53 protein-coding genes, 6 tRNA genes, 1 other RNA gene and 1 pseudogene (2 of these 61 cut by a window edge) are annotated in these 57,671 nt (G+C 34.5%); 22 read left to right on the plus strand and 39 right to left on the minus strand.

Features of this window, described 5'->3' with window-relative positions; translation table 11 throughout:
• The 4 genes from A9G43_RS07720 to A9G43_RS07735 form a co-directional block, all read left to right on the plus strand.
• Nucleotides 1-789, plus strand: the 3' portion of a protein-coding gene (locus A9G43_RS07720) for a glutamate/aspartate ABC transporter substrate-binding protein (RefSeq protein ID WP_065608011.1). It extends 120 nt beyond the left edge of the window; only the last 789 of its 909 coding nucleotides appear in the window; its start codon lies off the left edge, out of view; it ends in the stop codon at nt 787-789.
• Between the two features lie 79 nt (nt 790-868).
• Nucleotides 869-1,603 carry an amino acid ABC transporter permease gene (locus A9G43_RS07725; protein ID WP_065608013.1) on the plus strand — a complete coding sequence of 245 codons (735 nt, stop codon included), beginning with the start codon at nt 869-871 and terminating at the stop codon, nt 1,601-1,603.
• A gap of 1 nt (nt 1,604) precedes the next feature.
• Nucleotides 1,605-2,306, plus strand: coding sequence for an ABC transporter permease subunit (locus A9G43_RS07730; RefSeq protein WP_065608015.1), 702 nt, complete (start codon nt 1,605-1,607; stop codon nt 2,304-2,306).
• The gene (locus A9G43_RS07735; RefSeq protein ID WP_034910011.1) at nt 2,303-3,028 is read left to right on the plus strand and encodes an amino acid ABC transporter ATP-binding protein; all 726 of its coding nucleotides are present in this window, start codon (nt 2,303-2,305) and stop codon (nt 3,026-3,028) included. The genes A9G43_RS07730 and A9G43_RS07735 overlap by 4 nt, the downstream gene beginning before the upstream one ends.
• Nucleotides 3,029-3,128: 100 nt before the next feature.
• Here the strand turns inward: A9G43_RS07735 and recD are convergent, their stop codons facing one another.
• Both recD and A9G43_RS07745 read right to left on the minus strand, forming a co-directional pair.
• Nucleotides 3,129-4,979, minus strand: a complete 1,851-nt coding sequence (gene recD, locus A9G43_RS07740; RefSeq protein ID WP_065608017.1) for an exodeoxyribonuclease V subunit alpha — start codon at nt 4,977-4,979, stop codon at nt 3,129-3,131.
• 24 nt (nt 4,980-5,003) lie between these two features.
• Nucleotides 5,004-5,222: a hypothetical protein gene (locus A9G43_RS07745; protein ID WP_065608019.1), complete on the minus strand. Its 219-nt coding sequence runs from the start codon at nt 5,220-5,222 to the stop codon at nt 5,004-5,006.
• A gap of 237 nt (nt 5,223-5,459) precedes the next feature.
• On the opposite strand from A9G43_RS07745, the gene nadR reads away from it, so the two are divergent.
• Together nadR and pnuC are read left to right on the plus strand one after the other, a co-directional pair.
• A complete protein-coding gene (nadR, locus tag A9G43_RS07750; protein WP_065608021.1) occupies nt 5,460-6,692 on the plus strand; it encodes a multifunctional transcriptional regulator/nicotinamide-nucleotide adenylyltransferase/ribosylnicotinamide kinase NadR in 1,233 nt (410 codons plus the stop codon).
• Nucleotides 6,693-6,698: 6 nt separating this feature from the next.
• Nucleotides 6,699-7,388 (plus strand): nicotinamide riboside transporter PnuC, encoded by a 690-nt coding sequence (gene pnuC, locus A9G43_RS07755; protein WP_065608023.1) that lies wholly within the window; start codon nt 6,699-6,701, stop codon nt 7,386-7,388.
• 102 nt (nt 7,389-7,490) lie between these two features.
• Here the strand turns inward: pnuC and A9G43_RS07760 are convergent, their stop codons facing one another.
• The 6 genes from A9G43_RS07760 to A9G43_RS07785 are packed head-to-tail and all read right to left on the minus strand — an operon-like array spanning nt 7,491 to nt 11,005.
• Nucleotides 7,491-8,117: a protein-L-isoaspartate(D-aspartate) O-methyltransferase gene (locus A9G43_RS07760; RefSeq protein WP_065608025.1), complete on the minus strand. Its 627-nt coding sequence runs from the start codon at nt 8,115-8,117 to the stop codon at nt 7,491-7,493.
• A gap of 5 nt (nt 8,118-8,122) precedes the next feature.
• A complete protein-coding gene (truD, locus tag A9G43_RS07765; RefSeq protein WP_065608027.1) occupies nt 8,123-9,148 on the minus strand; it encodes a tRNA pseudouridine(13) synthase TruD in 1,026 nt (341 codons plus the stop codon).
• An 18-nt stretch (nt 9,149-9,166) separates the two neighbouring features.
• Nucleotides 9,167-9,652, minus strand: coding sequence for a 2-C-methyl-D-erythritol 2,4-cyclodiphosphate synthase (gene ispF / locus A9G43_RS07770; protein WP_065608029.1), 486 nt, complete (start codon nt 9,650-9,652; stop codon nt 9,167-9,169).
• A gap of 4 nt (nt 9,653-9,656) precedes the next feature.
• Nucleotides 9,657-10,370: a 2-C-methyl-D-erythritol 4-phosphate cytidylyltransferase gene (ispD, locus tag A9G43_RS07775; protein WP_065608031.1), complete on the minus strand. Its 714-nt coding sequence runs from the start codon at nt 10,368-10,370 to the stop codon at nt 9,657-9,659.
• Nucleotides 10,370-10,666 carry a cell division protein FtsB gene (gene ftsB, locus A9G43_RS07780; RefSeq protein ID WP_065608032.1) on the minus strand — a complete coding sequence of 99 codons (297 nt, stop codon included), beginning with the start codon at nt 10,664-10,666 and terminating at the stop codon, nt 10,370-10,372. Before ftsB ends, ispD begins: the two co-directional genes overlap by 1 nt.
• A 21-nt stretch (nt 10,667-10,687) precedes the next feature.
• Complete coding sequence (locus A9G43_RS07785; RefSeq protein WP_065608033.1) at nt 10,688-11,005, minus strand: TusE/DsrC/DsvC family sulfur relay protein; 318 nt, start codon at nt 11,003-11,005, stop codon at nt 10,688-10,690.
• Nucleotides 11,006-11,199: 194 nt separating this feature from the next.
• Between A9G43_RS07785 and A9G43_RS07790 the strand changes: the two genes are divergently transcribed.
• From A9G43_RS07790 to A9G43_RS07825, 8 genes and pseudogenes are all read left to right on the plus strand, one after another.
• Nucleotides 11,200-11,287 (plus strand) — tRNA-Ser (locus A9G43_RS07790).
• A 305-nt stretch (nt 11,288-11,592) separates the two neighbouring features.
• Nucleotides 11,593-11,738 (plus strand): annotated as a pseudogene (locus A9G43_RS11250) (transposase); the annotation flags it as partial.
• A complete protein-coding gene (locus tag A9G43_RS07800; protein WP_255308767.1) occupies nt 11,712-12,131 on the plus strand; it encodes a DUF2345 domain-containing protein in 420 nt (139 codons plus the stop codon). The pseudogene A9G43_RS11250 and the gene A9G43_RS07800, both read left to right, overlap by 27 nt.
• A 707-nt stretch (nt 12,132-12,838) precedes the next feature.
• Nucleotides 12,839-13,210 carry a hypothetical protein gene (locus tag A9G43_RS07805; RefSeq protein ID WP_065608039.1) on the plus strand — a complete coding sequence of 124 codons (372 nt, stop codon included), beginning with the start codon at nt 12,839-12,841 and terminating at the stop codon, nt 13,208-13,210.
• Nucleotides 13,197-13,646 carry a toxin VasX gene (locus A9G43_RS07810; RefSeq protein ID WP_065608041.1) on the plus strand — a complete coding sequence of 150 codons (450 nt, stop codon included), beginning with the start codon at nt 13,197-13,199 and terminating at the stop codon, nt 13,644-13,646. Before A9G43_RS07805 ends, A9G43_RS07810 begins: the two co-directional genes overlap by 14 nt.
• Before the next feature lie 54 nt (nt 13,647-13,700).
• A complete protein-coding gene (locus A9G43_RS07815) occupies nt 13,701-14,150 on the plus strand; it encodes a hypothetical protein (protein WP_065608043.1) in 450 nt (149 codons plus the stop codon).
• A gap of 41 nt (nt 14,151-14,191) precedes the next feature.
• Nucleotides 14,192-14,476: a hypothetical protein gene (locus A9G43_RS07820; RefSeq protein WP_065608046.1), complete on the plus strand. Its 285-nt coding sequence runs from the start codon at nt 14,192-14,194 to the stop codon at nt 14,474-14,476.
• Between the two features lie 275 nt (nt 14,477-14,751).
• Nucleotides 14,752-15,150: a hypothetical protein gene (locus tag A9G43_RS07825; protein WP_141674048.1), complete on the plus strand. Its 399-nt coding sequence runs from the start codon at nt 14,752-14,754 to the stop codon at nt 15,148-15,150.
• A 435-nt stretch (nt 15,151-15,585) separates the two neighbouring features.
• Here the strand turns inward: A9G43_RS07825 and era are convergent, their stop codons facing one another.
• From era to A9G43_RS07865, 8 genes are all read right to left on the minus strand, one after another.
• Nucleotides 15,586-16,491 (minus strand): GTPase Era, encoded by a 906-nt coding sequence (gene era / locus A9G43_RS07830; RefSeq protein WP_065608050.1) that lies wholly within the window; start codon nt 16,489-16,491, stop codon nt 15,586-15,588.
• On the minus strand, nt 16,488-17,162 hold the full coding sequence (gene rnc / locus A9G43_RS07835) for a ribonuclease III (protein ID WP_065608054.1): 675 nt from the start codon (nt 17,160-17,162) through the stop codon (nt 16,488-16,490). Before rnc ends, era begins: the two co-directional genes overlap by 4 nt.
• A gap of 11 nt (nt 17,163-17,173) precedes the next feature.
• On the minus strand, nt 17,174-18,175 hold the full coding sequence (gene lepB, locus A9G43_RS07840) for a signal peptidase I (RefSeq protein ID WP_065608060.1): 1,002 nt from the start codon (nt 18,173-18,175) through the stop codon (nt 17,174-17,176).
• A gap of 48 nt (nt 18,176-18,223) precedes the next feature.
• A complete protein-coding gene (lepA, locus tag A9G43_RS07845; protein ID WP_065608062.1) occupies nt 18,224-20,020 on the minus strand; it encodes a translation elongation factor 4 in 1,797 nt (598 codons plus the stop codon).
• A 155-nt stretch (nt 20,021-20,175) separates the two neighbouring features.
• Nucleotides 20,176-21,159 (minus strand): MucB/RseB C-terminal domain-containing protein, encoded by a 984-nt coding sequence (locus A9G43_RS07850; protein ID WP_081298077.1) that lies wholly within the window; start codon nt 21,157-21,159, stop codon nt 20,176-20,178.
• Nucleotides 21,160-21,165: 6 nt separating this feature from the next.
• Nucleotides 21,166-21,744 (minus strand): RseA family anti-sigma factor, encoded by a 579-nt coding sequence (locus A9G43_RS07855; RefSeq protein ID WP_065608066.1) that lies wholly within the window; start codon nt 21,742-21,744, stop codon nt 21,166-21,168.
• A gap of 50 nt (nt 21,745-21,794) precedes the next feature.
• Complete coding sequence (rpoE, locus tag A9G43_RS07860; protein ID WP_065608068.1) at nt 21,795-22,367, minus strand: RNA polymerase sigma factor RpoE; 573 nt, start codon at nt 22,365-22,367, stop codon at nt 21,795-21,797.
• A gap of 224 nt (nt 22,368-22,591) precedes the next feature.
• Complete coding sequence (locus A9G43_RS07865; protein WP_065608069.1) at nt 22,592-25,075, minus strand: class I adenylate cyclase; 2,484 nt, start codon at nt 25,073-25,075, stop codon at nt 22,592-22,594.
• Nucleotides 25,076-25,190: 115 nt separating this feature from the next.
• On the opposite strand from A9G43_RS07865, the gene A9G43_RS07870 reads away from it, so the two are divergent.
• Together A9G43_RS07870 and A9G43_RS07875 are read left to right on the plus strand one after the other, a co-directional pair.
• The gene (locus A9G43_RS07870) at nt 25,191-25,802 is read left to right on the plus strand and encodes an NUDIX hydrolase (protein WP_081298078.1); all 612 of its coding nucleotides are present in this window, start codon (nt 25,191-25,193) and stop codon (nt 25,800-25,802) included.
• A gap of 356 nt (nt 25,803-26,158) precedes the next feature.
• Complete coding sequence (locus tag A9G43_RS07875) at nt 26,159-26,959, plus strand: YdgH/BhsA/McbA-like domain containing protein (protein ID WP_065608071.1); 801 nt, start codon at nt 26,159-26,161, stop codon at nt 26,957-26,959.
• Nucleotides 26,960-27,221: 262 nt separating this feature from the next.
• Here the strand turns inward: A9G43_RS07875 and A9G43_RS07880 are convergent.
• The 6 genes from A9G43_RS07880 to A9G43_RS07905 form a co-directional block, all read right to left on the minus strand.
• A tRNA-Gln gene (locus tag A9G43_RS07880) sits at nt 27,222-27,296 on the minus strand.
• Nucleotides 27,297-27,483: 187 nt separating this feature from the next.
• Nucleotides 27,484-27,558 (minus strand) — tRNA-Gln (locus A9G43_RS07885).
• Between the two features lie 25 nt (nt 27,559-27,583).
• Nucleotides 27,584-27,668 (minus strand) — tRNA-Leu (locus A9G43_RS07890).
• Nucleotides 27,669-27,705: 37 nt separating this feature from the next.
• Nucleotides 27,706-27,782 (minus strand) — tRNA-Met (locus tag A9G43_RS07895).
• Between the two features lie 116 nt (nt 27,783-27,898).
• Entirely contained in the window at nt 27,899-28,996 is a 1,098-nt protein-coding gene (locus tag A9G43_RS07900) for a multifunctional CCA addition/repair protein (protein WP_065608073.1), read from the minus strand.
• Complete coding sequence (locus A9G43_RS07905) at nt 28,997-29,611, minus strand: TIGR04211 family SH3 domain-containing protein (RefSeq protein ID WP_065608075.1); 615 nt, start codon at nt 29,609-29,611, stop codon at nt 28,997-28,999.
• 255 nt (nt 29,612-29,866) lie between these two features.
• On the opposite strand from A9G43_RS07905, the gene A9G43_RS07910 reads away from it, so the two are divergent.
• Both A9G43_RS07910 and A9G43_RS07915 read left to right on the plus strand, forming a co-directional pair.
• On the plus strand, nt 29,867-31,984 hold the full coding sequence (locus A9G43_RS07910; RefSeq protein ID WP_065608077.1) for an alpha-galactosidase: 2,118 nt from the start codon (nt 29,867-29,869) through the stop codon (nt 31,982-31,984).
• A gap of 328 nt (nt 31,985-32,312) precedes the next feature.
• Nucleotides 32,313-33,320, plus strand: a complete 1,008-nt coding sequence (locus A9G43_RS07915; protein WP_065608079.1) for a substrate-binding domain-containing protein — start codon at nt 32,313-32,315, stop codon at nt 33,318-33,320.
• Between the two features lie 101 nt (nt 33,321-33,421).
• On the opposite strand, the gene A9G43_RS07920 is transcribed toward A9G43_RS07915, so the two are convergent.
• The gene (locus A9G43_RS07920; protein WP_065608082.1) at nt 33,422-35,140 is read right to left on the minus strand and encodes a carbohydrate porin; all 1,719 of its coding nucleotides are present in this window, start codon (nt 35,138-35,140) and stop codon (nt 33,422-33,424) included.
• A 427-nt stretch (nt 35,141-35,567) separates the two neighbouring features.
• On the opposite strand from A9G43_RS07920, the gene A9G43_RS07925 reads away from it, so the two are divergent.
• On the plus strand, nt 35,568-38,654 hold the full coding sequence (locus A9G43_RS07925) for a beta-galactosidase (protein WP_065608084.1): 3,087 nt from the start codon (nt 35,568-35,570) through the stop codon (nt 38,652-38,654).
• 92 nt (nt 38,655-38,746) lie between these two features.
• Here A9G43_RS07925 and recB read toward each other — a convergent pair whose 3' ends face one another.
• The 16 genes from recB to A9G43_RS08000 form a co-directional block, all read right to left on the minus strand.
• Nucleotides 38,747-42,217 (minus strand): exodeoxyribonuclease V subunit beta, encoded by a 3,471-nt coding sequence (gene recB / locus A9G43_RS07930; RefSeq protein ID WP_065608085.1) that lies wholly within the window; start codon nt 42,215-42,217, stop codon nt 38,747-38,749.
• Entirely contained in the window at nt 42,196-42,639 is a 444-nt protein-coding gene (sixA, locus tag A9G43_RS07935) for a phosphohistidine phosphatase SixA (protein ID WP_218058642.1), read from the minus strand. The genes recB and sixA overlap by 22 nt, the downstream gene beginning before the upstream one ends.
• A 25-nt stretch (nt 42,640-42,664) precedes the next feature.
• On the minus strand, nt 42,665-42,961 hold the full coding sequence (locus A9G43_RS07940) for a YfcZ/YiiS family protein (protein WP_065608087.1): 297 nt from the start codon (nt 42,959-42,961) through the stop codon (nt 42,665-42,667).
• Between the two features lie 182 nt (nt 42,962-43,143).
• On the minus strand, nt 43,144-44,910 hold the full coding sequence (locus tag A9G43_RS07945) for a DEAD/DEAH family ATP-dependent RNA helicase (protein ID WP_081298080.1): 1,767 nt from the start codon (nt 44,908-44,910) through the stop codon (nt 43,144-43,146).
• A gap of 347 nt (nt 44,911-45,257) precedes the next feature.
• On the minus strand, nt 45,258-46,118 hold the full coding sequence (gene nlpI, locus A9G43_RS07950) for a lipoprotein NlpI (protein ID WP_065608089.1): 861 nt from the start codon (nt 46,116-46,118) through the stop codon (nt 45,258-45,260).
• 25 nt (nt 46,119-46,143) lie between these two features.
• Complete coding sequence (gene pnp / locus A9G43_RS07955) at nt 46,144-48,258, minus strand: polyribonucleotide nucleotidyltransferase (protein ID WP_065608091.1); 2,115 nt, start codon at nt 48,256-48,258, stop codon at nt 46,144-46,146.
• A 307-nt stretch (nt 48,259-48,565) separates the two neighbouring features.
• Nucleotides 48,566-48,835 carry a 30S ribosomal protein S15 gene (gene rpsO, locus A9G43_RS07960; protein ID WP_034909676.1) on the minus strand — a complete coding sequence of 90 codons (270 nt, stop codon included), beginning with the start codon at nt 48,833-48,835 and terminating at the stop codon, nt 48,566-48,568.
• 149 nt (nt 48,836-48,984) lie between these two features.
• Complete coding sequence (locus tag A9G43_RS07965) at nt 48,985-49,908, minus strand: LysR family transcriptional regulator (RefSeq protein ID WP_065608201.1); 924 nt, start codon at nt 49,906-49,908, stop codon at nt 48,985-48,987.
• Nucleotides 49,909-50,136: 228 nt separating this feature from the next.
• On the minus strand, nt 50,137-50,889 hold the full coding sequence (locus A9G43_RS07970; RefSeq protein WP_065608093.1) for a TSUP family transporter: 753 nt from the start codon (nt 50,887-50,889) through the stop codon (nt 50,137-50,139).
• On the minus strand, nt 50,886-51,959 hold the full coding sequence (gene aroC, locus A9G43_RS07975; RefSeq protein ID WP_065608095.1) for a chorismate synthase: 1,074 nt from the start codon (nt 51,957-51,959) through the stop codon (nt 50,886-50,888). Before aroC ends, A9G43_RS07970 begins: the two co-directional genes overlap by 4 nt.
• A gap of 30 nt (nt 51,960-51,989) precedes the next feature.
• Complete coding sequence (gene prmB, locus A9G43_RS07980; RefSeq protein ID WP_065608098.1) at nt 51,990-52,883, minus strand: 50S ribosomal protein L3 N(5)-glutamine methyltransferase; 894 nt, start codon at nt 52,881-52,883, stop codon at nt 51,990-51,992.
• Between the two features lie 146 nt (nt 52,884-53,029).
• A tRNA-Ser gene (locus A9G43_RS07985) sits at nt 53,030-53,117 on the minus strand.
• A 71-nt stretch (nt 53,118-53,188) separates the two neighbouring features.
• Nucleotides 53,189-53,278, minus strand: coding sequence for a cytochrome bd-I oxidase subunit CydH (gene cydH / locus A9G43_RS10900; RefSeq protein ID WP_141674049.1), 90 nt, complete (start codon nt 53,276-53,278; stop codon nt 53,189-53,191).
• 14 nt (nt 53,279-53,292) lie between these two features.
• Nucleotides 53,293-55,377, minus strand: a complete 2,085-nt coding sequence (prc, locus tag A9G43_RS07990; RefSeq protein ID WP_065608100.1) for a carboxy terminal-processing peptidase — start codon at nt 55,375-55,377, stop codon at nt 53,293-53,295.
• Between the two features lie 9 nt (nt 55,378-55,386).
• A complete protein-coding gene (gene proQ, locus A9G43_RS07995; protein ID WP_065608102.1) occupies nt 55,387-55,935 on the minus strand; it encodes an RNA chaperone ProQ in 549 nt (182 codons plus the stop codon).
• A gap of 64 nt (nt 55,936-55,999) precedes the next feature.
• The gene (locus A9G43_RS08000) at nt 56,000-56,356 is read right to left on the minus strand and encodes a DNA-binding protein (protein ID WP_065608104.1); all 357 of its coding nucleotides are present in this window, start codon (nt 56,354-56,356) and stop codon (nt 56,000-56,002) included.
• A 188-nt stretch (nt 56,357-56,544) separates the two neighbouring features.
• On the opposite strand from A9G43_RS08000, the gene A9G43_RS08005 reads away from it, so the two are divergent.
• The 3 genes from A9G43_RS08005 to rnpB all read left to right on the plus strand — a co-directional run.
• Nucleotides 56,545-56,808 (plus strand): helix-turn-helix domain-containing protein, encoded by a 264-nt coding sequence (locus A9G43_RS08005; RefSeq protein WP_065608112.1) that lies wholly within the window; start codon nt 56,545-56,547, stop codon nt 56,806-56,808.
• Between the two features lie 223 nt (nt 56,809-57,031).
• Entirely contained in the window at nt 57,032-57,394 is a 363-nt protein-coding gene (gene bamE / locus A9G43_RS08010) for an outer membrane protein assembly factor BamE domain-containing protein (RefSeq protein ID WP_065608117.1), read from the plus strand.
• Nucleotides 57,395-57,556: 162 nt separating this feature from the next.
• Nucleotides 57,557-57,671, plus strand: an RNA gene (gene rnpB, locus A9G43_RS08015) — RNase P RNA component class A (it continues 268 nt past the right edge of the window).

Below are 57,671 nucleotides of genomic sequence, written 5' to 3' on the forward strand. Positions count from 1 at the left end.
GTTATTGTTGTTGGTCATCGAGAATCTTCTATTCCATTCTCCTATTATGGTGATAATCAAGAAGTAATTGGTTACTCACAAGATTATTCGAATTTAATCGTCGATGCGGTTAAAAAAGAATTAAACTTACCTGATCTTAAAGTAAAATATTTACCGATTACTTCTAAGACTCGCATTCAACTGCTTAACAACTATACCTATGATTTCGAATGTGGTTCGACAACTAACAATCTTGAACGCCAAAAAACAGTTGATTTTTCAAACAGTATTTTTATTGTTGGTACGCAATTCCTTGTTAAAGCGGATAGCAACATCAATAGTATTGAAGATCTAAAAGGTAAAAACGTGGTAACAACTGCAGGTACAACGTCTGAAATCCGTTTAAACCGAATCAACATGAAAAATAATTTAGGTATTCGTATCATTACACCAAAAGATCATGGTGATGCATTTAATGCATTAGAAACAGGTCGAGCTGTAGCATTATTGATGGATGACGCACTACTTGCAGGTGAACGTTCTCGTGCTATTAATCCAGCTGAATGGAAAATTGTTGGTGAACCGCTTTCTTATGAAGCTTATGGTTGTATGTTGAGAAAAGGCGATACTCAATTTAAACAATTGATGGACAAGACTATTGCCGATACGCAAAAATCAGGAAAGGCTTTAGAATCATATAATAAATGGTTTACTCAACCCGTTCCACCAAAAGGTGTAAATATGAGTCTTGAAATTTCGCCTAAAATGGTTGAGCTATTTGCCAATCCTAATGATAAAGCATTAGATTAATACTTTTCTTATCTTTCTAATCCAATGTACTAAATCAATTGCATTTAGTACATTATCTAAATTAGTGAATTAATATATTATGAGTTTTAATTGGACCCTATTTTTTGAACATACTCCTTATGGTGATGGGATTTATTTAAATTGGCTATTAGATGGCGTTTTTGTGACAGTTTCATTAGCAGCCACTGCTTGGATCATTGCTTTTGTGCTAGGGTCACTTGTGGGGATATGTAGAACTTTAGAAAATCAGTTTCTAAATAACTTTGCAGCGGGTTATATTCAGCTATTTCGTAATATACCATTGCTTGTTCAAATGTTTTTGTGGTATATGATACTACCGATAATATTAAGTGGTAGTCTACGAATTTGGTTTACTTCTTATTTATCGCCAAATATAAGCGCATTTATCACTGCTGCTATTGCTTTAGGACTATTTACATCTGCGCGTATAGCAGAACAAGTACGAACAGGTATTCAAACTTTACCTAAAGGCCAACGATATGCCGCTATTGCACTTGGTTTAACTAATCGACAAGCTTATATGTACGTTTTATTACCAAATGCATATCGACGAATTATTCCACCATTAACATCAGAGATGACCAATATTATTAAAAATTCATCGGTTGCATCAACAATAGGATTAATTGATTTAATTGGTGAAATTGATCGCATTAATGAGTCAACCAATAGCATTATCGAAATATTGTGTGGTGTCACGATTGCCTTTATGCTGATTAACTATGTGGTGATTACTGTCATGCGAATCGTTGAAAAACATACTCGTTTACCTAATATGAATCATGGAGGATAAGATGCAGTTATTTCATTGGATTGCCAATATACCTTCATTAGTATTAGATAACTATCACTTATTATTAAGTGGATTATGGTTAACAACCAAAATCACCTTTACTGCTGTGGTTTTCGGTATTATTTGGGGAACAGTATTGGCATTAATGCGTTTATCAAATAATAGAGTGCTTAACGTTTTTTCTAAATGCTATGTCAACTTATTCCGCTCTATTCCACTATTATTAGTGTTGTTGTGGTTCTATTTAGCACTCCCTCAAGTTATTAAATACCTATTTAACTTGCCACCTTATGCGGATGTGCGTATTGCTTCAGCGATGATTGCTTTTGCGCTGTTCGAAGCTGCGTATTATTCTGAAATCATTCGTGCGGGTATCAATGCTGTTGCCAAAGGTCAATATTATGCAGCCTATGCATTAGGTATGACTAAAAGCCAAGCAATGCGTTTAATTATTTTACCGCAAGCATTTAGATCTATGGTGCCATTGTTATTGACACAAGGTATTATCTTATTCCAAGATACCTCTCTAGTTTATGTCATGAGCTTAATTGATCTATTTGGCGCAAGTGTGTCGCAAATTGGTAATACACAAGGTGGTACCGTCAAGTATTCTATGATTATTTTTGCAGCTGCAAGTTATTTTATAATTTGTTTTACTGCTTCATGTTTGGTTAATTATTTCAAGAAAAGGATTACTCGATGATCTCCTTAGAAAATATTTCAAAATGGTATGGACAATTTCAGGTATTAAAAAACTGCACCACTCGAGTTGGTAAAGGCGAAGTTGTTGTTGTTTGTGGTCCTTCAGGTTCAGGAAAATCAACCCTGATAAAAACTGTAAATTGTTTAGAGCCTGTACAAAAAGGCAAAATTATTATTGATGGAACAGAAGTTACAAATAAAGCGACTAACTTAGCTAAATTACGATCCAAAGTAGGTATGGTATTTCAACACTTTGAACTGTTTCCACATTTAACTATTTTAAAAAATCTAACACTTGCACAAATTAAAGTGTTAGGTCGAACAGACGAAGAAGCTCGAGAAAAAGCGCTTAATCTTTTAGAGCGTGTTGGTTTACTTGCCCATGCAGATAAATACCCTGCTCAGCTTTCTGGTGGTCAACAACAACGTGTAGCGATCGCTCGTGCGTTATGTATGGATCCTATTGTTATGTTGTTTGATGAACCAACCTCAGCACTAGATCCTGAAATGGTAAACGAGGTGCTAGATGTTATGGTTGAACTGGCTTATGAAGGTATGACTATGATGGTGGTTACTCATGAAATGGGCTTTGCGCGTAAGGTAGCCCACCGAGTTATCTTTATGGATGCTGGTGAAATTATTGAAGATACCTCAAAAGAGCAGTTCTTTACTAATCCACAATCAGATCGTGCTAAAGACTTCTTAGCTAAAATTATCCATTAATTTAATTATTACAGGGCTTTTAGCCCTGTTTTATTATTTCTTCCTCGAATTACACATCATCTTTCAAAAAATAAACTTAAATATGCTTATCAAAACAGAATCAGCTATTATTTTGCAATAAACTGACTAAACCACTATGTCTTTGCGTTTGTGATTTAATTGCTTGTAACAAGATAGCTTCAGTCGCATAAATTGAAACCGTTTTTTTAGCACGGGTAATGGCAGTATAAAGTAAAGAACGATTAAGTAACGGCGAATTATCAGTTGGTAGGATAATATTTACATCATCGAACTCTGAACCTTGTGATTTATGAATCGTCATGGCATAAGCCGTTTCATGTTCGGGTAATCGAAATGGAGAAAATCCTTTAATAGATCCATCAGCAAAAGGGAAATAAACACGCAATTTTGAACTATCATGCTCGGCTTTTAATGTAATACCAATATCACCATTATATAGCCCTAATGAAGCACTATTACGTAATATCATGATGGGTCGACCAACATACCATGCTTCTTTATTTTTCAAATAAATTAATTTGTTTTTGGCTAAAAGTAATTCAATTTGTTTATTTAAACCTTCGACACCAAAATGTCCTTCTCTGACAGCACAAAGTAAGCGATATTCAGCAAATTTAGATAAAACCAACGCTATATTATTAGTTCCATTCTGCTTAATCACATTTAAATAATGTTTATAATGATTAATACTATCGTGTAAAATATCTTCATAAGCCTGTTGTGAAGAAAGAGCATGATACTGAATATCACTCAATGATTCATCTAATAACAATTTTTTAACAGAAGTTGAGCACCCAGCTTTGACTGCATTAGCCAACAAGCCAATACCAGATGATTCGTTAAAACGATAACTTTTTTGTAATAAGCAAATGCTATCAGTAATTTTTGCTGTTTGCTGGCAAGCTGGCACATCATAACCAGTCAATTGACTTAGCTCTTTTGCCCGTGCTTCGCTATAACCATGCAAAATAAAGGTACAAAGGTCACCAAACACAGCTCCGGCTTCAACTGATGAAAGTTGATCTTTATCACCTAACAAAATTAAACGAGCAGAATTAGGTAATGCTTCAATTACTCTTGCCATCATATTTAAATCAACCATAGATGCTTCATCAATGACTAACACATCGACATGCAATGGATTATTCTTATCATGCTTAAATGAACGATTATCTGCTTTTGCACCTAATAAACGATGTAAAGTGATTGCTTCTGCTTTTATATTTAGTGATGCAAAATCGAGTTGATCGATTGTGCGTCTCAGTGATTCGGTTAACCTTGATGCCGCTTTTCCTGTAGGTGCCGATGTAATAATTTGAGCATGCGGATTGGTTAACAAAATTCCGGCTAAAATTTTGGCAACAGTAGTTGTTTTACCCGTACCTGGTCCACCAGAAATAATAGCAACTTTGCGTGTTAACGCAGCAGCAACTGCTACTTTTTGCCAATCAATTTCGGTTTGATTCTGAATAAAAAGTTGATTAAGTACAGTGGTTAAATCAGTATTGTAGCTAAGTTCTTTATCTAAAGCTGTATGATTGAAATATTGAGCTACATTTTGTTCATCTAACCACATTCTTTGAAAATAAAGTTTATTTTCAATAAAAATAAGCGGAGACAAATTTGTTCCATCACTCACAACCTGACTATCATAAGCTTGTTCAAGAGCAATTTTCCAATCTTGCGCATTTGGCGAATCTAATTGTAACCAAAGCTGTGATTCAATCGTTGATTCATCTAAATAAGCAAGATCAAGGCAAACATGACCAGATCTTACCTCTTTACTAAGCGACATAACTAAAAAGCTAAATCGTTTAATAGTAATATCATCATTTAACTTTGCTTTATGTGTTAAAAACGTTGCCAAATGAATATCAAGCAAACTACTTTGGCTATTTTGTTTAAATTGGCTTAACCACTCGTTTAACATATTCTATTTCTGTTATTAACGTACTTATAAACCAATTATATCGTTAACTTTATCTTTTGGATAAGTCAGTTTAAAACTTAAGTTAAGATTTTTATTTTCGCCTTTGGTCAACGACACGGTTGATTGTCCTTGTAATTCGGCACCTTGCAAAAAAAGCGTGACTTTATTAAGTGTTACATTATTGTTTGCAAAAACACTGCTAGAAGCAAATGCAATTAAAAAAGCTAATTTCTGAATTTTCATATAGTTCCTTTGAAATAAAAACTAATTTATAACTATTTAAAAATAATTATGTTATAAGTTAAATGGCACATGATTCTCTCTAACAATGGTAATAAAGTAGTTATTCTATCTGTTTAATTGCTATTAATTTTAACATAGTTGTACAAAAAATAAATTATTTTTTGTTTAATATATTGAACGAAAAATAAAAATAGTTTATATTTCGTTTAAGATGAAAAACCAAATAAGGGATATTCTATGAGTAACTTCAATTATCTAAAAAAAGCAATCAAACGTAAGAATATATCTTTACAAACTGTCGCCGACGCTTGCCAAATGACTAAAGGTTATCTTAGTCAACTCATTAATGATAAAATTAAAAATCCGAGCGCACAAAAATTACAATCACTCCATCAATATTTACAAATTGAAGAACCAAACAAAAATAAAAAAGTAGGAGTGATTTTTGGCAAATTTTATCCTTTACATACTGGGCATATTTATCTTATTCAGCGAGCAATTAGTCAGGTTGATGAGTTATATGTTATTCTTTGCTCTGATACTCAACGCGACGAAGCGCTTTTTAAACAAAGTGCTATGTCTCGCCAACCAACTATTAATGATAGAATTCGTTGGCTACTGCAAACTTTTAAATATCAAAAAAATATCCACATTGAATTATTAGAAGAAGACGGCATTCCAGCTTACCCAAATGGCTGGCATGAGTGGAGTGAACGAGTAAAGAAACTATTTCAAGAAAAAGGCATAAAACCAGATTATGTTTATTCAAGTGAACCGCAAGATGTCGCTATGTATAAAGATTTGTTTGATCTAGAAACTGTCTTAATTGATCCAAAACGACAATTTATGCAAATAAGTGGTACTCAAATCCGTCAAGCACCGCTGAAAAACTGGCAATACATTCCAACCGAAGTTAGACCTTTTTTTGTTAGAACCATTGCCATTTTAGGGGGAGAATCTAGTGGTAAATCAACTTTAGTTAATAAACTAGCAAACGTATTTAACACAACCAGTGCATGGGAATATGGTAGGGATTATGTATTTTCTCAACTTGGCGGGGACGAACGCGCATTACAGTATGCTGACTACGATAAAATCGCATTAGGGCATGCACAATATATCGATTTTGCCATAAAACATGCCAATAAAGTTTCGTTTATTGATACCGATTTTGTGACAACTCAAGCTTTTTGTAAAAAATATGAAGGTAAAGAACATCCATTTTTACAAGCTATGATCAATAACTATCGTTTTGATTTAGTGATTTTACTCGGTAATAACACGCCATGGGTCGCTGATGGTTTACGTCATTTAGGCAGTCCAAAACAACGTAAAGATTTTCAAAAACTATTAATAACGTTATTAGAAAAAAATAATATCAAATATATAGAAATAGAATCTCCCGATTACGAAGAACGTTATTTACGCTGCATTGAACTAGTTAATCAACTTATTAATGATGAAGAGTAATAAATTATGAATAAATTAAGCAATCTTGCCATTTTAATTGGACGTAATAAATTCTATCCATTTTTTTGTATATTATGTGTAACACTAGCATTTTTATACACTGACCCATTTACTGAATTTGATTTACGCTATGCTACTTCTTACATAGGCGCTTTTTGCGGTCTGCTATGCGTTATCTTATTAGCAAAACGTAAAAACATGGGAAATGTATTAGGTATGTTTGCCGTAGTTGCAGAATGTTGTGCTAATGTTCTTGGCGGCAATATTGGTGCAGGACTACCGCCAGTCTACTATTTTTGTTCACACATCTATGGTTTATTCACTTGGCAAAAGAACCTTGATAATAATAAAAACGTTAAAGTTCGCTCATTCAATGAAACCACATTTTTATATACAATCATATTTCTTATTATTGCCGCTTTTATTAATATTTATTTAACGGATAAAATTGGTGTAACTAATACAACCTACCAACTAATAACTAACTGTTTTATATTTGGTCTAGGCATTGTTGCTCAATTATTATTGATGATGCGATATGTGTTTAACTGGTATTTATGGGTTATATTAAATGTACTGGTAATTGGTTTAAATATCTATACCGACAATATCATTATCGCAACACAATATTTAATTTATCTGTTTAATGCCATTTATGGAATTTGTGAATGGAAACGCTCTGAGCAACCAGAGTAAATATTCTAATTTTGTTAAAAAGTTTCAGGAAAGACTGTGTTTAAGTATAAAAATAGAAAATAAGTGCTTTATTTTCTATTTTTTATTTGAGATGCAGTCTAATTATTCAACATCCCCTTTAACCAAAGGCACAAATATAACCTCGCCCATATTTTTAGCTACAAAATTATCTCCATCACGCTCAATTAATTGTAAAACCTGTTTATTTTCGCCAACAGGAATAACTAAACGTCCTTTATCGGCTAACTGTTCTAGTAAGCTTTGTGGCACTTCAGATGCGGCGGCTGTAACAATGATGCCATCAAATGGTCCACGTTCAGGCCAACCTAACCAACCATCACCATGGCGTGTTGCAATGTTATGAATATCAAGTTGCTTTAAACGGCGTTTAGTATTCCATTGTAGACTTTTTATTCGTTCTACCGAGCAGACATTTTCGACTAACTTTGCTAAAACAGCCGTTTGATATCCCGACCCTGTTCCAATTTCAAGTACTTTTGAATTAGGCTCTAATTTTAATAGTTCAGTCATCTTTGCTACGATATAAGGCTGAGAAATAGTTTGACCGCTTCCTATTGGCAATGAACGATTATCGTAAGCTTGATGCGAAAGCGCCTCATCAACAAAATGTTCACGAGGAATTGACGCAATAGCATCTAAAACGCGCTCGTCTTTTATTCCTTGTTGCCGTAAGAATTTAATTAGGGATTGCATTTTTAGATTTTGCATTTGAGCTACTCATTTTCTATTATTAGTTCACGTATCACACTTGTTGCATAACAACCTGATGGCAAATAAAAATTGAGTTCGAGACTATGCTCATCTAACCATTGCCAATTAAGCTGCTCTGCTCGTAACAATATTGACCGTCTTGCTGTTTCTACTCGCTCTTTTTTAAATAGATCATTAAATTCAGACCAACTTTCTAAACATTTTTGCTCAAACTTCAGCGCATCAAATAATGTACCTAGTGGTGAATCCCCCACCATTGGTGCAGTAATATTGATCTCGCCTTGTTCTAAACGCATTTGTAACTGAACTAATTCGTCTGCTTGAGCAATAAACCAGCTACCACGATGCGCTAATTGTAATATATCGCCATTGAGCACGGTTTGATGCAAACTTTGGGTAATGCGTTGACTGACAATATTATTAAAAATCGCACTTCGCGCCGCAGAAAGATAAAAGCTACGTTTTTTTCGATCCTTAACCGAAATTTCGCCATTGGCCCATTTTATAGCCTGAGTAATATTATTTTCATCACGACCAAAACGCTGCTCACCAAAATAATTAGGCACACCATGCTGTTTGATTAATGCTAATTTAGATTCAATTTCAGATTGACTATTTAACGATTTTAAAATAATTTTAAAATAATTACCTTTTAATGCGCCAATTTTTAATTTTTTATTATGCCGCGTGACTTTTAATATTTTACAACCCGTCAAATTAAATGCCGAAAAGTCTGGTGTTTGTTGACCTGGCATATGTAAACTGAACCACTGCTCAGTCACTGCTTGGCGATCTTTCAAACCAGCATAACTTACTAGCTTGGTTGAAATTCCCACATATTTAGCCAACTGCTCAGCCACGAAAATGGTATTACAATCACGTTTTTGCAAAAAAACTAAAACATGTTCGCCTTCACCAGTCAACTCAAAGCCAAGATCTTCTGTCACATTAAAATCTTCGTATTGTTGCTTGTATTGTCCTTTAGTGGTCGGTTTGCCATATAAATAATTAAGTTGTGCTAACACTATTATTGCCTATTGTATAATTTAAACTGTTTCGGATTTTTTACTTAACAACACTACCGCTTGGCAAGCAATGCCTTCTTTACGCCCAGTAAAGCCTAATTGTTCAGTTGTTGTTGCTTTCACACTAATTTGATCAAAATGAACTTTCAGATCTTCTGCTATATTAACTCGCATTTGATCAACATGCGGTCGCATTTTAGGTTCTTGGGCAATAATAGTAGTATCTAAATTAACTAATTCATAACCTTTATCTTGAACAAGGGTATACACCTCTTTCAATAATATTCGACTATCTATACCTTTATATTTAAGATCTGTATCAGGAAATAGCTTACCGATGTCACCTAATGCCAATGCGCCAATTAAAGCATCGGTTATTGCATGTAACACAACATCACCATCAGAGTGAGCAACAAGGCCATATTGATAAGGAATTTTTACCCCTGCAAGAGTTATAGGACCCTCTCCACCAAACTTATGAACATCAAATCCATGACCTATTCTCATACTTTTACCTATTTGGAATCTGCTTAGTTAAATAAAAAGTAGCCAATGCTAAATCTTCAGGACGGGTTATTTTTATATTATCCCCTCGACACTCAATTAATAAAGGATGCCCACCACAATACTCAATGGCTGAAGCTTCGTCAGTGATGGCAACATGATCATTTAAAGCTTTTTGCAAACATGATTTTAGTTCGCCAGCATTAAACAGTTGAGGAGTAGAAGCGCCCCATAAATAAGTCCGATCTTCAGAATAATCAATAATGGTATCATTATTTTGACAAGCTCGCTTAATCGTATCACTAACACGAGTGGCTAATATACCGCCTTGTTTTTTAGTTGTTACTGTTTCAATCAGGCGAGTAATATCACAATGAGTCACACAAGGTCTTGCCGCATCATGAACTAAAGCCCACTGTTCATCATTCAGCAATTTTAATCCGGCTAAAACAGAATCAGCTCGAGTTTTGCCACCTAAAGCAACTTTAATCTTATCGTGCTGAGCAATTGAAAGGGTATTAAATATATTATCTTCTGAGCTAATCACAACAATAACTTGAGCGATTTGAGGATGCGTTAATAATTTATTTAGAGTATGTTCTAAAACGGTCTTCGAACCAACTTTTAGATATTGTTTAGGGATTTGACTATTCATACGGCAACCAACTCCTGCTGCCGGTACAATAGCAATGATATCATTAAGATTATTCAATTTATGCATTATCGTTTTTTAGTATCCGAATCAATTATAATTCGATAAAAATATTCATTAGGTTTAACCATACCCAAATGACTACGAGCACGCTCTTCTATTGCTTCATAGCCACGTTGCAAATCGTTAATTTCAGCAAACATCTGTTCGTTACGAGTCTTTAACTTCTCATTATCGGCACGCAAAGTGACTAACATTTCTACATTATCTTGATAATCGTACACATTATTTTTGCCATACCATAAAGAATATTGCAGATAACCCAGTACAGCTAATAACAATAAAGGTAGCTTCCATCTTCTCATGAATTTAGTATTATCCTTTATCTATATGCATTTAACTGGTTTTGGTAAGCCTGCAAGTTTAGTTACTTGTTTAGCAGGACCGTCTGGAAATAATTTATACAAATAACGACTATTACCCTTTTCTGCACCAAACTTTTTTTCCATTGCTTTGACTAAAGCTCGAATAGCTGGTGAGGTTTTATATTCTAAGTAAAAATCACGAACAAATAAAATAACCTCCCAATGGGCATCGGTTAATTCAATGGACTCTTTGGCTGCCAATTCTGGAACTAAATCAACATTCCAATCCTGCCAATTTTTTAAATAGCCTTTCTCATCAGTTTCTATCTGCTCTAACATTTTTTCAAAGTACGTTATTTTATTTGCGTTGTATTATACTCAATTAATCAAAATCCAACACTAATTTTGCAGACAAATACGTTATTGTTTGTTTAATTCCTTTAAAATTTGATGAAATTTAAAGCAAACGATAAAAAAAATTAAAATAGCTATTTACAAATAAGCAAGTCTACTTTATTATTCACAGCCATTGCGGAAGTGTGGCTGAGCGGTTGAAAGCACCGGTCTTGAAAACCGGCGAGGGGCGACCCTCCCAGAGTTCGAATCTCTGCGCTTCCGCCATCTAATTCTTGTGGTAAATTCCACAATCATCCAAAGAATTCCATTTTAACCTTTGATAGCAAGGGTTCTAGTGGATTTTTTTCTTTCAATTTTATTGCTAATTCCATACTCATCCAGAGTAATCCAAAACAAGCCACGCTTAGATCGTATACTAAATCGGATAACAAAAAATACTTGATCAGTTTTGTATTTTTATTAAATACGATGATCTCGTTTTGCATTGGATCGGCTACACTAATTCATACAACTTTTTTAAGGGGTTAGGTAAACTTATCACAACTAAAAAATGAGCAAATATGAATAAGATTAAACGCAAAAGACGAACATTCACTGATGATTTTAAACACCAAATGGTCAGTCTTTATCAAAATATGGTAAATCACGTAGTGAAATCGTTGCAGAATATGATTTGACACCATCAGCATTGGACCGTTGGATAACGCAAGCAAGGCAAAGTAGCTTACTGGCCTATGCACAAGAAGGCATCGCCCTAACCAGCCCTGAAAACATCCAACTAACAACAGGAAACAGCCTCACCTTAACCAGCGAAAGTCAAACCGACATCAACGCCTTAAAAAATGTCACCTTCTCATCGGCTGAAGCGGTTGGTTTATTTACCCAAAAATCGGGGATGAAATTATTTGCCAACCAAGGCGATATCGAGGTGCAAGCCCAAAATGCCAACCTCAATATGGCCGCCAAGCAAGATATCAAAGTGGATAGTGTCGATGGCAAAGTCACCATTACCGCCAAAGACAACCTCACGCTTATTTGTGGTGGCTCTTATATCAAAATCAGCAGTGAAGGCATTGAACTGGGCGCACAGGATAATGTTTTATCTTAAGTGTAATGTCTTCCAGAAGATGGGGGCCAGCGAATATGGATGTAGATGCTTTATTACCTGCTGGTTGTGAATCGGCGATACAAGAAGCGGATAAACTACAAAAAGCAAATGTAAAACTTGGATAAGTTATGGATAAAATGAATAAATCAATACAAAAGCAAGATATTGAGAGTGTTTTTCAACAGATTATTGCGCTGTCATTAAAAAATGATGCAAATTTTTACCTTATCTATCAATCATATGACTAAAAAACAAGTTTAACTGATTTGATTGCAGAAAAAAATTAACATTATTTCGATATATCAGCTATCAAATAAAGCACACACCAGGATTCATTGAACTTGATTTAAAAAATGAAAAAGATCGAACCATATTAAAACAAAGTATTCAGGAATTTTATTTAGCCATCGATCCTAAAACCGTGTTATTTGCAAAACCACGTTCAGTATATGGATAAATTTATTCCTCATTTAATGCCGAAGTATTAGCACAAGAGTTAGGAAAAATTGCTATTCAACCATCAAGTGATGGTAAACAATTATTGCGTTATTTTGACCCATCGGTGTTACCACCACTATTAAATATTTTCATTTTTGTGCAAAAAAATATTACTTAATCCGATTCATTCATGGTTATATCTTAACAGTGACGGCCATTTAATTATTTAAAAAAATCATAGAGATGAAAGTGAAAACCTTATTGGCAATTTGGGGATCATCAAGCAACAATGGCAACAAATAAACTGGATCGAAAGCCGTAATCAAACACTTGCTCGTTATCATTTTTTTCACCCAGAATATAGCTTACCAGAAAGTGAAGCTGATGGCATTATTATGCAATCTTTTCAAAATGCTACCCTCAAAGGATACCATGATAAACGAGATCTAGCCGAATATGCTTATCATAGTTTAGTTATACATCCTGAATTTATTGAACATCCAATTATTGCCGAAGCAATAAGACAACATCGGCACCAATCACTAATAAAACAATTACAAACTATAACCCCACAACAATGGGATATTATAGCGGATGAATGTATCATTAATACAAAGGAAATAAATAATGGGTTTATGTGAAAAATGCCAATCTAAAGGCCTACCAATTTATCCTGTTCGTTATGCTGTTGCACCTAAATATATCAATGCAGATTTACCCTCATGGGCAAAAAACGATATGCTGCCTATTTTAAAAGGAGATAGCAAATATGTGCTAAGAACCATGCGAGCAGGCTACCTTTATGTGTTATGTCAGTATGAAGACAATATTACATTAGATATTTCCATTTATAAAATTGATGAAAACGGCGGTTTTTGGCAACAAGATATTAGTAAAGAGCAAGATCTATTAAGATTTGGTGATATCATAAGTGAAGAAAACCCTTCTATACCTGTCAATGATATACAAACGACCTGCGGCAATAGTGCCCATTTATCAAGCAATATCGCCTTTATTACACTTTCAAAACCCGAAAAATGTGAAAAAGCTTGGCTTGCTTTTAGTGAACATAAATAGAGTGTTAAAACTTTAAAAAAATACCTTATTGATAAAGATAAACGTAACTTGCGAATGCAACTTATCAAACCAAAGCAATGGATAAATTCGCAAACCATCGGCATTGGCATAACTACCGCTAATCAGGAAGCTATCGCCTCAACCTTGGATATCCAAAACTCTGATGATTTAAAAGAAAGAATCACAACATCCTTACCAAAATTTAAAAGCATTGACTACTCATTTTGCTTTCCTTATTTGTATCAAAATAAACCATTAGACAAAAGTACGCTTTCGCAAAGTATTTTATTTCGCCAACCATTTATATATGATAAACAGCTATTCAAAAAACGAAGTACATTAGCACCTTGGCAATCACTAACCAAGCCAGTTTATGACCAAATCACCCCAAAAGAACGGTATTCAGTCTATCTACATAAAAAAATGATGTCAGCCGAACGTAACAGCACGGATAGCTCACCAATGATGGTTGTATTGACAGTATTGGTATTGCTGCTGAGTTAAGTAATTGGAGTAACAGTGCATTAAACTCGTTTAGAAAAATAATGATAGAAAGACAGCGTGAAAATGCCACTTATAGTGGTATTGCAATGCTTGAAGAAGCGATAAAAAACAGATATCTTGCTGAAAGTGAAGAAGATTTTAAAAAACATATAAAAAACACCAATAGAAAATACCTTGCTGATGCAAAATATTTTAATGAAAAAGTAAAACCTTATGATAGTGGTATTTTAGGAACCGATACAACCCGAATCGTACCATGGAGCGAAGAACAAAAAGCCCAAGGCCAACGTGTTATTAATATTGTGAGTGAATCTAAAAAAATATAATTTTGTTTCCAAATACGTTAATCCATATTTAACCGATATAGAAAAAAATGCCAAATTACTGTCCAATATGAACTTTTTAGGCAACTTTTTGGGGGTGATAGCGGGGGTTAATTGATATTGGTTTAAATTGGAACGAGGACGCTTCAGAGAAAGATCAGAATCAAAAAACATTATATTATGCATCTCTATTTACCTTGATTGTATCCACCACCGATTTATTTTTACAAATGGGTAAAACTAGTTTAATTAAAATTATAGATCGAGGGTTTAAATCATTGTGTTTTTTACTCGTTGATAAAATATTTATAAATGCATTTGTTTTTTCTACTGGAAGAATACTTACATCAATCATAGCATTGGAGTTAAATCCATGGGTTAGTCTGGGGATATTTTTACTTCAACTATATTTAGAATTAGCTGAAGACGATGATATCGAAAAATGGTTAAGGCGTTGCCGTTTTGGTAAAGGGCAAAATATAGCAGATTATGACTTTGCCTATCGCTTTAACTCGTCCGAAAAAGAAATTGTGGCACTGCAAGTGATCTTTAAAAAATATGAAGATCAGCTAGCCGAATATTACGCCGAACAAGAACAAAAACGTATCAAAGAAAATATGCCAGTATTCTCATCGAGTGATTGGCAAATTATTTATAATTGGCCTATCCCTCAATAATTATATAAGGAATTCAATTATGCCTTACGCAAAATACGATAATAAAGACCCTGTTTATAAAGATAAAGAGCAACTATTAAAAAAAAACCGGTATTAGTATTACCGATCCAATCCTACCACCCAAAAATTTGGTTAAATTAACCGGCACCTTATCCAAATTTATAAAATGTTCTAAAATGACGTTGATTTCGACTACTGCCATTCATAAAATCCATTGAGCACGTTCTCCTGTTGGGTAACGATAACTTTTCTGGAGTTTAGGCAGATAATACGCTTTTTACATTTTATTCTGAGGTTAATTTTAACTCACAATATATCCACCCAATAAACACGTTTATGATTCCATTTATAGCCTAGCTTTCGGATATGATAAAAAAACATTTACGTTGGGGTTTCCTATCTACCTGAACAATGACAAAAAATTGAGTAAGATTTTTAATCATCACTATACCCCAAACTCCGCAACGCTCGTTCATCATCGGCCCAGCCTGCTTTGACTTTTACCCAAAGCTCTAGATGGACTTTGTTATCAAAAAATGACTGCATGTCTTTACGTGCTTCAATACCAATTTTTTTGATTTTTTCACCTTTGTTGCCGATGACCATTTTCTTTTGTCCATCGCGTTCAACTAAGATTAATCCGTTAATTCGGTACATTCCGTTGCGTTCATCAACTTTGAATTGTTCAATTTCAACAGTTACTGAGTAAGGTAATTCGTCACCCAAAAAGCGCATAAGTTTTTCGCGGATGATTTCCGATGCCATAAAACGTTGCGAGCGGTCAGTAATGTAATCTTCAGGGAAATGGTGTTCGCCTTCTGGTAAGTGTTTTTTAACGATATCTTTGATAATATCTACACCTTCTCCTTTTTCTGCGCTAATTGGCACAACATCAAGAAAGTTAACTTTTTGGCTTATCGCTTGAATATGCGGTAATAATTGAGTCTTGTCGATGACGTTGTCAATTTTATTAATCACTAACAAGACTGGGCTTTTGCAGTCTTTGAGTTTGTTGGCGACCATTTCGTCGTCGTCATTCCAATGGGTGCCTTCAACCACAAAAATAACGAGTTCAACATCCCCTATTGAGCTGCTTGCAGCACGATTCATTAAGCGGTTTATGGCTCTTTTTTCTTCAATATGAAGTCCGGGGGTGTCGATATAAATAATTTGGTCATTATCCTGCGTGTCAATACCCACAATTCGGTGACGGGTCGTTTGCGCTTTGCGTGATGTAATCGAAATTTTTTGACCAAGCAATTGGTTTAGTAGCGTTGATTTACCTACATTTGGTCGGCCAACAATGGCGACAAATCCACAATGTTGTGTTGTTTCTGTCATTTTATACCTAATTGGTTGAGTGCCTCTTGTGCGGCAGCTTGTTCTGCTTTTCGGCGACTTAAGCCACGACCTAAATATTCATGGCTATCATTGTCAATTTTACATTGAATCAAGAATTCTTGTTCGTGGTTATCGCCAGTTACTTCAAGAATTAGATAACATGGGCGCGGGCGATGAATTCCTTGTAAGTATTCTTGTAATCTTGTTTTGGCATCTTTTTGTTTAATACCAGGTTGAATTTGTGTCAAGCGACTTTGGTACCATGATAAGATTAGTGAACGAACTGTGTTGAGGTTGCTATCTAAATAAATGGCACCAATTATGGCTTCTACAGCATCAGAAATAATCGATTCGCGACGAAAACCACCACTTTTTAGTTCACCTTGCCCTAAAATAAGGTGATCGCCCAATTTGAAATCTTTACCAATTTCGGCAAGTGTTTGCCCGCAAACGAGTGTTGCGCGCATTTGGCTTAGGTCACCTTCATCTTGTTTGATAAAACGGTGATATAGTTCGTCGGCTATAACAAGACTTAAAATAGAATCCCCTAAAAACTCTAAACGTTCGTTATGTAGCTTATTAGCACTTCGATGAGTAAGTGCTAATTCAAGTAGGGATGTATCTTGGAACATATAGCCGATTGATTTTTGAATTTTAATAAATTTTTTCATAATTATAGCTATCAGTGTATACCGCCAATACGACTAAAGCGGATACCTGTTGGCCATTCGTTTGGTTGTTTTTCAAAGCTGATCCAAATTGCGGTTGCTTTACCAACAAAATTAGCTTCAGGTACAAAACCAAAGTATCGACTATCACCACTGTTATCGCGGTTGTCACCCATCATAAAATAATGACCTTGTGGTACAATCCAAGTGGCTATCGGTTGTCCATCCTGATGATAAAAATAGTTAGGATTTTCTTGTGAACCTAGGGTGGTTAGAATATCGTTTGGTGTGTCCCCTAGAGTTTCTTGTTGAATATTCATATCCAATGTCACGATAGACTGAGAATCGACAATACCTTTATCAGCATATTGTTTTAGCGTATAAAAATTAGGGTTTGGTTTGAACTGTTCATGTACTTCTTTCCAGTTACTTGGTCTTGGTTTGCTGTAATGCAAATTGAGTGGCTGTGATTGTTGCCCTTCGCAATTCGTATCTGTTGCTTGGCAAGCTGGATAGATTAAAATTTGCTTTTCTTTTACCAGATAGACGATTTTGTCACCCGGTAAGCCGACAACACGCTTTATAAGATCCATTTGGGGAACATTTGGGTGTTTAAATACGGCAACATCACCACGTTGTGGTTGTCCTGTCGGAATAATGACGGTGTTAGTAATAGGATCACGCACGCCATAAGAAAATTTTTCAACAGCAATAAAGTCACCTATTAGTAATGTCTGCATCATTGATCCTGATGGAATTTGAAACGGCTCATAGATGAATGAACGTATAACAAACACGACAAACAATACCGGAAAAAACGATGCTAAATTTTCAATCCAACCTTTGGGTTTACCCACTTGAGCAAGTATCTTTCCATCAACTTCGCCATTGCTTTGGGTACGGATTTCTTCAACTTTACGTTGTCTTGCTGGTTTCCATTTGAATTTTTCTAAAAACCAAAAGATACCAGTAATGAGTGTTGCTAGTGCTAATATGATGGCAAATGTTCCAGCCATTTTTTTCCCTCTTTAAATAAATCTTTTTATTGATTTGTTTTTAATTAGTTAATCTTTTCCTACATGCAAAATGGCTAAAAAGGCTTCTTGCGGTAATTCGACATTACCTATTTGTTTCATGCGCTTTTTACCTTCTTTTTGCTTCTGTAAAAGTTTCTTTTTACGACTCACATCGCCACCATAACATTTGGCTAATACATTTTTGCGTAGTTGTTTGACCGTTGATCTTGCTATGACATGATTACCGATAGCCGCTTGTATGGCAATATCAAATAGTTGACGAGGAATAAGATCTTTCATTTTTTCAACTAATTCTCGTCCACGATATGGTGCATTGTCTTTGTGGGTAATTAAGGCTAATGCGTCAACACGTTCACCATTAATTAATACATCTAACCTTACCATGTCGGCAGCTTGGAATCGTTTAAAACTGTAATCTAATGATGCATACCCACGCGAAGTCGATTTTAGTTTGTCAAAAAAGTCTAATACAACTTCGGTCATTGGGATTTCGTACGTTAAAGCAACTTGATTGCCATGATAAACCATATTAGTTTGCACACCACGTTTTTCAACACAAAGTGTGATGACGTTGCCTAAATAAGTTTGCGGAACTAATATGTTACATTCTGCTATTGGTTCGCGTAATTCTTGAATGTTATTTACTGCTGGTAACTTGGCAGGACTATCAACGTAGATAATGTCATTTGATGTAGTTAGTACTTCATAAACAACCGTCGGTGCAGTGGTTATCAAATCAAGGTTGTATTCACGCTCTAGTCGTTCTTGAATGATTTCCATATGTAATAAACCAAGGAAACCACAACGGAATCCAAATCCTAAAGCTCCAGAATTTTCTGGCTCATAAAACAACGAGGCATCATTTAGGCTTAACTTGCCAAGGGCATCACGAAAAGCTTCGTAATCGTCAGAACTGGTTGGAAATAATCCAGCATAAACTTGTGGTTTGACCTTTTTGAAACCAGGTAATGGATTTTGCGCAGGTGCTTTTGCTAAAGTTAAGGTGTCGCCCACTGGCGCGCCTAGTATATCTTTGATCGCACAAACAACCCAACCGACTTCACCACAATGCAGGCATTGTTTGTCAATTTGTTTAGGGGTAAAAATGCCAAGTCGATCAACGTTATAAGTCATACCGGTACTCATTACTTTGATCTTATCACCTTTGTTTAATTCACCATTTTTGATGCGAATTAATGAAACTACACCTAAATAATTATCAAACCATGAATCGATAATAAGTGCTTGTAATGGTGCTGTCGAATCACCTTCTGGTGGTGGAATATCACTGACTAATTGCTCAAGTACATCAACAACGCCAACGCCAGTTTTTGCCGAGCAACGCACTGCATTGCTTGCATCAATACCTACAATGTCTTCGATTTCGGCTGCAACGCGCTCTGGTTCAGCCGCTGGTAAGTCAATTTTGTTTAGAACTGGTACAACTTCAAGATCCATATCTAACGCGGTGTAGCAGTTTGCCAGTGTTTGAGCTTCAACACCTTGTCCTGCATCCACAACTAATAACGCCCCTTCACAAGCAGCTAGCGAACGCGACACTTCATAAGAAAAGTCAACATGACCTGGTGTGTCAATAAAATTGAGCTGATATATTTCGCCATTTTTAGCATGATAATCAAGGGTTACACTTTGTGCTTTGATCGTGATGCCACGCTCACGCTCAAGATCCATTGAATCAAGTACTTGAGCTTCCATTTCACGATCCGAAAGCCCACCACAAATTTGTATTATGCGGTCTGAAAGCGTTGATTTACCATGGTCAATATGAGCAATAATTGAAAAATTGCGGATATTTTTATTCATATTAATAAATTATAATTAGTATCTTGGTTATTAACGGTTAACTATCTAAAATGCCTTTTGGTTATGACCAATATCGCTAATAATTACATAGTCAGAAAGTGAAATATTTTACACTTTTATCGCTACCAAGCATAGCGTTATTAAGAAGTTTGCACTTATTTCTGAACAATATTTTGTGCAATACGTTCAATAGTAGTACGAGGTAAATTACCTATGATGATAATGTTTTTGTGACCTAAGTTGGTTGAATAAATAGTCCTTCCACCTTGTTGAATAATTTGATTAGCTTGTTTAGCTTGTTCAGATGAGATATTGACCGTAAACGAAAATACGCCATCTGAAAACAATTTAGTCGCGATATCAGAACTATAAAAATTCAAATTATAAGCAGCTACTTCTTTAAATCCTTTAGGTAACCAAGTTAGTCGCCATTGGTCGAGCATGTTATTTTGTTTTTCTATCGACAATAAAATTGGATAAGTTCGACTGTTGATATAATCTAACTGTTTTTTCTTATCGAAATTTTTATCTAGTTGTATTACTTTAATCTGATTAATGATGTCGCTATTTTGATCTAATAAATCGATCCTAATTGGTAAATAAGTTTCATCATCAATCCAAATTTCGTAGCTATAACGATCCTGTTCTTTTGCTGTGATTTTGACCAACTGAGTACTTCTATTAGCCGTTCTTGCTTTGCCTAATGAGATAAAATCATAAACACCTTTAAGGTTATTAAAATTATTATAAACAACGTCAGGGAAAGCCTCGATAATGCGAGAACTAGTGATAGAAAATGATGAACTATTAGGCTGAAAGTAACTGGTTATGCCTTTATGTAAGATGATCTCTTTATCAGGACCTTCCAGATAGCGCAAGTAGGCATTAATATTTTCTTTTACAGGCGCACCTATATGGCTGTATTCGAATGAGGTTACATATTGATTTTTATCTTGTGATACGAAGTAAATACGGTAATCTTGCGTTTGTACAGCGTGGTTCATTTTGTTTAATAACGCAAAAGCATCCTCTATATCGTTGGCATAAATCGATACTGAGAAAAATGCAAAAAACAGAGCGAATATTATTTTTCGGCTCTGTTTTATAAAATGTTTGATAAAATAATTTGATGATTTCATTTCAAATTAGTGTGTATTTAATCTTTTTTGCAATTCATAATCTTGTACAAGCAATCTGATTTTGTCGTATTGTCGTTTTTCAAGTAATTGCTGATCGTTTTGTTGATGAATGCCACCTACAGGAGCCACACTTACACCAACTGGTACTGTATTTAATGTAGGGCTTGCACTGGCACTATCTGTTTGTCCTTGATTATATTGTACACCTGCAATAATCCCAAGAGTGACGCAAGCTGCAAGTCCAACTTGGCTTACCTTGCCTATAAAGTCTTTAACGTGGATCCAAATTAGGTTTTCAGCTTTTGGTGACGTGGTTTTGTCAATATTAGGTTGATCAGTAAGTTGATTGTATAAATCTTCAGTTGCTATCGCTTGAGCAATTTGACTAGAGATATCTAAAGTTAATGAACTACTATGATTTAATGAACTACTATGTAATTCACCTCGCATTGTGTCTCTGATAATATGGTAACGATGCCAGCATGATTGCAAATTTTCATCATTTAATACTTCATCAACAATATGGTCGTTTGTAAACTCACCATCCATAAGTAATGAAAGTTGCTCTTTCTGTTCTATTTGCATAGTAAATACCTTAAATTTATGACTACTAATTATTAATCAGTTTGTAGCCATTAACTGAGTAATGGTTTAATTTTTTCATCTATTGCATCACGTGCTCTAAAAATACGAGATCTCACTGTTCCAACCGGCACATCCATAACTTGAGCGATTTCTTCGTAGCTTAACCCTTCGATTTCGCGCAATGTAATTGCTGTTTTTAAATCATCAGGTAATGCTTCGATCGTTGCAAATACTGTTTTTTTTACTTCGTCTGAAAGTGCTAAATTTTCAGGATTATCAAGATCTCTTAATGAATCTGCACCTTCGTAACTTTCGGCTTCGCTAGCATCTATATCCGATGATGGTGGCCGTCGTCCTTGAGATGTTAAGTAATTTTTTGCTGTATTAACTGCAATTCGATACAGCCATGTATAAAAAACACTTTCACCTTTAAAAAGACTTAATGATCGATATGCCTTAATAAAAGTCTCTTGCACAACATCAGGGACTTCGGACGCTAATACATAACGAGAAACCAAATAAGCCAGTTTGTTTTGATAACGAACAACAAGTAAATTAAATGCATTTTTGTCTCCATTTAAAACGCGATCTACTAATACTTGGTCTGTTATTTGCTCCCCCATTAAAGGCCTTTCCTTATCTTATTATGTTAATAACTGACAATCGGCCCAAAGTTGTGCTGACATACAGTTAGATTCTTCAATTAGAAAAAAGTTCCCATTATTCTAATAGAAATTTAATTATTTTACTTATTAATTATGAATTTTTATTCTTTTTATACTCAAAAATATATTTTCCTGAAACTTTTTGACACGATTATATTCGAATAAGCTCGTTTGCCGAGCTTTTAATTAAGCGGAATGATTTCTCTTTCATCACGCTCATTATAAGTGATTTGATAAAATTGAGGTAGATTAAAATTAACTGAGCTACTGGTAGTAAATGTGAAACGATCGTCAGATAGGATATAAAATTCGTTTATATCTTTAACCATATTATCTCTTGAACCGTTGCAATTACGGTATATTTCAACTTGATTATGCTCGTTTAAAATGTAAAGATCAAACCCTGAATCAGTACTTTCAAAGAAGAATTGTATTATCCCAGCATAAGCAACGCTGTCAATTTCTTTCGGTAGTTCGTTAGTTTCGTCTAAAATGTTTAGTGGTCTGCCTTGTATTTTGTTATTTGATACAGCGCCATAAAAATCAATCGCACTTTCAAATTGATGGCATGATACACCTAATCGCTCAAAAAATAGATACCATGAAGCTCCATCAATTCTTAATGGTTTTACTTGCGTTGAGTTATTTTGTGTGGTAGTTAAACGTAAATCAATACATTCATCCATTAACTTTTTCATTTGTTGTTTGATTTCGTCGCTCAGGTATTCACTATAACAAAAGATTTCGAGCGAATAGGGTAAATCAGCATCTTTATGCATTCGATTTAGTAATTCCTTAATCGCCTGAAGCACTGATAGTGCACCGCTGAAATGGAGAACACGAATTTCGTTCCACGAATTACGATAAAGAAGATCAATTGATCCCACTAAACTTAGCTCATTTTTACCATAATTAAGTACACTATTAGTCACTTCATCGTCTAATTCAATGTTAGCTGTCGGATCGTCTTCTAAATTTAAAATAATAGCCAAATGGCGAATTTCGCATGGTCCATATAGCTGTTCTTCAGTTGCTGCTGGCACATCAATAGGAAAGTAATTTTTTAGATCAACGATCAATTTATTAATTTTCGAATTATTTCGGTTTTGGCCATCATGATAATAAAAGTCAGTGGTATCAGCGATTAAACCGTTAAAATAGCACCAACTTACTAGTTTTAATAAGTATTTGCTATATTCAAGATATTGATGACCAATAATTGATTGCAACACAGGTTTTTGATTGTAAACATACCATCCTGCTCGATTGATGCGATCTTCCGCAACATGAATAAACGTTAATGCCTCTTCTTGTAAATTATCAGATATATTGAGCTTTAAAGTTGTGATCTTTCCCGGTAATACTTCAAAAGCAGCATAGAGTTTACGTGTTAATATCGCCAGGTCTTGAGGACTAATTAAGGAGTCTAAATTATTACGACGACCAAAATTGAGTAAATTTCGATAGCCTGACATCATAGTGTGTAATAAGATTTCGTGTATTTCTCGGACTTGCCCTATTTTCCAAGTTTGGCATGCGTCTAATTTTGCAATTTGTTGCTCATCCCATCCCCAACTTTTCACTAGGTTACTCAAAATAATGCGACGCCATGACGGCGATTGCATTGGAATAGAAAGTTTCTCATTCACTTTTAAATAAAAGCAATTACGAATTAACTCAAGTCGCTCATAATCATTAATTTCAATAAGATATTTACTGATTCTGTCCAACAACATGTAATACGAATCCAGATACATCCCTTTATGAATTTTGCCTTTTTGAATCAGTTCCCTCATTTGATAAGCAACTGGTTTATTTTGTGGGTAAATCCATGAATACGCTTCTAATAATAGGGTTTTAAGTACCGCTTTAAAAGGTGAATCAATACTTTTATAAAGTTGCCATAAACTTGCTCCAAAATACTCTTGAGCTGATAATCCAGTTAGTGGACCAAAATCAATCCATTGATCCCGTTTGATTAAATTAAGCTCAACCATTGCTTTAATGCACTTTTCATAAGTAGGATATGTAACGTTATTCACGGTGAAATTATAAGGCACTGCAAACCAAAGCAAATATTTTCCTGCTAATAAATTTGCAGAACGATAAAATTCTTCGAGCAACAAAATATGTTGCGCCGATCCACAATTTTCGCCCATTAGACATTCATGATGCTTATTTATAAAACGATCAGCATCTACCACAAATAACGTTAATTGGACTTGCAAATTTGCTGCCCAGTCCTCGATCAAACGGCATTTTTGTTGTAATGCTTCTTTTTGTTGATCTGTTAAACTATTCTCAATACATATCCAAACATCAAGATCAGATTGAAATGACTGCCCAATAGAACAGGTACTACCCATTGAATATAAAGCAGATATTGTAGGGAGATTAATAATTTTATTTTCGTTCGCGGTTGGAATAAAATCGAATTCGGTTTTAAGCAGTTTTCTTACATCATCAGACAACTGATAACAAGCAATACCAGAAGGTATATTACCTTCCATATATCCTGGTAATTCAGGTGTATGATAATGAAAAAGAGCAGGAAGTAACAAAAATACCTGTTGAAATTCAGAAGACATACCTACGAGCGCGCGTTCACGTTTCAAAATGGCAAGAGCTTCAAGTTCTTTTTTTATGTTATTGATATAATATTGCATAGCTTCAGTTAGATAAAATACGCGTATTAAACTCGCGCATTAAATAAATCTAGCATGTTATTTGTATAAGGTAAATAGGGCAAAAATTTAAACCTCTCGAGTAAAATGAATAATTATGATAACAATTGAAAATATTGCTAAACAAATTCAAAAAAAAGAAACCGTAAAATTTATCAATAATAAAGCTGCGGTATTATTGCCTATCGTTGATATTGATCATAAATTGCATCTTTTATTTCAAGTTAGATCTAAAAAATTAAAATGGCAACCTGGAGATATTTGCTTTCCTGGTGGGCGTGTGGAATTATCTGATACCAATCCCGAATACACAGCTAAACGAGAAACAGTTGAAGAATTAGGTATATCTTTTAACCAAATAACAATTTTAGGACCATTACCCAAGTTTATTGCAACATTAGGTATGGCTATTTATCCATTTGTTGGCACAATCAATTCGCTTGATGATTTGCAACTAAATCATGATGAAGTCGAACAGATTTTTACCGTTCCTATTGAGTGGTTTATTCAAAATCCCCCTCAGCGTACAACAATGTTTGTCGGGCATAAACCAGCTGATGATTTTCCTTTTGATATCATTGTAAACCGATCGCCTAAATGGCAAAAAAGAGCTGAGTATTCTGTCTATTTTTATCAATATCATAATTGGATTATTTGGGGTTTAACTGCGCAGATTCTTAACTTTTTTATTGAAAAAATTAGAGACTAATCTGTACAGGAAATACAGTTCAGAAAAATTTTAACATTCTTAATTAGCACTAGATTAACTCTTTTTTTGACAATTCATTTCATTTTAAGCAATTAATGCTAGGCACCCTTCTATTTGATTAAAAGAACTTGAGGATTATTACTGAACGTCTTATAACAATAACAAGTTGTTTTACTATTTGTTCCTACCAAAACAACTATATGTCTTAACGCTTTTTACAAGTAGACAAGGACAACACATCAGGAGCTCTGCCAGTTCGAATACTTTCGAAGTAATATCAATCTATATCTACAAATAAAATAAGCGTTGAACAGCAATTCTCTATTTTAATAATTCAAAAATGAAGGAAATATATTATGAAACGTTTTACCAAATCTTCTATTGCGTTAGCCGTATTGTTATCATTACCTGTTGCTAGTCTTTATGCTGCTGAGCCATTAACTGCTGAAGAAAGTAGTCATTTAGTACCATTGAAAGAAATTTCTGTAACCGGAAGTTATTTACAGGCCGAAAATGCTGCTAAAGATATTTCTCGTGCTGCTGATGAAGCAGGCGCTAAATATTACTATATTACAGCAATGGAAAGTCCAGCCAATGGAACTTCCTCAGATCGTGCGATTGTTTATGCCAATATTTACAAATCTAACGCACCAATAGCCATACAGAAAGATGAAACTATTTATAATGGTGTAGTTTCTTATGAACGTTCAAAAGCTCTTTACTATTTACCGTTTGATGTTGTTAAATTTAAAGGTAATTACAATAACACTTCCGAAATCACCGAAGCTGCAAGTAAATTAGCTGCAAAAAAAAATGCTTATGCGTTTTATATCGACTCCATTTCGTCTGATGACATCAAAAACCAAGCAGAAGATATCGAAGTGGCTTTATATAAGCAAGACGCACCAGCTAGAGATTATATCGTCACAACTGCAATAGCAGGTCAAGATGCCTACGAAATTAGTAGCGAAGCGTTTAAACACATGACCCCATTTAGTACTATTAGCTTCCATGGTGTATTTAACAATACAGCAGAAATCAGTGCCGTCGCACAAAAACATGCGGTTGCTAATGGTGCACACTTTTATTATGTAAAAGAAATATCATCTAACTCTGCAAGCACGGCACAAACCGTTTTTGTTAACTTATATAAATAAGATTCGTAATTGAAATAAATCCCACGTGAGTAATTTGTTTTGCCCGTGGGATTTAACCAAAAAACGATCAAAGATCACATTATTTTTATTTTTTGTTTAGGTGTTTTTAATTAATGTCAATTAATTATCCTTTACTAAATAATAGACGATACCCCCGCCGATTTTAATCCACAAAGGCAAAAAAATTTGCTTATTTAAAACTACATTTAATAAGAAAGAATTGGAAAATAATAAGAAAGAATTGGAAAATAGATAACCTATATGGCTGGGGTACCAGGATTCGAACCTGGGCGTGGCGGGATCAAAACCCGCTGCCTTACCGCTTGGCTATACCCCAATATATAAAATAAAGATCACATTTGATACAAGGTGTGAAATTTTAACTTGCACACATCCCTAAACTAGGCTCCAAATCTAATGCGTCTACCAGTTCCGTTATACTCACATAAAAATATTGAGTAAATTAATACACCAACATTGATACAAATCAAAAAAATGAAATACCAAAATTATGTATATTGGAATGGCTGGGGTACCAGGATTCGAACCTGGGCATGGCGGGATCAAAACCCGCTGCCTTACCGCTTGGCTATACCCCAATATAGGATAGATATTAAGATTAAATGGTGCGGGTGGAGAGACTTGAACTCACACGCCTTGCGGCGCCAGAACCTAAATCTGGTGCGTCTACCAATTTCGCCACACCCGCATTAAATACTTCCTGTAAAAGTACTACCTAACCTTAATGGTGGCTACGACGGGATTCGAACCTGTGACCCCATCATTATGAGTGATGTGCTCTAACCAACTGAGCTACGTAGCCATTCATTTGCAACGTCATAACCAACACTGCGAAGCGCATTATGCTAGTGTTACGCCAAATCGTCAACCCTTTTTTTAAGATATTTTGAAAAAAAACGACAATTGATTGAGAGTTAGTCAAATCCAGTTTAATAACGCTTCAATTCGCCTTTTTTGTAACTCATAATGGATTTGTTTTCCTGTATAACCTTCAGAAATAATTTGCTGCACATTAACGTCATTAGCAATTTTATAAGCTTCTTTTATATAATTTGCTTGTGAAAACGATGTTGTTTTAGCAAAAGCTTGACTTGCGATAATTAATTGGTCAAGGTGCGAAGGATTGCGCCATACATCAATACTATTTAGCAAAGAAACAATTTTCTCAGCAGTCAGGGTTTGCACTCGTTCAAAATTATTTCGATATTGCTGAACCATGACGGCAACTTTAGTATAGTTGTTAGGTACTTTAATTTTTGCACATAATGCTTCGACTGCTAATTTGTTAGGTAACTGTGCACACAGCACTGCAAAACGGATAGTTAAATCATCAGTTAATAAAGCAGATTTTTTTAGTGCATCATTAATACTGGCGGTTAAGTCTAATGATGAAAATAATAAAGGAAATGCTCCACATTGCTCTAACACTTGAAAATAGATCTGTGGATTTAATGTCGACAATGCTTTTTCGGTTTCTTTCCATACACGCTCTGGTGTTAAGTAACTAACCTCACCGTCTAATACCATTTGTTTCATTAGCTCTATAGTTTCAGCTGCCACAGTAAAACCTAATCGATGAAAACGAGCAGCAAAACGAGCTACACGTAAAATACGTAGAGGATCTTCTCGGAAAGCTGGCGATACATGGCGTAAGATTTTATGTTTGATGTCATCAACGCCATGATATGGATCGATGATATTGCCATCTTCATCCATTGCAATAGCGTTAATTGTTAGGTCACGGCGAATCAGATCTTGTTCTAATGTGATCTCTTTACCAAAATCACAGATAAATCCAGTATAACCTCTACCGGATTTACGCTCAGTGCGAGCCAACGCATATTCTTCTTTCGTATGAGGGTGTAAAAAAACTGGAAAGTCTTTACCAACTTGTTGATATCCTAACTCCAAAAGTTCATTTGGTGTAGCGCCAACTATAACCCAATCATGGTCAGCAACAGGTAGACGCAACAATTTATCGCGCACACTCCCTCCTACAAGATAGATTTTACTCATCTATCTCATCCAGAGATCTCTTTTACGTCGACTAGGTATAATTCTTGGTAAAATAAGCCCTAAAATAAGACCTCCTCCAGCGACAAGACCACCATAGGTAAACCAAGTTATAATAAGATCACGCCGTTTATCATCCACTTGATTTAGCATTGACTCGATTCGTAAGTTTTGCTCTTTAACTTGTTTTTCTAAAACATTATTTTTATTTTGAAGTGTATCAATAGATTTTTCAGCCGATTGCAACTTTTGGACATAATCACTCATTAATTTTTGTTGATTTGCTTCGGCATTATCAACTTTGTCTTGATATTCTGCTAATTTAGCTTCTAATGCTGGAAAACGTTCTTTATAGCTAGGCTGTTCATTTAGCTTATTCGTTTCAATCCAAGCAGTATTACCACTCTTTAATTGAATGCGGGTGAATTTACCATCTGCACTTTTTTCAAGCTCAATGACCTTTGTTCCAGCTTTAACGGCATTAGAAAATGCATATTGCGAACCAGGACCTCGGCGCAAATAAATATCAACATTATCAGTCACATATTTGTCTATAGCGTAACCATCAAAAGAAATCGCAAAAAACGAAAGTAGTGCAATAATATTTATTTTTTTCATATAGTTCCAACAACCATCTATAAAGAATTTCATAATAACATAAATTGATAGCAATATAATATAACATAAAATAATATCAATTCTTATATTCATTTTATAATAAACGGCTTTAAAATCTAGAATAAAAGTATAATACAAAAATGAAATCGTTTACATTTTTTGAGATCTTAATCACAAAATATGAAATTAAAAATATTATTTTAGATAAATAGCCATTATTTTATATAAGTGACATATTACAAATTTGGAGCCATTATGAATTATCGTCTTAGCAACAACAACATAGATATTCTTTTTCGCACTGAACCATATACCGAATTGTGTTATTTTGGTAAACGATTACAAAACTTTCAACCTGAAATGATTGACATGCTTTACCCTGCTGTTCCAAATTCCCGTATTGATGTCAACGTTCCATTTACTCTATGCCCAGAAGAAAGTTTAGGTAATTTTAGTACACCAGGACTTGAAGGACACCGAAATAGTAAAGATTGGTCTCCTGTTTTTACAACTAAAGAAGTTAATAAAACTGACAATAGCATTACCATTATTAGTGAAGATAACATTGCTAAACTTCGTTTAACCTGTTTTTTTATTTTAGATAAAAGTGGTGTTTTGCAGTGTCAAAATACTTTAACCAATTTAGGTGATGAAACATATCAAGTTAATCGTTTTTCTATTACGCTACCTATTCCTGAACGGGCACAAGAATTAATGGCTTTTAGCGGTCGTTGGATTAAAGAATTTTTCCCTCATCGAACTAAAATATCACATTGTGGTTATTTACAAGAAAATCGACGAGGACGAACATCACACGAATATTTCCCTGGGATGATGGTTGGTACCGAAGGTTTTAAAGAACAAACTGGCGAAATTTGGGGAATCCACTTGGGATGGAGTGGTAATCATCGCATTCAAGTTGCAGTTAAAAGTAACGGTAAACGTTTTATTCAAGCTGAAGCTCTGTATTATGCAGGAGAAATATCACTAGCTAAAGGTGAATCTTTAAGTACGCCTTGGTTATATGCTACCTATAGCGATGAAGGCTTAAATAAAATGAGTCAACATTTCCACCAGTTTCTACGCAGTAATATTATTAAATTCGCCAAAAATAAAGCTCGTCCTGTTCATCTTAATACATGGGAAGGTATCTTTTTTGACCATAACCCTGATTACATTATGAAAATGGCGACTAAGGCAGCTCAAATTGGTGTTGAACGTTTTATCATTGATGACGGTTGGTTTGGTAAACGTGATGATGATTACCAAGGATTAGGTGATTGGTATTTAGATGAGCGAAAATATCCCAATGGTTTAGAACCGGTTATTAAACATGTTAAAGATCTTGGTATGGAGTTTGGTATTTGGGTTGAGCCAGAAATGATTAATAAAAACTCAGATCTTTATCGTGCTCATCCCGACTGGTTACTTGAACTACCAGGTTATCAACAACCAGAAGGCCGCCATCAGTATTTACTTGATCTACAAAATCCAGCTGTCTTTGAATATCTGCTTGAAAGGCTAACTTGGTTACTCAGTAGTTATAACATTGATTATATTAAATGGGATATGAATCGTGAAATTGTTCAACCTGGTCATGAAGGTAATCCTGCAATTGTTGGCCAAACTAAAACACTTTACCGATTGCTTGATATTTTGCAAGAAAAATTCCCTACCATTGAAATAGAATCTTGTTCATCAGGTGGAGGCCGAATTGATTATGAGATTTTAAAGCGTACACAACGTTTTTGGACTTCAGATTCTAACGATGCATTAGATAGACAAATAATTCAACGCGGAATGAGTTATTTCTTCCCTCCAGAAGTCATGGGTGCTCATATTGGCGGTGCATTATGTCATACTACATTCCGTGAGCTACATATGAATTTACGCGGTCTAACTGCTTTATTTGGTCATATGGGAGTTGAACTCGATCCAGTAAAAGTATCTGAGCAAGAACAGAACGGTTTTGCATATTATATTAATTTACATAAACAACTGCGTCCTTTATTACATAGCGGTAACTTTGTAAGATTGGATGTTGATGATAACCTAGCTATGCAAAGTTATGGCGTTGTAAGCCAAGACCGAAAAGAAGCTGTGTTTATTATCGCTCAACTAACATTACCAACTTACGCGTTAAGCGGTAATTTACGATTGACAGGCTTGTTGGCCGATAAACAATACCAAATTGAAGTGCTAGATATGCCTGATAATATCGATCCTAAAATAAATGGTCATGTTATGAAAGAATTACCTCAATGGATGAAGGACACAACAACGTTATCTGGTGATTGGTTAATGAATGTCGGTTTACCTTTACCAGTACTTGATCCAGCAACAGCTATATTAATAAAAGTAACTACTAAATAATGTTATTAATACTTTTAAATTAATTAGTTAGCCACTATCAGGGGATTTGCTAATCGATGTCCCCTTAATTTTTAATGAACAATTCTAGTTTTTAATTCGCCAATGATTTCATTGGCAAAGTTTTTATTTTACCTTATTATGATAAGTTAATTCAGTCATATATCAAGAGTATTGCTAAATGAATTAACTTCAAGACAGTAAAAAAGATAACCCTTTCACTTTCAGTACTTTTTGTCTTATATTATTGTTAATCTACAGAACTCTATATTGATAAGCATTAAATATTATAATTATCGATATTTTATGGATAGTAATTAAAAGGTTTTTTATGGCGACAATAAAAGATGTTGCGCGTTTAGCAAAAGTTTCAGTTGCAACCGTATCTCGCGTAATTAATAACGCAAATAACGTTCGAGATAATACTAGAGATACCGTAAAAGAAGCTATGGAAAAATTAAACTACTATCCTGATGCTAATGCACGCGCTTTATCACAACAAAATTCGAATACTATTGGTATTGTTGTAGCTGATGTATCGGATCCATTTTTTGGTGCCATGGTTAGTACAGTTGAAAAAGTTGCCTCACGAACAGGTCATTTTTTGTTAATCGGTAATGGATATCATAATGAGCAACAAGAATATAATGCAATTACTCAATTAATTGAGCATCGCTGTTCGTCGTTAGTTGTACATGCCAAAATGCTCTCTGATAGCGATCTAGAAAAATTGATGCAACAAGTACCAGGTATGGTTCTAATTAATCGTATCGTAAAAGGATTTGAAAAACGCTGTATTGCTCTTGATGATCGTTACGGCTCTTATCTTGCAGTCAAACATTTAATTCAACATGGACATACTAGAATTGGTTATTTATGTTCAAATCATAATATTTCTGATTCATCTGATCGTTTACAAGGCTATAAAGACGCATTGTTAGAACATGGTATTGATGTTAATGAAAACCTTATTGCGATTGGTTTACCTAATGAAATAGGTGGCGAACAAGCAATGATGTCATTACTTGAACGCAACTGCCATATCACCGCAATTGCTTGTTATAACGATTCAATGGCTGCTGGTGCAATGTCTGTGCTTTATGATAATGATATTAAAATTCCAAACGATATTTCGATTATTGGTTTTGATGATCTTGTTTTATCACGTTATTTACATCCTAAATTAACTACCATTCGTTATCCTTTACAGACAATGGCTGAACAAGCTGCTGAATTAGCACTAAAGCTTGCGAAAGGAGAAAGTATTCCAACAAATTTGATTAACGTCTATATACCAACCTTAACTAAGCGTTATTCAGTAGCTTTTATTAATAGTTAAAAATAAAGTAGTTATACATCAACAAAGTATCCATTTTTCATCTGAACCATATATTTTACATCTATAATATAGTTCAGATGATAAGTCTTATTTTATATCACTTAGAACCAAACTTCTGTTTGTACACCAAAACTAATTTGATGATCTTTACCATTAAAATCAAATTTACTAATATCATTTTGTAGTGCTTCTATATAAGAAACATAAAAACGAATATCAGGTCGTGAAGATAAAATACTTTTTCCGACTTTAAATGAATGGTAAAGTGTTGTTTTATATCCTTCTTCGACATAAGTTTTACTTTTAACTTTGTCTTTCTGACGAAAGTAACCTAGTTCAACACCGCTTTGATTATAAGTATCCCAGATATAAGCTGGTCTTATTGCTGATTTAAAACTTGTAAAATCGGTATGTGGAAGATTAAGATCATAAGAATAAACATCATTTCCTGAAGTTAAAGCCAAAGCATGGGCAACAATGATATTATCGCTTAAATAAGCTTCACCTTCCGATACAAAACGATAAGCTTTACCACCAGTATGTGTACCTATATAGTCATTATCCGAATTACTGGCAAACTCTGGGTTATTAGTATTAATATTAGCCAACTGTGATGCAACAGAATTGGTTGCTTCCTGTAATGTAAACTGATTAAATCCGCCAAAAAATTCATTTTGACGCAAAACAAGGCTACCAAGCCAAGCATTTTTAACAGATATACTATTTTGAATTTTAGATTTATTTGGTGCTGAATAACGAGCATTTAAACCAAGCGTTGCATTTTGCCATAATGGGATATCACGATAGCGAATTTCTAGTTCGTTTAAATCAACTTCTTCCTTTTTGTATTGGTCAATTTTATTTACTTTACTATCATCAGTACTAATTATTTCTTTTTTATTTTTCACATTTACATCTGCTCTAACTAATGATAAATCAAGAGCACCGACACCGACTTTAAGATTTTCAATACCAATACCTCCACCTGCTGGCGTTTTTTGTGTTTTCCAATCAAGCATTTGTATTTCATTATAAGGCAAAGAATGTTTACCCACCCATAATTTCGCATCAGGGAAACGTGGCACAAATCCTTTTGTTTCTAAATATATATCTGAAAATTGCATAATATTGTCATCTTGCGTATTAAATAAACCCGCAGCTTTATTTGTTGCCACGTTTCCATCAATCATAACAATTGCATCAACTCGCCTTCCATCTTGATCATAGACTTTTTGCTTAAAGATAAGATCATACCAACCACCATATTCATTACCAAATCGACCTAATGCACCTTCAGCATAATTTTTAGGTTTACCATTGCTTGAAGTTGACCAACCACCACGGAAGTAACCATTATAAGAAAATCCTATTTCTTCTTTAATATAATCTTTAAATTCAGCTAAAGTAAATGAAGTCTTTTCTGGATGATTGCTGTCTTGCATAGTATCGGTTTTTGGTGTACTAACTAGTAAAATTTGATTATTATTTGCTTGTACAGGATTAACTGGAGGCTGTTGCTTTGTAATTGCTACATTTTGACTATTTTTAAGCGCTTTTTTCTGATTATTTATAATAATTTGTTGTTTTTGAAGATTATTATTTAATTTAGCAAGTTGCTTATTAGAATCAATCAGTTGCTTTTTCAAATCATTAGACTCTTGACTAAGAACTAATAACTTTTGCTCTAATAACGCAATTCTTGCTTCTAGCTCATCTTGAGTTGCTGCCATCGCATTGGGTAAATAACACAAACCTAGCATAGTCATTAAAACAACTCGTTTTGGTTTGATTTTATATACTATTTTTTTTGAAAATTTCATTTCTTTCCCCCTCCCAAGCTTATTATTAAAAAATAATTAAAAATCTTTTAAATTTGAGACAAAAAAAAACCTAAAGAATAGTTATAACTATTCTTTAGGTTTTGCCCGCTATAAATCGGTAACAATCCAATACCTTTTACTAGGTAGTTTAAATATAACCAATACAAGCGACTATTCAAAAACTAAACACTAATACTGTGATAGATATCACATTAAAAATTATCATTTTATATACAGCATTAGTAAATATATTTCCCCTCGACTCATAATTTTTTAATTAATAAAAATCGATAAAACTAGATTTAATATTTTATGTATACGATTACATAAATGTTAACAAGATCACCGTATTTAATTACAGACTCCCTATAATAATTAGTAAATAAATCGGTGATAGTAACAATAATCAGAGTAAAATGGAGAACATATGAATCCTTCTTTCAATGAAATTATAAGCCGGCAAGATTGGAATAATTTATCTGTTTTAAGTATTAATAAACTCGATACCCATCCAAAATTTCATAGTTGGCGAAATAAACAACAAGCTAAAAATAATAGTGATTCAGATTCTATAATATTGTTAAATGGTAATTGGTTTTTTAGTTATTTTACAAGTCCCAAGCAAGTTCCAGAGTCATGGTTACAAAAGGAACTTGATGCAACTACAATTGAGGTACCATCTAACTGGCAGTTGAAGGGATATGATGCGCCAGTTTATACCAATATACGTTATCCTTTTCCATATAACCCGCCTTATGTACCAGATGAAAATCCAACAGGATGTTATTCACGATATATTTCTGTGACTAAAGAGTGGCTGACTAAAGGTGGTACACGGATTATATTTGATGGGGTTAGCTCTGCATTTCATCTTTGGTGTAATGGACGATGGGTTGGTTATTCACAAGATAGTAGAACCCCAGCAGAATTTGATCTAACGCCTTTTTTGAAAGTCGGTAAAAACCGCATAGCAGTATTAGTCTTAAAATGGTGTGATGGCAGTTATCTTGAAGATCAAGATATGTGGCGATTGAGTGGTATTTTCCGAAATGTTTCCCTACTGAATAAACCTAAATCCCACTTAAGTGATATTCATATTGATACTTTACTTGACGATTGTTATCAAAATGCAACTTTATCTCTGCAGGCCGATATTCAGCATGATGGAAACATAGATTTATTGGATGTAGGTATTGAACTATGGCAACAAAATAAGTTAGTTGTCGAGCATATGCAATCAATCGGCTTACCTTTTGTTGACGAAAAAGGAGGATACACTGACCGTTTACGTTTTCAAATACCAGTTACTAAACCACAGTTATGGAGTGCTGAAACCCCAAACCTTTATCGAATTGTTGTTAGTTTATATCACAAAAAAACAGGATTAATTGAATCAGAAGCTTATAACGTTGGATTTAGGACTATTGAAATTAAACATGGACAACTATGCTTAAATGGTAAACCACTATTAATTAAAGGCACAAATCGCCATGAGTTCTATCCTGATTTGGGATATGCATTGACGGAAGAAGCAATGTTGCATGATATCAAATTGATTAAACAACATAATTTTAATGCTGTGAGATGTAGTCATTATCCTAATGATCCTCGTTGGTATGATCTTTGTGATCTATATGGACTATATTTAGTTGACGAAGCCAATATCGAATCACATGGTATGTTTCCTATGTCTCGTTTGTCGGCCGATCCTAGATGGCTTGCTGCTTATAGTGAACGTGTAACGCGAATGGTTCAGCGCGATCGTAATCACCCTTCTATTATTATTTGGTCGTTAGGAAATGAATCGGGACATGGGGCAAACCATGATGCACTTTATGCTTGGATTAAAAGTAACGATCCAACTCGTCCTGTGCAATATGAAGGCGGTGGCGCAAACACTACTGCCACTGACATTATTTGTCCTATGTATGCCCGCGTTGAGCAAGATCAACCACATCCTAATGTTGCCAAATGGGCAATAAAAAAATGGATTTCATTACCAAATGAAAATCGCCCACTTATTTTGTGTGAATATGCCCATGCAATGGGTAATAGCCTAGGTGCATTTTATAAATACTGGCAAGCGTTCAGACAATATCCTAGGCTACAAGGTGGGTTTATTTGGGAATGGGCTGATCATGGGATACGCTGTTCTACACCTTCTGGCGATAATTATTGGGCTTATGGCGGTGATTTTGGTGAAACTTATCATGACCGACAATTTTGCTTGGATGGATTAGTCTTTCCTGATAGAACTTCTCACCCAAGTTTGATTGAAGCCAAAAAGGTACAACAACCATTCCAATTTAAGCTAATTAGTCAAAAACCGTTGGTTATTGATATTACAAGCGAATATCTATTTCACCATGCAAATAATGAAACTTTATATTGGGAATTATTATTTAATGGAAAAAAATATCAAAAAGGAAAAATTAAGCTTAATATTAAACCCAATAGTTCATTACAAATAACTTTACTTGACGATATAGCAAATGATTTAAATTGTGAAGACCTACATTTATCAGTTCGTGTTATTCAAAACAAGGCTACACCATGGTCACAAGCAGGTCATATTATTGCATGGGAACAGTGGAAATTAGCTAATTCTTATATTCCTTCATTAGCTTTTTGCCAAGCAAAAAATAAACTAAAATTGACCGAAACTAAAGATGATTACATTATTAATTACAAAAACCAAAGTTGGCTATTTAATAAAAAAACAGGGCAGCTTTACCAATGGACAAAAGGTAATAAACCATTATTAGCTTCACCTTTTGCTGATCAGTTTGTTCGTGCGCCTATTGATAATGATATTGGTATTAGTGGCGATTTTGATAGTAATAATAATCCATTCGCTTGGGTTGAGCAGTGGAAAGCCGCTGGTTATTATGATCTAACCCACCAATGTTTAGGTATGCATCTTACACAATCAACAGATAAGATTGTGATCGAAGCACTGCATGGATATTTGTTCAAAAACAAAAAAGTAATTCAAACTAAATGGCAATACGAGTTCGATCAAGAAGGCAAATTCACTTTATCTGTGCAAGTTGATATTGCTAACGATATGCCCGCACCCGCAAGAGTCGGTTTATGTTATCAAATGAAACAGATTCCTAAAAAAGTAAAATGGCTTGGCTTAGGACCTCATGAAAATTATCCTGATCGAAAAACATCAGCTATTTTTGGTGATTGGTCGTTACCTTTTGCAGAACTTTATACACCTTATATTTATCCATGTGAAAATGGATTGCGTTGCGAGGTTAAAAGATTGCAACTTAATGAGATGATCATAACTGGACATCAGTTTAAATTTAACGTTAATCAATATGGGACAGAGCAATTAATAGAAAAAACTCATCGTCATTTATTGGAACCTAGGTCATGCGCTTATATAAGTATTGATGCTTATCATATGGGAATTGGTGGAGATGATTCTTGGACACCAAATGTACATCATGAATTTTTACTGACAGATAAACACTATAGCTATCAGCTTATGTTTAAATGTTAAATAAGCCATCTAAAAATAAGGCACCGTTTCGGGTGCCTTATTTTTATTCAATTGTATTTTTCGATATGGTTATTTCTTAATAATTGTTATATTCAATTTAACATTTCACCATCAAACAGCTTATCAAGTTCTTCGATAAATTCTTGCTGAGGTCGGTGATAAAAGATGCCTTGCTCGGGCATTCCTCGTAAAAAGAGATAGTATACCCCTCCAAAATGCGTTTGGTATTGGTAATTAGACAAACGTCCTTTTAAAAAACGATGCAATGCTAAACAGTAAAGTTGATATTGTAGGTCATAGCGATGATCGCACATCACTTTTTCAAGTGCTTCTTGGCTATAAGCATCAACACATTCACCTAACCAATTAGATTTATAATCAACCACATAATATTTCCCTTCAAATTTGAAGACTAAATCGATAAAGCCTCTTAGCATACCTTGTACCGACTCAAAATCTAATTCGGGACATAATCTTGATAAATGATCATATTGTTTACACAAACTATCTAATTGCTGACTAGTGACTGTTTTGCGTATAGGGAGATAGAATTGCAATTCGTTAATATGTTGCCCCATTAACACTTGCGATAATATTAAATTTGGATCATGCAGTTTTGTAGTCAATATCTGTTGCATCCAATTTGTTACTACGCTATTCCACTCTGTTTCTAAATTGAGCTTTTTTACCATCTGATTACATAATTCAACAAGATTATCTGATGTGATATCTTCCATAATGCTGTGCATTAATGTACCAACATATGCTCCTTTAGGAAAATGGTGGATATCATATAATGTGTCGTTTGATTGTACTCTATCGGATTCGTATGGGGATTCGTCCCAGTCATTAATAAGATCAGGCTTATAAGCCAATACATTATGATTATGCCTTTGTAATTCAGTATAACTTGTGACCCGCCAACTGTTTGAAATATTACGCGAAAATACGTTAGCCGATAATGCTTGGTCTGGCAAAATTGCCGGAATATACTGTTCGCTCTCTATTGGTAATTGGACATCAATTAAATTAGCTATATTGGCAATTGATCTTAATTCACTTTTTAATAAATGATTAATAGCCGATTGGCTTTTTTTCAATGAAACAAGTCCAATACTACAATGATAAACCGAGCGAGTCATTGCAACATATAATAACCGCAAATCTTCAGCAAGTCGCTCTTTTTCTATCTGCTCTTTAATCTCATCAGACAGTAACCATGCATAAGTTGGCTGATAGTCATTATCTTTATCATGATAAAATTGGCTATCGGATGCACGATATATTGAAATAAATGGTAACCAAACAATTGGAAACTCTAATCCCTTTGATTTATGAATAGTAATAATCTTGACAAGGTTTTCATCACTTTCAAGGCGTTGCTGATGATTTTCTAAATTTGGATCTGGGTTAACAATTTGTTTTGTCAACCACCGAATTAAGGCGTGTGGACCATCTAACTCATTTGATGTTTCTTGAAGTAATTCACCTAAATGCATTAAGTTAGTTAATGTTCGTTCGCCATCTTGGCGAGCTAAGATGTTTTCAGCTAGATGCCGTTTTTTCATCATTCGGCGTAACATAACCAATACACCATAATATTGCCAAATTGCTTGATATTGTTTGAATTCTTCGACCAAACTTTCCCATTTATCTTGATCGTCAGTGATTTGTTCAAGGTCTGTCATGGTTTGACCTAATAGCGATGTCATTAATGCTAACTTGAGCATTGTTTCGTTTTCTGGCATTAAAACAGCTTGCAATAGGCTCAATACATCTTTTGCTTCATTTGAAGAAAACATACTACTATTGTTTGACAAGTAGACACTCTTAACACCGCAATGAGTCAATTTTTGTTGGATAACTTTGGCCTCACGTCCATTACGCACTAAGATTGCAATGTCAGCTGTAGTCACTGGACGTTGTTCGTTTTCGCTATCAATTAACATTGACGAATTAGACAGTAAAGTCACTATTTGGCTAGCACAACAACTAGCCATGTGTTCTTGATAATCTGAATTGGTTGCAATATCATCAGGCAGTAAGTAAGCAGCTAATGCCGATACTTCTTGGTTGTTAACTTGCAAAGACTTTTGCTGATTCCGTTTTGCCGCTTCCATGGGTAAAAAAGGAATATCATTAAATATAAATGGATTATCGCAATTAGAAAATAATTGGTTAACAGCTTTGACCATCGAAGCAGATGAACGATGGTTTACATCCATGGTAAAAGAATTTTCCCCTGTCGATTGTTTAGCTTTTAAGTAAGTGAATATATCTGCACCTCGAAAGCTGTAGATTGCTTGTTTTGGATCACCAATAAATAATAGACCTCGATCTAACTTTTTCCTGTCATAAATACGATCAAAAATTTGATACTGAGCAGGATCGGTATCCTGGAACTCATCAATTAAAGCAACACAATATTTTGAGGCTATACTTTGCGCCAATCGATCACCTGCTTTTGCTTTTAGTGCACGATTTAGTTGCCAAATAAGATCGTCAAAGCTCATCTCGCCATTTTTGATTTTTTCGTTATAGAGCCCTTTTTGAATTACACTGACAATATCCATTAAGATTTGGCTTCGTAGATCAAAAGGTTGTTTATATAGATCGTCAATTTGTTCAAAAAACGAATGACATGGAACACTTTTTCCTTCTTTCGTCTTTTCGATTAAAACTGATTGCTTAAATTTTTCAAGTTCGTTGGGTAATTCAAACGTTCGAGTTTCGCTGTTAGCCCATGCCGATACTTTAATTACCCAATTGGGTAGATTTCGACTACTATATGATTGTTTGCTGACACCTGATTGTATAATGATTTCAACTAATTTTTCAGACAAAGCTAACCAAGATTTTTTAATATTTTCAATTTTTTCATAACTTTGTTGGTGAAACAACTTTATTGTTGTACTTATATCTAGGTTTACCTTGCCTGCATTGTTGAAATCTAACCCTAAATAAGGGGTGATGTCTTTTAGCAATGCCGTTGGATCTTGCCATGTAGCAAGCACTAAATAAGCAAGTGGTTTATCAAGCGGTGTAAAATAGTGACGCCAAAAATCTTGGGTTACTCTTAATTTTAACTCATATTCATCAGAGATTAGCTTTTGCTCAAATAAAACACCCGATTCAAATGCATGGCTAGTTAGTATTCGTTGGCAAAAACTATGTATAGTATAAATAGCCGCATCATCCATTGACTGTTGAGCAATAGTAAGTTGCTGTACTGCAAATTTTCTATCATCAATTAATTCAATGAGTTGTTGATAAATAGGATCTTTATGATGTCCTTGTAATAGCCCTATTCGCAGTTCTTGAATATTTTGCCTTATCCGCGATCGAAGTTCTTGAGTTGCCGCTTTGGTAAAAGTCACAACCAGAATTTCGTTAACATTTAAAGGTCTTGGGTAACTATTTTGACCAATGCCCAATAATAATCTTAAGTAAATAAAGGCAAGAGAATAAGTTTTACCGGTTCCAGCCGATGCTTCAATTAAAGTTCGACCAGTTAGAGGTAAATCAAAAAGATTAAGTTTTTTTACTCCGCTTGATGAAACCATTCAAGATTTCCTGCAGAGTTTGGTAATAAACTAATACAAGCAATTGCGGCAGTAGAAAACATAGGAGGAGCAACTTGCGGACATAGTTCATTAACTAAATATCCCACCAATGGCAAATGAGATACAATAATCACATTTTCAACCCCATCATTTAACAATATTGCTAATACGTCAGCAATATGAGATGGGCTACCACCAGGCACTAAAAATTGATTAGTTTCAACTTTTGCAACACTAACGTGTGATGATAATTCTGTTAATGTTTGTTGAGCTCGCAAATAAGGGCTAACCAAACCAATTTCAAATTGAAAATTTTGCTGTTTAAGCCATCTGCCAGCTTGATTTGACTGATTAATTCCATAATTTGTTAATGTTCTACTGGAATCTGATGAAGCAGAAAACCCTGCTTCACTATGTCTCATAATACAAACTTTCATCAATATTCAATTAACGTAATTTTAATTGGAAAATCATGCTTTCTGCACCACAACAAAAGGTAAATTTTGCTGATAATTTAAAGCCATCGCTTATTTTATCAATATTGCTATTAATTTCACACGGCTCTGTTGCGACATCATTTGCAGCTTGGGTTAAAGATGCTAACTTAGCTTGAGCTTCTGATTCTGTCGCAAAGATGTGTTCATATTCAGAGCTACAGTCTTCATTATCAATTATTGTACCAACATCCACACAACAACATGCTGGAGTTTCGTTTGCTTTGCATTTGTTTAAAGAATCTGCCATGCCTACCTCTAATTAACTGTTAATATTTGTAATAGTATACTCTTAATCATAACTTAGGGCAAAGCGCTAACTCTGTTTTGTTATCTAGCTGAATATGATGCAGTATGTAGCTACTAAACTATGTTGTTAGTTGAAATAAAAGGGATTAAAGATACCTCTACCATTTGGCAGAGGTCAATACATTAGAATTTAGGCGCTGTTGGGCGACTACGCTTTTTTGCAAACGGTTTATCGGATGTATCTGATTTACTGTTTTTACGAGCTCGTTTAGTATCAGACGCTGCTCCACTGATTAAGCTCATTTTCATTGGTTGATTAAGTACTCTTACTTTTTCAAAATGTTTTAGTATGTCTTTTGGCATACCTTTTGGTAATTCAACTGTCGAATAAGTATCATAAAGCTTGATATTACCAATGTAACGACTGCTAATATCAGCTTCATTAGCAATTGCCCCCACAATATGACGAACTTCAATACCGTTCTCTTTACCAACTTCAATACGATACATATCCATATCACCAACATCGCGTCGTTCTCGACGTTTTGGGGATTCACGATTATCACCACGTAAACGGCGTTCACCGCCACGATTATCCCGATCTCGCATTTCACGCGATGGTTTAAACACTGGATCTGGTGGCAAAATTAAAGGGCGTTCCCCTTGTGCTAATTTTAATAAAGCGGTTGCAATCGTTTCAAGATCGGCTCCACTATCAGCTTGTATTTGTGCTAATAACTTTTGGTACTCATCTAAATCACTACTCTCAAGCTGTTTCTGGACTTGCTCAGTAAATTTAGCTAAACGACGCTGTTCAAGTAGCTCTTTTGATGGCAACCCAACTTCTGGAATTGTTTTTTTGATAGTTTGCTCTATATTCTTAAGTAAACGACGTTCACGGCTATCAACAAATAAAATAGCACGACCAGCACGACCAGCGCGACCCGTTCGTCCAATACGATGAACATAAGATTCAGAATCTAACGTGATATCATAGTTGATAACTAAGCTAATACGCTCAACATCCAAACCACGAGCAGCAACATCGGTTGCGATTAATATATCTAAACGACCATTACGTAAACGATCTAATGTTTGTTCACGCAATTGTTGTGTCATATCACCATTTAATGCAGCACAACTATAACCGTGCTTTTCAAGCACTTCCGCCACATCTAAAGTAGCTGATTTTGTTCGAACAAAAATAATAGCCGCATCAAAATCTTCTGCTTCTAGAAAGCGAACGATAGCTTCGTTTTTACGCATACCTCTAACAAGCCAATAACTTTGGTCAATATCAGGGGCAGTTTGATTGGTACCTTTGATCTGAACTTCTTTAGGATTTTGCATAAATCGTTTAGTAATACGACGAATTGGTGCTGGCATTGTTGCCGAAAATAAAGCTGTTTGATGATCATCTGGAATCGTTGTCATAATGCTTTCAACATCATCAATAAAGCCCATTCTTAACATTTCATCTGCTTCATCAAGTACTAATCCCTTAAGATTAGAGAGATCTAAGGTTTTACGATTTAAGTGATCAAGCAAACGTCCTGGTGTACCAACTACAATTTGAGGACCTTGTTTTAAGGCACGTAATTGAACGTCATAACGCTGTCCACCATATAAAGCGAGTACTTTAACCCCTTTCATATATTTTGAATATTCAGAGCAAGCATCAGCAACTTGTATAGCCAATTCCCGTGTAGGAGCTAATACTAAAAGTTGTGGTGCTTTTAAGTTTGCGTCAATATTCATTAAGAAAGGAATTGAAAATGCAGCAGTTTTGCCACTACCTGTCTGTGCCATACCCAATACATCATTCCCCTCTAATAATAAGGGAATGCATTCAGATTGGATTGGTGATGGTTTGCTAAAACCAAGATCATTTAATGCGTTAAGAATATCCTCGGATAAACCAAGATTAATAAAAGAAACTTCTTTTGTCATGTAAACTCGCTTATAAATTTTGAATATATAAACTTACTTATTTAGCAAAAATCCTGATAATTATTAACTAATATCAAATAAGTTTTATCTTAATTTTTTAAACCAAATAAAGAAAGCAAATATAAATTTATGCCAGCTCACTAAATTGAAAATTTACAACTCACCCCAATAACTAACTGCCTATGTTAACTCAACAAATCGAATCTAAAAAAATAAACTAAGGTTAATTAATATTTATATATCTAAGATAAAGCTAACCACATTATCTAATGTTGAGAACATATTATTTGGCAAATCAGAACTACGCTATAACAATATTTTCACTTTTAAAACTGGCATGACCCTTGTTACTCTTCTTTTTCTTCAAGTAACTTCATTTCATAAAGTGCCTGTTGATGTTCAACATAGTTATAAATATTATTGGCTAAAGCATATTTAAATAACATTTTGGCACGTTCGTTGTCACCTTTACTTTGATAATATTTACCTAAGTAAAAGTAGGCTTCACAAAGGCGTTCGGCTAATTGTCGATTATTCTCTACACCTTGTTGAAGGTTCTGCATTAATTTAGATTCACTAATTTTACCTAAATAAAATGCAATAATATTGCCACTATAACTCGTTTTATCATTAATCAGATCATAACGTTTTTGTAGCTCAATTTTGGCGGCTTTATTATCATTTTCCTTTTCAATCAAATAAAGCCATAGAATTCTAATAGGTTCATTCACATCATATTGATAAAACCTTAATGCATCACGCTCTGCAGCTTGATAATGGCCTGTCCGATACAAAGTAATAGCACGATTTAAATATGCATAAGTATAAGTGGGTTCAAGCTCTAATGTAGTATTAAAGGACATCAAAGCTGTATCAAAATCGCCATCTCTTAATGCATAAGTTCCTAAAAAGTTGTAAATATCAGGAAATTCCGGATTTAAACTCAACAAATAGGAAAAATCGCTTTGAGCAAAGGCTTTAAACCCTAATGAATCATAGGCGATACCTCGCTGAAATATGAGTTGCATTCGCGTTCCAGTATCAAGGCCTTTTTGTGATAGCTGTTGGCTGAGTTGAGCAATTTTTAACTCATCATCATATGAAACTTGCTCAGGAACAGCTAACAAAGGCTGAGAATTAGAACAACCTGACAAAAGAATAACAACTAGCAAAATGCCGCATACAGTTCTCAGGTTGAATAATCCCATTTTTATCCCCTAATGAATAATAATTTTATTCTGCTGTTGAAGCAACTTCTGGTGTAGGTTCGACAGCATCTTTCATACTCAAACGGATTCTGCCTTGGCGGTCAATTTCTAGTACTTTAACATTCACTTCTTGACCAACTTTTAGATAATCAGCCACTTTTTCAACTCGATGTTCAGCAATTTGAGACACATGAACAAGTCCTTCTTTACCACCAATAACCGATACAAAAGCACCAAAATCAACGATTCTTGTTACTTTACCTGTATAAATTTTACCAATTTCGACATCAGCAACTAAGTTAGTAATACGTGCCATGGCATCTTTGGCTTTATTACCATCTGAAGCGGCAATCTTAACGGTACCATCATCAGTGATTTCAATAGTAGTTCCTGTTTCTTCGGTTAAAGCCCGAATTGTTGCGCCACCTTTACCGATAATATCGCGAATTTTGTCAGGATTTACATTCATTGTATAAATACGTGGTGCAAACTCTGAAATTTCTTGGCGAGGCTTATTAATTGCTTGTTCCATTACACCTAAAATATGTAAACGAGCACCTTTAGCTTGATTAAGTGCTACTTGCATAATTTCTTTGGTTATACCTTCAATTTTGATATCCATTTGCAATGCACTTACACCTTCGCGTGTACCTGCTACTTTAAAGTCCATATCACCAAGGTGGTCTTCGTCACCAAGAATATCTGATAATACGACAAACTGATCACCTTCTTTTACTAATCCCATTGCAATACCAGCAACAGATGATTTGATTGGTACTCCTGCATCCATAAGAGCAAGTGAAGCACCACAAACAGAAGCCATTGAAGATGAACCATTTGACTCAGTAATTTCAGACACTACTCGAACAGTATATGGAAATTCTTCACGGCTTGGCATTACAGCCGCAACACCTCGTTTAGCTAGGCGACCATGACCAATTTCTCGGCGTTTTGGTGAGCCAACCATACCTGTTTCGCCAACAGAGTATGGAGGAAAATTGTAATGAAGTAAGAACCGTTCAGTATATTCACCAGTTAACTCATCAATGATTTGTGCGTCACGCTCTGTACCTAATGTTGCAGTAACTAGTGCCTGAGTTTCGCCGCGTGTAAACAATGCACTACCATGAGTTCTTGGTAAGACATTAGTACGGATATCAAGTGCACGAATCATATCTTTTTCACGACCATCAATACGCGGTTCACCAGCAATAACACGCTTACGAACAATTTGACTTTCCAACTCAACAATAATATTAATCACTTCGTTTTCATCGAGTTCTTCATTTTGTTCTTTTAGTACAGCTAAAACTTCTTCTTTAATTAAATCAATTTGAGCATAACGTGCTTGTTTTTCAGTAATACGATAAGCTTCGCCCAAACGATCTTTAGCTAGTTCAACAATGGCGTTATATAGCACTTCATTTTTAGCCGGTGCTACCCAATCCCATTTTTCACAATTGGCTTTTTCTACAAATTCGTTAATATTATCAATAACAACTTGTTGTTGTTCATGACCAAAAACTACCGCTGCTAACATTTGATCTTCAGTAAGTAAATCAGCTTCAGATTCAACCATTAATACTGCACTTTTTGTACCCGCAACAACTAAATCTAGACGACTAGCTGCAAGCTCTTTTACTGATGGATTTAATACAAATTCATCATTAATAAAGCCAACACGTGCAGCACCAATAGGGCCGTGGAATGGAACACCAGATAAGCAAAGTGCAGCAGAAGCACCAATCATTGCGACTAGGTCAGGGCTCACCTCGGGATTAACAGAAACAACTGTTGCAATAATTTGGATTTCATTAACAAATCCTTCAGGAAATAATGGACGAAGCGGGCGGTCGATTAAACGTGCAATTAGAGTTTCACCTTCACTTGGACGACCTTCACGTTTAAAAAATCCACCAGGAATACGCCCCGCAGCATAGGTGCGTTCTTGGTAATTAACTGTTAATGGGAAGAAGTCTTGACCTTCTTTTACTTTTTTATTTGCAACAACCGTGACAAATACAGCAGTATCATCCATATTAACCATAACAGCTGCGGTTGCTTGACGAGCCATAATACCAGTTTCTAAAGTCACGGTATGACGACCATATTGAAATTTTTGACATGTCGGATTAAACAAAATAGTGTCCTCTTGTTATTTGTTATGTTGAAGTTTGATATTTCGACAGGACGCAACATTACGCTACGCTTATTGATACTCTCTTCAACAATGTGGGGATATATACAACAAAAAGATTATTTCACTGTCACGACTAATGACAAATCTATAAATTATAGAGCTCTCATTAGTCGCGCGAAACATGAGATATAACCTTTACTTTGTTGGCTTACATAAAATAATAATTTTTAACGCCCGATATTATATCAGAGCACCGATTTTTCACAACGAAAAAGAGGCCTAAGCCTCTTTTCAAGTAGATTGTCAATTAGCGACGTAAACCTAGTTTTTTAATCAATTGGTTATAACGTTCAATATCTTTACGACGTAAATAATCTAATAATTTACGACGGCTAGACACCATACGTAATAGACCACGACGGCTGTGGTGATCTTTTTTATGCTCAGAAAAATGACCTTGTAAATCATTAATACGTGCAGTTAAAAGAGCAACTTGAACCTCTGTTGAACCAGTGTCGTTAGTGCCACGACCATATTCGGCAACGATTTTCGCTTTAGCTTCTACAGTTAGAGACATAATAAACCTCTTAAAATAAATATAAAAAATGGAATGACCGATCTCTAATTCAGACATTCCTCTGTGTCCATATAGTGAATATATGAGCGATGCAATTATACTGAAATCTATAAAAATAGCAATTTGATTTATTTAGTTAACAGCAGTATTTACTTAAGTTCAAAACCATACTCTTCTTGAATTAGTTTTTTTAGCGCCTCAATATAATTTTGAGCCGATAAGCTTAGTTGAGCCTTTTGTGATGTGATCCAGCCTATTAGGATTTTTTCTTCTACATCTAACGGTATTGATAGAATATCAGATCCGTTTAAGTCAGCACTTAAAACCCCTGTACTAATGGTATAACCATTAAGCCCGTGCAATAGGTTAAATAAGGTTGCTCTATCACTAACGTGTATACTCTTTTTATGATAAACCGTACTTAAAATTTCTTCAGAAAAATAAAATGAGTTATACTCGCCCTGCTCAAATGAGAGATAAGGATAATCCTCTAAATCATCTAAAGATAATAACTTCATGGATGCTAATGGATGATGAGTACTAATAAATACATGAGGATTAGCTTCAAAAAGTGGGTTAAAGGTTAATCTATGTTCTTTCAGTAACCGTAAAATCACTTTTTGATTAAAATCATTCAAATACAAGATACCAACTTCACTACGTAAATTAGCTACATCGGTGATAATATCATATGTTTTTGTTTCCCTAAGCGTAAACTCATACTCATCTGTTTGATTATTTTTAATTAAATTAACAAAAGCATTAACCGCAAAAGCGTAATGCTGAGTGGATATACTACATAACTGCTTAGAGGGTTCTTTTTTTGAGTAGTGCTGTTCCAATAGCTCAGCTTGATCTAGAACTTGTTTGGCATAACCTAAAAACTCAACGCCATCAGGTGAAAGTGAAACTCCTTTAGAACTGCGCACAAAAATCTCAATACCAAATTCAGCTTCTAGATCTTTCACCGCTGTTGATAAGCTTGGCTGAGTAATATATAAATTCTTAGCTGCTTCATTTATTGAGCCAGAACGTGCTATTTCTAAAATATAGCGTAATTGTTGAAGTTTCATAATATTGGGACGAGTTAACACAAACTATCTTATATGACACAAATATATACTAAATAATATTTAAGTGAAGTAAATATTTGTTGCTATTTTATACTCAAACATATAGTTACCGGAAAGTTTTTGACAAAAAATTTAATACAATGAATTATGAAAGGTAAAATGTGAAGCAATAAAATTACTTTAGATATTTTAGATAAAGAAAAATGTAAACTACTAACTTATAAGTAATTAAAAAAAGTTTTCGTAAATTAATTTTATACTCATAAGGGTCGAAACTGTAATTAACATTGGTCGAATTAATTTACGACCTTTGGCGATGACCATTTTAGCACCAAGCCTTGCTCCTATAAATTGACCAACTAACATAACCAATCCAATTGACCATATTACTTCGCCCCCTATAATAAAAAACAACAAGCTGGCCAAATTTGAGGTAAAGTTTAGTACTTTGGTATGTGCAGTCGCTTTAGTTAAATTAAAACCAGCTAACGTGATATAAGCTAACGCATAAAATGAACCAGCTCCAGGGCCAAAAAAGCCATCATAAAAACCAATACCAAAGGCAGGAATTAATGCGAATTGAATAAGTGAAAGGCGACTGTTACGGTCGTTTTCTCCAATAGTTGGAGAAAGTAAAAAATAGAACCCAACGCTAATAGTTAAAATTGGTAATAATAATTTTAAAAAATCAGCTTGGATACGCATCACAGATAATGTTCCAATTGCTGAACCAACAAAAGCAAAAACGATTGCCCATTTTTGTTGTTTTAAATCTACCATATGCTGCCGGATAAAATATAGGCTAGCAGAAAACGAACCACCGCAACTTTGCAATTTATTGGTTGCCAATGCACTAGCTGGTGGCAGTCCAACAGCAAGTAATGCAGGGACAGTTAATAAACCACCCCCGCCAGCAATAGAATCAATAAAACCAGCCAAAGCAGCAATCAGAAAAAGTAAAATAAGCAGATCATAACTCATAATTTATTTACATCACCACATTGAGCTCGATAACGAAGGTAGTGATCCATCAGCACAATAGCAACCATTGCTTCAGCAATTGGTACAGCTCGAATGCCAACACATGGATCATGTCGACCATGTGTAGATACTTCAACGCTTTCACCCAAAATATTAACTGATTTACCTGGAATTTCTATACTAGGCGTGGGTTTAAGAGCTATACTAGCTGATATGGTTTGTCCTGAACTAATACCACCTAAAATCCCACCGGCATGATTAGATAAAAAGCCTTTAGGTGTTATTTCATCACGATTTTCGCTACCACGTTTATTCACAACAGCAAAACCATCGCCAATTTCTACACCTTTCACGGCATTAATACTCATTAGTGCATGCGCAAGATCAGCATCTAGTTTATCAAATACAGGTTCGCCAAGTCCTACTGGAATATTTTCAGCAACAATGCAAACTTTCGCACCTATTGAGTCACCCTCTTTTTTTAATGACCGAAGCAGCTGTTCAAGTGCATCTAATTTACTCTCATCTGCGCAAAAAAATGGATTGAGTTCAACTTGTTGCCAATCTTTCAATTCACATTTTACATCACCCATCTGAGCCAAATAACCACGAATAGTAATGCCAAGCTTTTCTTGTAGATATTTTTTTGCAATAGCGCCGGCAGCAACTCTCATAGCCGTTTCACGAGCAGAGGAGCGACCGCCACCGCGATAATCTCGTATGCCATATTTATTTTGATAACTGTAATCTGCATGGCTTGGTCTGAAGATATCTTTAATTTTACTATAATCTTGAGAACGTTGATCGTTATTTTCAATAAGTAAACCAATACTCGTCCCAGTTGTAACACCTTTAAATACGCCTGACAAAATTTTGACTTGATCTGCTTCTCGGCGTTGAGTTGTATAACGAGATGAGCCAGGTCTACGACGATCAAGATCATTTTGCATGTCTGATTCTGTTAACGCAAGTCCAGGAGGAACACCATCGACAACACACCCTAATGCTACACCGTGCGATTCACCAAATGTGGTTACTTTGAATAATTTTCCGATTGAGTTTCCAGCCATAATAAATTTATTCCAATGATTAAAAATAGCTTATTTAAAACAGTAATGATATTGAATCAGTTCTTCACGTGTGATAGAGAATACACCCAACCCACCACGTTCAAATTCTATCCAATTAAAAGGGACATCGGGATATTGTTGTTGTAAGCTAACCCAACTATTACCAACTTCACAAACTAATACACCTGCTGGTGTTAAATAATTTACCGCATCTCGTAAAATTTTTTTTACCAGATCTAAACCATCAAAGCCCGCTTCTAATGCTAATTTAGGTTCATATAAAAACTCATCTGGCAAATCACTCATATCTTCACTATCAACATAAGGCGGATTAGTGACAATCAGATCGTATTGTTTTTCAGGCACATCATCAAATAGATCTGACAAAATAGGAGTAACTTGAAAATTCATTTCGTGCATCTCAATATTTGTTTGGGCGATATCTAATGCTTCTAATGAAATATCAGTTATATCAACTTGAGCATCAGCAAACTCATAAGCGCAAGCAATCCCTATACAGCCACTACCAGTACATAGATCTAAAATATTTTTAGGTTCAGTTAATATTATTTGCTCAAAATGTTTATCAATTAGTTCACCAATAGGAGAACGAGGAATTAATACACGCTCATCCACATAAAAAGCATGTCCACAAAACCAAGCTTGGTTAGTTAAATAAGGGGTTGGTACACGATCTTTTATTCGCTTTTGAATAATATCAATAATTTGACTTTTTTCATCATTAGTTAGATTTGTGGAATAAAATTCTTCAGGAATAAACAACGATAATCCTAACGTTGCTAAAATTAATTGTTTAGACTCATCAATAGGATTATCTGTACCATGACCTAAAAAGACATCTGATAGACTAAGTTGTGATGCTGTCCAGCGTATAAAGTCTTGAACTGTGCGTAAGTTTTCCATAAAAACTCCAAATGATTTAGGAGAGGAAGGTATTGTTTGTCATTTTAAATAACAACTATAAATTACGAACTATTTAAAATAATCTAGATAGCTAGTTTTATAGCGTTATGAACTAATGGTTCCATATTTTAATGACTAAATATTTATGGCGGTGAGGAAGGGATTCGAACCCTTGATACGTTACCGTATACACACTTTCCAGGCGTGCTCCTTCAACCACTCGGACACCTCACCTCATTATTAGAACCTACTTTTCAAAAGCAGGTTGCATACTATAATAGTCACTAAATAATTAATCAAGCTTTTTAATTCGTACAAACAATAAAACCAAATGTTGCTAAAATAACTAACACAGCAACAGTTGTGATCAAAGAATATTTTAAATTTAAATCCATTACATTATCTCCAATTATTTATTAGTTTTCTCGATTGGTAAATCAAACGAAATAACATTGTTAATAGAACTATTGTCCTCAATTTTGGAATACTTAGATGCAAAATCAAGAAGTATCTCAATGGATTCATCTAAGTAAGGATCAGGTTGTTTATAATCTTTAGGTAAATCATCTAGTTTAGTAATTGATGGTAAACCTACTTTATTTAAACGCTCGTTTGTTCTTTTTAAATCACGCTCCTCATTATTTTTTTGTTCTACTTCTCGTTTTTTCTTATTAAGCGAAACAATATATTGACGATCTTTTTTATCATTAAGTTTTTTGATATCTTCATCAAGATAAATAAATTCAGGATTATGTGAAATTCTGGTCAAATGTTGCGATTCTAAATCAGGCAACCATGGCTTAATATTGGCAATGGTCAAATAATTAGCTGACGGTATTTTATCCCAAGGTAGTGCATTATCTAAAAATTGCTCTCCGGTTTTATCAACATACTTAGTTTTATTCATTTCAATATCTGGCTCAACCCCTTTTAATTGAGTGCTATCACCATTGATACGATAAAATTTTTGAATAGTATATTGAGCTCCCCCAAGTTCAGGCCAATTTGGATGTAGTCTTGCGTCAATTGGATAAGAGATATTACGAGAAGTTTGTACTGTTCCCTTACCATAAGTCGTTTCACCAACTATTAATGCTCGCCCATAATCTTGCATAGCGGCAGAAAATATTTCTGATGCTGATGCACTATAACGATTAATCATAACAACAAGTGGCCCAGTGTATTCGATACCTTTATTCTTATCATTGTAAGTGATGACTTTTTGTAAATTATCACGTACCTGAACAACTGGTCCAGTATCAATAAATAAGCCAGTTAAATTGATAACTTCGGCTAACGAACCACCGCCATTATCACGTAAATCAATAACCAAACCTTGCAAATTTTCTTTATTTGCTTCTGATAAGAGTACTTCAACTTTTTCTGTTAATCCCACATAGAAACTTGGTATTTCTATAACTCCAACTTTACCTCGCGGATTATCAATAATCTTTAATTTTGCTTCCCTATCTTCAAAATGAATTTTATCACGAGTAAGTTCAACTACTTTTGCCTTACTATTATTACCAGCAGGTAAAATTTCTAGTTTTACAATAGTGCCTTTAGGCCCACGAATTTTATCGACAATATCATCCAATCGCCAACCAATGACATCTTCAATCGCTGAATTACTTTGACCCACTCCAATAATTTTATCCCCGATAGTAAGTAACTTGCTTTTTTCAGCTGGTCCGCCTGTTACAAAAGACATAATCACAGTATAGTCATCTTGCTGGCTTAATGTTGCACCAATGCCTTCAAATGATAAACTCATTTCGGAATCAAAATCTCGTTTTTTACGTGGTGCTAAATAGCTAGTATGGGGATCGATTTCTCTTGCAAATGCATTCATAAATACTTGAAAAGCATCTTCATTATTTGATTGCATTATTGTTTTTAAAACGCGATTGTAACGTTTACTTAAAACTTCACGGATCTCTTTTTCTTCTTTTCCTGATAAAGATAAGCTCAACTCATCATATTTAACACGCTTATCCCAATAAGCATTAAGTTCGCTTTCTGAAGTCGGCCAAGCAATTTTCTCACGATTAAAATCAATTTCATCATTGGTAGAAAAATCCATAGGGCGTTTTAAAACTTCAAGAGCATATTGATAACGGTTATAACGTTTTTTCAAAAAATGATTGTAAATATCATAAGCCGTATTTAAATTGCCATCAATTAACTCTTGACCTAAAGATTCTTGCCTATTTCCAAAGCTATCAACATCACTTTGAATAAATATAGCTTTATTACTATCTAATAATTTGAAATAGCGATCAAAAATCTGAGCAGAAAAAGCACTATCCAAAACAAAATTACGATAATGTGATTGAGTAAAAAAATTCGTTACACGTTTGGCAACAACTTGGTGGATATCATCTTGCTTTAGAACTGGTATTTGTTCACTAGCTTGCGGTTTCGCATGAACATTTTGACTAAAAATACCCAAAATAAGGCTAAATGTAATAATACCATTGAGTAATTTATTCATTTAAATTCTCTACTTATTGATAATATGTTCAGGTTTGACTGTTAACTCCATGCCAGCACCAACCTTTACCTTAATATGCTCTTTTTCGATATTAATGACTTGTACTTTTATAGGTTTATTTCCTACTACAACTTTAACAAAATCACCAATTTTTAAAATTTTAGATTTTTTAGGAAGCATACGAGTAGCTTTACGTTTTTCTTTTTCGCGTTCTTTAAAACGCTCTTTAGCTTTTTCTTTGCTCTCTTTCAACTGTTGTTGCGCATGATCCATCTGTTCTTGGTTGATGACTTCAGTAGGATTACCATCTAAATCTACACGATTGACTCCTTTTTTTATACTGTATAAGTAACGCCAACTCATTGTATACGAACGAAGTGCAGCACGGAGTTTTGTTTTACTAAGTTCGTCATTACCTTCCAAACGAGAAATAATATCTTGAAAAATTCCAATCTTTAATGGTTTTGCCTCGCCTTCAAGGGTAAAACAATTTGGGAACTGTTGAGCTAAATAAGCAATAATCTCTTTACTATTTGTTAATTGAAACTGTCTTTCCATCGGTTTATTCCATAGTAACTAAATTTTACAGGCGTTAAAGTATATCTCAGCTTATATAATAACACTAATTATCTTTTTTTTGTTGATTAATAAAAGTAATAAAATCTTTGATACCATTTCGCATTAACCACGAAGTAACAACAGATTTTTCTTCTTCGGATAACTGTTCAAATGCAGTCATCCATAGTTGCAAAGGCTCGACCGGAGAAACAACATAAGTAGCACTTTCTTCTTCAATATATAATGCCTTTTTGACATTATGGGGTAAACTACCTATATGATATTCTAAAGCTTTACCTCGAACACCTACTCTTTTTCGAGCAGTCCAATTTTCAGCCCTTGCTTTGCGATTAACCCCTTGTATCGTTGATGGCATCCCTACAATATTTGATAGCTCCTTTGACGAGAACCACTCTTTCATTTTTACTATCCCACTTCAACACAATAAGAAAAAATTACAGAAATTAAAGAAACTTTGATATAATAAATAAGAAATAAAAATTATTAATAATTTATTAATAACTAAAGTTCAATTATAAACTTACACGTTTTAGTAAAATAAGAGCATAACATAGATATACAAGGTTATAAACTAAGAGGAAATAAAAAATGAAAATAAAGTCTAATGATTGGCATCCTGCAGACATTATTGCTGCCCTAAAAAAGAAAGGAACAACACTTGCAGATCTATCACGCAAATCAGGTTTAAGCTCATCAACGCTTAGCAATGCATTAGTTAGACCATGGACAAAAGGAGAGGTTATTATTGCAAAAGAGCTTAATTTAGAACCTCATGAAATTTGGCCGAGTCGTTATATTAATTCAAGTACAAATCAACCAATAAAACGTGTGCTACGACAGAACAAGAAATAATTTTTGGTTAATATATAATTTACAAAAAGAAATAATGAAGAAAATATAGAAAATTAAAGAAATAAAATAGGCACTTTTTTTCTTTTTAGTATTAAAGACTCTATCCTAATTGAATATTGCTTTATTTTGCCAATAATAAAATACGAGCTAATCTTGAACGTTGCCCTACATGTGTTATTATTGGCAAATATTAATAAAGGCTACTTACATTAGGCAATAATACATGAAAAATCTAAAAAAGTTTGTTTTTGCATGCTTATCTATCATAATGTTATCAAGTTGTTCACAAAAAAATTTCGTAGAGCAGGGAACGCCATTAAATAAGCAAAAAGTAAATAATATAGTCGAAGGTTCAACAACTGAATCACAGATTATTAATCTTTTTGGCGAGCCAACAAGTAGTAAAACAATTAATTCAAATGAAATGCAATGGACATATAATTATATAAAAAAAAGTTCAACTAGTCATATACTAATTGGTGAAACACAATACAATCTTATTGAACGAAAGCTTGATGTTATTATCTCAAAGGGTGTAGTAACTTGGTTTAATTATGACGAAATCCAAAAACAGAAAAAATGGTAATAAATTCTGTTTTATAGCTCATCACTAATAAGATGTGCTATAAATTTGATATTTCAATTCCATTCAGTTACATTACCTTACAAATGTTTAAACTTCACTCATCTATCTTCTATAGATAAGACAGCTCTGGACAAAATTGCGCTTTAGGTTATACTCATCAACGAAATTAACCAGACAATCGCTGCTTTGTTGTTTTTATAAAGAAACAAACAAAGGGGAGGAAAGTCCGGGCTCCATAGGGCAGAGTGCCAGGTAACGCCTGGGGGATTTTGGCGAG

The organism is Gilliamella sp. Occ3-1 (assembly GCF_001690655.1).
Classification (GTDB): Bacteria; Pseudomonadota; Gammaproteobacteria; order Enterobacterales; family Orbaceae; genus Gilliamella; species Gilliamella apicola_P.

Coding starts and splice junctions, on each gene's coding strand:
- A9G43_RS07905 (WP_065608075.1), bottom strand. CDS start 29,611: ATGAAAAAAATAAATATTATTGCACTACTTTCGTTTTTTGCGATTTCT.
- A9G43_RS07865 (WP_065608069.1), bottom strand. CDS start 25,075: ATGCAATATTATATCAATAACATAAAAAAAGAACTTGAAGCTCTTGCC.
- A9G43_RS08005 (WP_065608112.1), top strand. CDS start 56,545: ATGAAAATAAAGTCTAATGATTGGCATCCTGCAGACATTATTGCTGCC.
- A9G43_RS07870 (WP_081298078.1), top strand. CDS start 25,191: ATGATAACAATTGAAAATATTGCTAAACAAATTCAAAAAAAAGAAACC.
- A9G43_RS07850 (WP_081298077.1), bottom strand. CDS start 21,159: ATGAAATCATCAAATTATTTTATCAAACATTTTATAAAACAGAGCCGA.
- A9G43_RS07820 (WP_065608046.1), top strand. CDS start 14,192: ATGATAGAAAGACAGCGTGAAAATGCCACTTATAGTGGTATTGCAATG.
- cydH (WP_141674049.1), bottom strand. CDS start 53,278: ATGGATTTAAATTTAAAATATTCTTTGATCACAACTGTTGCTGTGTTA.
- prc (WP_065608100.1), bottom strand. CDS start 55,377: ATGAATAAATTACTCAATGGTATTATTACATTTAGCCTTATTTTGGGT.
- A9G43_RS07945 (WP_081298080.1), bottom strand. CDS start 44,910: ATGACAAAAGAAGTTTCTTTTATTAATCTTGGTTTATCCGAGGATATT.
- pnuC (WP_065608023.1), top strand. CDS start 6,699: ATGAATAAATTAAGCAATCTTGCCATTTTAATTGGACGTAATAAATTC.
- A9G43_RS07745 (WP_065608019.1), bottom strand. CDS start 5,222: ATGAAAATTCAGAAATTAGCTTTTTTAATTGCATTTGCTTCTAGCAGT.
- nlpI (WP_065608089.1), bottom strand. CDS start 46,118: ATGGGATTATTCAACCTGAGAACTGTATGCGGCATTTTGCTAGTTGTT.
- recB (WP_065608085.1), bottom strand. CDS start 42,217: ATGGTTTCATCAAGCGGAGTAAAAAAACTTAATCTTTTTGATTTACCT.
- A9G43_RS07940 (WP_065608087.1), bottom strand. CDS start 42,961: ATGGCAGATTCTTTAAACAAATGCAAAGCAAACGAAACTCCAGCATGT.
- era (WP_065608050.1), bottom strand. CDS start 16,491: ATGACAGAAACAACACAACATTGTGGATTTGTCGCCATTGTTGGCCGA.
- aroC (WP_065608095.1), bottom strand. CDS start 51,959: ATGGCTGGAAACTCAATCGGAAAATTATTCAAAGTAACCACATTTGGT.
- A9G43_RS07785 (WP_065608033.1), bottom strand. CDS start 11,005: ATGTTAGAGCAGATAGAAACTGATGAGAAAGGCTATTTAAAAAATTGG.
- rpsO (WP_034909676.1), bottom strand. CDS start 48,835: ATGTCTCTAACTGTAGAAGCTAAAGCGAAAATCGTTGCCGAATATGGT.
- A9G43_RS07875 (WP_065608071.1), top strand. CDS start 26,159: ATGAAACGTTTTACCAAATCTTCTATTGCGTTAGCCGTATTGTTATCA.
- A9G43_RS08000 (WP_065608104.1), bottom strand. CDS start 56,356: ATGAAAGAGTGGTTCTCGTCAAAGGAGCTATCAAATATTGTAGGGATG.
- rpoE (WP_065608068.1), bottom strand. CDS start 22,367: ATGGGGGAGCAAATAACAGACCAAGTATTAGTAGATCGCGTTTTAAAT.
- A9G43_RS07900 (WP_065608073.1), bottom strand. CDS start 28,996: ATGAGTAAAATCTATCTTGTAGGAGGGAGTGTGCGCGATAAATTGTTG.
- A9G43_RS07810 (WP_065608041.1), top strand. CDS start 13,197: ATGGGTTTATGTGAAAAATGCCAATCTAAAGGCCTACCAATTTATCCT.
- bamE (WP_065608117.1), top strand. CDS start 57,032: ATGAAAAATCTAAAAAAGTTTGTTTTTGCATGCTTATCTATCATAATG.
- A9G43_RS07735 (WP_034910011.1), top strand. CDS start 2,303: ATGATCTCCTTAGAAAATATTTCAAAATGGTATGGACAATTTCAGGTA.
- A9G43_RS07760 (WP_065608025.1), bottom strand. CDS start 8,117: ATGCAAAATCTAAAAATGCAATCCCTAATTAAATTCTTACGGCAACAA.
- rnc (WP_065608054.1), bottom strand. CDS start 17,162: ATGAAAAAATTTATTAAAATTCAAAAATCAATCGGCTATATGTTCCAA.
- A9G43_RS07965 (WP_065608201.1), bottom strand. CDS start 49,908: ATGAAACTTCAACAATTACGCTATATTTTAGAAATAGCACGTTCTGGC.
- A9G43_RS07725 (WP_065608013.1), top strand. CDS start 869: ATGAGTTTTAATTGGACCCTATTTTTTGAACATACTCCTTATGGTGAT.
- A9G43_RS07730 (WP_065608015.1), top strand. CDS start 1,605: ATGCAGTTATTTCATTGGATTGCCAATATACCTTCATTAGTATTAGAT.
- A9G43_RS07915 (WP_065608079.1), top strand. CDS start 32,313: ATGGCGACAATAAAAGATGTTGCGCGTTTAGCAAAAGTTTCAGTTGCA.
- proQ (WP_065608102.1), bottom strand. CDS start 55,935: ATGGAAAGACAGTTTCAATTAACAAATAGTAAAGAGATTATTGCTTAT.
- lepB (WP_065608060.1), bottom strand. CDS start 18,175: ATGGCTGGAACATTTGCCATCATATTAGCACTAGCAACACTCATTACT.
- ispF (WP_065608029.1), bottom strand. CDS start 9,652: ATGAGAATAGGTCATGGATTTGATGTTCATAAGTTTGGTGGAGAGGGT.
- prmB (WP_065608098.1), bottom strand. CDS start 52,883: ATGGAAAACTTACGCACAGTTCAAGACTTTATACGCTGGACAGCATCA.
- A9G43_RS07910 (WP_065608077.1), top strand. CDS start 29,867: ATGAATTATCGTCTTAGCAACAACAACATAGATATTCTTTTTCGCACT.
- ispD (WP_065608031.1), bottom strand. CDS start 10,370: ATGCATAAATTGAATAATCTTAATGATATCATTGCTATTGTACCGGCA.
- A9G43_RS07855 (WP_065608066.1), bottom strand. CDS start 21,744: ATGCAAATAGAACAGAAAGAGCAACTTTCATTACTTATGGATGGTGAG.
- A9G43_RS07970 (WP_065608093.1), bottom strand. CDS start 50,889: ATGAGTTATGATCTGCTTATTTTACTTTTTCTGATTGCTGCTTTGGCT.
- lepA (WP_065608062.1), bottom strand. CDS start 20,020: ATGAATAAAAATATCCGCAATTTTTCAATTATTGCTCATATTGACCAT.
- ftsB (WP_065608032.1), bottom strand. CDS start 10,666: ATGAGAAGATGGAAGCTACCTTTATTGTTATTAGCTGTACTGGGTTAT.
- nadR (WP_065608021.1), top strand. CDS start 5,460: ATGAGTAACTTCAATTATCTAAAAAAAGCAATCAAACGTAAGAATATA.
- sixA (WP_218058642.1), bottom strand. CDS start 42,639: ATGAGACATAGTGAAGCAGGGTTTTCTGCTTCATCAGATTCCAGTAGA.
- A9G43_RS07925 (WP_065608084.1), top strand. CDS start 35,568: ATGAATCCTTCTTTCAATGAAATTATAAGCCGGCAAGATTGGAATAAT.
- recD (WP_065608017.1), bottom strand. CDS start 4,979: ATGTTAAACGAGTGGTTAAGCCAATTTAAACAAAATAGCCAAAGTAGT.
- A9G43_RS07920 (WP_065608082.1), bottom strand. CDS start 35,140: ATGAAATTTTCAAAAAAAATAGTATATAAAATCAAACCAAAACGAGTT.
- A9G43_RS07815 (WP_065608043.1), top strand. CDS start 13,701: ATGCAACTTATCAAACCAAAGCAATGGATAAATTCGCAAACCATCGGC.